51 protein-coding genes and 1 pseudogene (1 of these 52 cut by a window edge) are annotated in these 56455 nt (G+C 74.2%); 22 read left to right on the top strand and 30 right to left on the bottom strand.

The genetic code is table 11. The annotated features are described in order from the left end of the window. On the top strand, positions 1–2018 hold the 3' portion of the coding sequence (locus tag AB0L25_RS31970; RefSeq protein WP_500176468.1) for an excinuclease ABC subunit UvrA. 574 nt of this gene lie to the left of the window's left edge; 2018 of the gene's 2592 nt are visible here — the last part of the coding sequence; the start codon falls outside the window, past its left edge; it ends in the stop codon at positions 2016–2018. An 83-nt stretch (positions 2019–2101) separates the two neighbouring features. Then, positions 2102–2443 (top strand): Lrp/AsnC family transcriptional regulator, encoded by a 342-nt coding sequence (locus AB0L25_RS31965; protein WP_500176467.1) that lies wholly within the window; start codon positions 2102–2104, stop codon positions 2441–2443. 11 nt (positions 2444–2454) lie between these two features. Here the strand turns inward: AB0L25_RS31965 and AB0L25_RS31960 are convergent, their stop codons facing one another. Continuing rightward, positions 2455–3558, bottom strand: a complete 1104-nt coding sequence (locus AB0L25_RS31960) for a tyrosine-type recombinase/integrase (protein ID WP_500176466.1) — start codon at positions 3556–3558, stop codon at positions 2455–2457. A 259-nt stretch (positions 3559–3817) separates the two neighbouring features. Here AB0L25_RS31960 and AB0L25_RS31955 point away from each other — a divergent pair, with 259 nt between their 5' ends. Further along, on the top strand, positions 3818–5107 hold the full coding sequence (locus AB0L25_RS31955; protein ID WP_500176465.1) for a hypothetical protein: 1290 nt from the start codon (positions 3818–3820) through the stop codon (positions 5105–5107). A 590-nt stretch (positions 5108–5697) separates the two neighbouring features. Here the strand turns inward: AB0L25_RS31955 and AB0L25_RS31950 are convergent. Continuing rightward, positions 5698–7185: a serine/threonine-protein kinase gene (locus AB0L25_RS31950; RefSeq protein WP_500176464.1), complete on the bottom strand. Its 1488-nt coding sequence runs from the start codon at positions 7183–7185 to the stop codon at positions 5698–5700. A gap of 237 nt (positions 7186–7422) precedes the next feature. On the opposite strand from AB0L25_RS31950, the gene add reads away from it, so the two are divergent. The 3 genes from add to AB0L25_RS31935 are packed head-to-tail and all read left to right on the top strand — an operon-like array spanning position 7423 to position 9732. After that, a complete protein-coding gene (gene add / locus AB0L25_RS31945; protein WP_500176463.1) occupies positions 7423–8433 on the top strand; it encodes an adenosine deaminase in 1011 nt (336 codons plus the stop codon). Next, positions 8430–8942: a cupin domain-containing protein gene (locus AB0L25_RS31940; RefSeq protein WP_500176462.1), complete on the top strand. Its 513-nt coding sequence runs from the start codon at positions 8430–8432 to the stop codon at positions 8940–8942. The genes add and AB0L25_RS31940 overlap by 4 nt, the downstream gene beginning before the upstream one ends. A 16-nt stretch (positions 8943–8958) precedes the next feature. After that, a complete protein-coding gene (locus AB0L25_RS31935; RefSeq protein ID WP_500176461.1) occupies positions 8959–9732 on the top strand; it encodes a GntR family transcriptional regulator in 774 nt (257 codons plus the stop codon). 253 nt (positions 9733–9985) lie between these two features. Here the strand turns inward: AB0L25_RS31935 and AB0L25_RS31930 are convergent, their stop codons facing one another. After that, complete coding sequence (locus tag AB0L25_RS31930; RefSeq protein ID WP_500176460.1) at positions 9986–10711, bottom strand: dienelactone hydrolase family protein; 726 nt, start codon at positions 10709–10711, stop codon at positions 9986–9988. 270 nt (positions 10712–10981) lie between these two features. Here AB0L25_RS31930 and AB0L25_RS31925 point away from each other — a divergent pair, with 270 nt between their 5' ends. Both AB0L25_RS31925 and AB0L25_RS31920 read left to right on the top strand, forming a co-directional pair. Then, on the top strand, positions 10982–11803 hold the full coding sequence (locus AB0L25_RS31925) for a metalloregulator ArsR/SmtB family transcription factor (protein WP_500176459.1): 822 nt from the start codon (positions 10982–10984) through the stop codon (positions 11801–11803). A gap of 39 nt (positions 11804–11842) precedes the next feature. Continuing rightward, positions 11843–12421, top strand: coding sequence for a dihydrofolate reductase family protein (locus AB0L25_RS31920; RefSeq protein ID WP_500176458.1), 579 nt, complete (start codon positions 11843–11845; stop codon positions 12419–12421). A gap of 76 nt (positions 12422–12497) precedes the next feature. Here the strand turns inward: AB0L25_RS31920 and AB0L25_RS31915 are convergent, their stop codons facing one another. Beyond that, positions 12498–12956 (bottom strand): carboxymuconolactone decarboxylase family protein, encoded by a 459-nt coding sequence (locus AB0L25_RS31915; protein WP_500176457.1) that lies wholly within the window; start codon positions 12954–12956, stop codon positions 12498–12500. A gap of 86 nt (positions 12957–13042) precedes the next feature. On the opposite strand from AB0L25_RS31915, the gene AB0L25_RS31910 reads away from it, so the two are divergent. Then, a complete protein-coding gene (locus AB0L25_RS31910; RefSeq protein ID WP_500176456.1) occupies positions 13043–13915 on the top strand; it encodes a sigma-70 family RNA polymerase sigma factor in 873 nt (290 codons plus the stop codon). 53 nt (positions 13916–13968) lie between these two features. Here AB0L25_RS31910 and AB0L25_RS31905 read toward each other — a convergent pair whose 3' ends face one another. From AB0L25_RS31905 to AB0L25_RS31875, 7 genes are all read right to left on the bottom strand, one after another. After that, positions 13969–14196 carry a hypothetical protein gene (locus tag AB0L25_RS31905; protein ID WP_500176483.1) on the bottom strand — a complete coding sequence of 76 codons (228 nt, stop codon included), beginning with the start codon at positions 14194–14196 and terminating at the stop codon, positions 13969–13971. A 63-nt stretch (positions 14197–14259) separates the two neighbouring features. Further along, positions 14260–15069 (bottom strand): PhzF family phenazine biosynthesis protein, encoded by an 810-nt coding sequence (locus AB0L25_RS31900; RefSeq protein ID WP_500176455.1) that lies wholly within the window; start codon positions 15067–15069, stop codon positions 14260–14262. Positions 15070–15171: 102 nt separating this feature from the next. Next, positions 15172–15720, bottom strand: coding sequence for a hypothetical protein (locus AB0L25_RS31895; protein WP_500176454.1), 549 nt, complete (start codon positions 15718–15720; stop codon positions 15172–15174). Between the two features lie 204 nt (positions 15721–15924). Continuing rightward, the gene (locus AB0L25_RS31890) at positions 15925–17634 is read right to left on the bottom strand and encodes an ABC transporter ATP-binding protein (RefSeq protein ID WP_500176453.1); all 1710 of its coding nucleotides are present in this window, start codon (positions 17632–17634) and stop codon (positions 15925–15927) included. After that, a complete protein-coding gene (locus AB0L25_RS31885) occupies positions 17631–19409 on the bottom strand; it encodes an ABC transporter ATP-binding protein (protein WP_500176452.1) in 1779 nt (592 codons plus the stop codon). Before AB0L25_RS31885 ends, AB0L25_RS31890 begins: the two co-directional genes overlap by 4 nt. After that, the gene (locus tag AB0L25_RS31880) at positions 19406–19843 is read right to left on the bottom strand and encodes a cupin (RefSeq protein WP_500176451.1); all 438 of its coding nucleotides are present in this window, start codon (positions 19841–19843) and stop codon (positions 19406–19408) included. Before AB0L25_RS31880 ends, AB0L25_RS31885 begins: the two co-directional genes overlap by 4 nt. Continuing rightward, a complete protein-coding gene (locus tag AB0L25_RS31875) occupies positions 19840–21375 on the bottom strand; it encodes an MFS transporter (RefSeq protein ID WP_500176450.1) in 1536 nt (511 codons plus the stop codon). The genes AB0L25_RS31880 and AB0L25_RS31875 overlap by 4 nt, the downstream gene beginning before the upstream one ends. Before the next feature lie 165 nt (positions 21376–21540). Between AB0L25_RS31875 and AB0L25_RS31870 the strand changes: the two genes are divergently transcribed. The 3 genes from AB0L25_RS31870 to AB0L25_RS31860 all read left to right on the top strand — a co-directional run bounded on the left by AB0L25_RS31870 (position 21541) and on the right by AB0L25_RS31860 (position 24337). Next, positions 21541–22716, top strand: a complete 1176-nt coding sequence (locus AB0L25_RS31870; protein ID WP_500176449.1) for a sensor histidine kinase — start codon at positions 21541–21543, stop codon at positions 22714–22716. Continuing rightward, positions 22713–23372, top strand: a complete 660-nt coding sequence (locus AB0L25_RS31865) for a response regulator (protein ID WP_500176448.1) — start codon at positions 22713–22715, stop codon at positions 23370–23372. Before AB0L25_RS31870 ends, AB0L25_RS31865 begins: the two co-directional genes overlap by 4 nt. A 155-nt stretch (positions 23373–23527) precedes the next feature. After that, positions 23528–24337: an SAM-dependent methyltransferase gene (locus AB0L25_RS31860; protein WP_500176447.1), complete on the top strand. Its 810-nt coding sequence runs from the start codon at positions 23528–23530 to the stop codon at positions 24335–24337. A 39-nt stretch (positions 24338–24376) separates the two neighbouring features. Here AB0L25_RS31860 and AB0L25_RS31855 read toward each other — a convergent pair whose 3' ends face one another. The 5 genes from AB0L25_RS31855 to AB0L25_RS31835 form a co-directional block, all read right to left on the bottom strand. Further along, positions 24377–24973 (bottom strand): hypothetical protein, encoded by a 597-nt coding sequence (locus AB0L25_RS31855; RefSeq protein WP_500176446.1) that lies wholly within the window; start codon positions 24971–24973, stop codon positions 24377–24379. A gap of 133 nt (positions 24974–25106) precedes the next feature. Next, positions 25107–26534 carry a GntP family permease gene (locus AB0L25_RS31850; RefSeq protein WP_500176445.1) on the bottom strand — a complete coding sequence of 476 codons (1428 nt, stop codon included), beginning with the start codon at positions 26532–26534 and terminating at the stop codon, positions 25107–25109. Between the two features lie 117 nt (positions 26535–26651). After that, positions 26652–27779: a glycerate kinase gene (locus tag AB0L25_RS31845; RefSeq protein WP_500176444.1), complete on the bottom strand. Its 1128-nt coding sequence runs from the start codon at positions 27777–27779 to the stop codon at positions 26652–26654. Positions 27780–28027: 248 nt separating this feature from the next. Then, complete coding sequence (locus AB0L25_RS31840) at positions 28028–29107, bottom strand: CdaR family transcriptional regulator (protein WP_500176443.1); 1080 nt, start codon at positions 29105–29107, stop codon at positions 28028–28030. A 47-nt stretch (positions 29108–29154) separates the two neighbouring features. Continuing rightward, the gene (locus AB0L25_RS31835; RefSeq protein WP_500176482.1) at positions 29155–30108 is read right to left on the bottom strand and encodes a helix-turn-helix transcriptional regulator; all 954 of its coding nucleotides are present in this window, start codon (positions 30106–30108) and stop codon (positions 29155–29157) included. Positions 30109–30221: 113 nt separating this feature from the next. Between AB0L25_RS31835 and AB0L25_RS31830 the strand changes: the two genes are divergently transcribed. After that, positions 30222–31583: an FAD-binding oxidoreductase gene (locus AB0L25_RS31830; RefSeq protein ID WP_500176442.1), complete on the top strand. Its 1362-nt coding sequence runs from the start codon at positions 30222–30224 to the stop codon at positions 31581–31583. An 85-nt stretch (positions 31584–31668) separates the two neighbouring features. Then, positions 31669–32166: a MarR family winged helix-turn-helix transcriptional regulator gene (locus AB0L25_RS31825; RefSeq protein ID WP_500176441.1), complete on the top strand. Its 498-nt coding sequence runs from the start codon at positions 31669–31671 to the stop codon at positions 32164–32166. Between the two features lie 62 nt (positions 32167–32228). Here AB0L25_RS31825 and AB0L25_RS31820 read toward each other — a convergent pair whose 3' ends face one another. After that, complete coding sequence (locus tag AB0L25_RS31820; RefSeq protein WP_500176440.1) at positions 32229–33230, bottom strand: helix-turn-helix transcriptional regulator; 1002 nt, start codon at positions 33228–33230, stop codon at positions 32229–32231. A gap of 113 nt (positions 33231–33343) precedes the next feature. On the opposite strand from AB0L25_RS31820, the gene AB0L25_RS31815 reads away from it, so the two are divergent. Next, positions 33344–33769 carry a VOC family protein gene (locus tag AB0L25_RS31815; RefSeq protein ID WP_500176439.1) on the top strand — a complete coding sequence of 142 codons (426 nt, stop codon included), beginning with the start codon at positions 33344–33346 and terminating at the stop codon, positions 33767–33769. A 142-nt stretch (positions 33770–33911) separates the two neighbouring features. Here the strand turns inward: AB0L25_RS31815 and AB0L25_RS31810 are convergent, their stop codons facing one another. Further along, positions 33912–36239: an ATP-binding cassette domain-containing protein gene (locus AB0L25_RS31810; RefSeq protein ID WP_500176438.1), complete on the bottom strand. Its 2328-nt coding sequence runs from the start codon at positions 36237–36239 to the stop codon at positions 33912–33914. Between the two features lie 83 nt (positions 36240–36322). Here AB0L25_RS31810 and AB0L25_RS31805 point away from each other — a divergent pair, with 83 nt between their 5' ends. Beyond that, on the top strand, positions 36323–37201 hold the full coding sequence (locus AB0L25_RS31805) for a TetR/AcrR family transcriptional regulator (RefSeq protein WP_500176437.1): 879 nt from the start codon (positions 36323–36325) through the stop codon (positions 37199–37201). A 184-nt stretch (positions 37202–37385) separates the two neighbouring features. After that, positions 37386–37934 (top strand): LLM class flavin-dependent oxidoreductase, encoded by a 549-nt coding sequence (locus AB0L25_RS31800; RefSeq protein WP_500176436.1) that lies wholly within the window; start codon positions 37386–37388, stop codon positions 37932–37934. Here AB0L25_RS31800 and AB0L25_RS31795 read toward each other — a convergent pair. Further along, positions 37895–38797 carry a class I SAM-dependent methyltransferase gene (locus tag AB0L25_RS31795; RefSeq protein ID WP_500176435.1) on the bottom strand — a complete coding sequence of 301 codons (903 nt, stop codon included), beginning with the start codon at positions 38795–38797 and terminating at the stop codon, positions 37895–37897. The two genes, AB0L25_RS31800 and AB0L25_RS31795, sit on opposite strands and share 40 nt — an antisense overlap. Positions 38798–38826: 29 nt before the next feature. Between AB0L25_RS31795 and pdxR the strand changes: the two genes are divergently transcribed. Beyond that, positions 38827–40464, top strand: a complete 1638-nt coding sequence (gene pdxR, locus AB0L25_RS31790; protein WP_500176434.1) for a MocR-like pyridoxine biosynthesis transcription factor PdxR — start codon at positions 38827–38829, stop codon at positions 40462–40464. 29 nt (positions 40465–40493) lie between these two features. Here the strand turns inward: pdxR and AB0L25_RS31785 are convergent, their stop codons facing one another. The 6 genes from AB0L25_RS31785 to AB0L25_RS31760 form a co-directional block, all read right to left on the bottom strand. Continuing rightward, positions 40494–41510, bottom strand: a complete 1017-nt coding sequence (locus tag AB0L25_RS31785) for an SDR family oxidoreductase (protein ID WP_500176433.1) — start codon at positions 41508–41510, stop codon at positions 40494–40496. Positions 41511–41789: 279 nt separating this feature from the next. After that, a complete protein-coding gene (cydC, locus tag AB0L25_RS31780) occupies positions 41790–43613 on the bottom strand; it encodes a thiol reductant ABC exporter subunit CydC (RefSeq protein ID WP_500176432.1) in 1824 nt (607 codons plus the stop codon). Next, the gene (gene cydD / locus AB0L25_RS31775) at positions 43610–45286 is read right to left on the bottom strand and encodes a thiol reductant ABC exporter subunit CydD (protein WP_500176431.1); all 1677 of its coding nucleotides are present in this window, start codon (positions 45284–45286) and stop codon (positions 43610–43612) included. Before cydD ends, cydC begins: the two co-directional genes overlap by 4 nt. 51 nt (positions 45287–45337) lie before the next feature. Further along, positions 45338–46090 carry a cytochrome d ubiquinol oxidase subunit II gene (locus tag AB0L25_RS31770; protein WP_500176430.1) on the bottom strand — a complete coding sequence of 251 codons (753 nt, stop codon included), beginning with the start codon at positions 46088–46090 and terminating at the stop codon, positions 45338–45340. Positions 46091–46145: 55 nt separating this feature from the next. Further along, positions 46146–47402 (bottom strand): cytochrome ubiquinol oxidase subunit I, encoded by a 1257-nt coding sequence (locus AB0L25_RS31765; protein WP_500176429.1) that lies wholly within the window; start codon positions 47400–47402, stop codon positions 46146–46148. 124 nt (positions 47403–47526) lie between these two features. Next, entirely contained in the window at positions 47527–48630 is a 1104-nt protein-coding gene (locus AB0L25_RS31760; RefSeq protein ID WP_500176481.1) for an MFS transporter, read from the bottom strand. A 665-nt stretch (positions 48631–49295) separates the two neighbouring features. Between AB0L25_RS31760 and AB0L25_RS31755 the strand changes: the two genes are divergently transcribed. Both AB0L25_RS31755 and AB0L25_RS31750 read left to right on the top strand, forming a co-directional pair. After that, positions 49296–49856 (top strand): hypothetical protein, encoded by a 561-nt coding sequence (locus AB0L25_RS31755; RefSeq protein ID WP_500176428.1) that lies wholly within the window; start codon positions 49296–49298, stop codon positions 49854–49856. 14 nt (positions 49857–49870) lie between these two features. After that, complete coding sequence (locus AB0L25_RS31750; RefSeq protein ID WP_500176427.1) at positions 49871–50398, top strand: hypothetical protein; 528 nt, start codon at positions 49871–49873, stop codon at positions 50396–50398. A gap of 195 nt (positions 50399–50593) precedes the next feature. Here AB0L25_RS31750 and AB0L25_RS31745 read toward each other — a convergent pair whose 3' ends face one another. Further along, entirely contained in the window at positions 50594–51199 is a 606-nt protein-coding gene (locus tag AB0L25_RS31745) for a TetR/AcrR family transcriptional regulator (RefSeq protein ID WP_500176426.1), read from the bottom strand. A gap of 27 nt (positions 51200–51226) precedes the next feature. Here AB0L25_RS31745 and AB0L25_RS31740 point away from each other — a divergent pair. Then, positions 51227–51661: pseudogene (locus tag AB0L25_RS31740) on the top strand (SDR family NAD(P)-dependent oxidoreductase); the annotation flags it as partial. 439 nt (positions 51662–52100) lie between these two features. Here the strand turns inward: AB0L25_RS31740 and AB0L25_RS31735 are convergent. The 3 genes from AB0L25_RS31735 to AB0L25_RS31725 are packed head-to-tail and all read right to left on the bottom strand — an operon-like array spanning position 52101 to position 54084. After that, entirely contained in the window at positions 52101–52850 is a 750-nt protein-coding gene (locus tag AB0L25_RS31735) for an SAM-dependent methyltransferase (RefSeq protein WP_500176425.1), read from the bottom strand. Beyond that, the gene (locus AB0L25_RS31730) at positions 52847–53581 is read right to left on the bottom strand and encodes a DUF72 domain-containing protein (RefSeq protein ID WP_500176424.1); all 735 of its coding nucleotides are present in this window, start codon (positions 53579–53581) and stop codon (positions 52847–52849) included. The genes AB0L25_RS31735 and AB0L25_RS31730 overlap by 4 nt, the downstream gene beginning before the upstream one ends. A gap of 41 nt (positions 53582–53622) precedes the next feature. Then, positions 53623–54084, bottom strand: a complete 462-nt coding sequence (locus AB0L25_RS31725; RefSeq protein WP_500176423.1) for a hypothetical protein — start codon at positions 54082–54084, stop codon at positions 53623–53625. Between the two features lie 100 nt (positions 54085–54184). Here AB0L25_RS31725 and AB0L25_RS31720 point away from each other — a divergent pair, with 100 nt between their 5' ends. Next, positions 54185–55447, top strand: a complete 1263-nt coding sequence (locus AB0L25_RS31720; RefSeq protein WP_500176422.1) for a tyrosine-type recombinase/integrase — start codon at positions 54185–54187, stop codon at positions 55445–55447. Between the two features lie 628 nt (positions 55448–56075). Here the strand turns inward: AB0L25_RS31720 and AB0L25_RS31715 are convergent. Then, entirely contained in the window at positions 56076–56267 is a 192-nt protein-coding gene (locus AB0L25_RS31715) for a hypothetical protein (RefSeq protein WP_500176421.1), read from the bottom strand. Positions 56268–56455 lie beyond the last annotated feature (188 nt).

The following is a 56455-nucleotide window of genomic DNA, read 5'->3' as shown; positions in this document are numbered from 1 at the left end:
GGCAGGCGCAGGAGGACCTGATCATCACCCACCCGGAGCTTCCGCTCTTCGAGGGCGCCTCGCCCTGGTTCGCGAAGTGGCGGTCGGGGGAGCACGCGTTCGTGCCGGCGCTCGCCGAGAAGCGGGGCGTGGACCTCGGCCGGGCGTGGCAGTCGCTGCCCGAGGAGTTCCGTCACTGCGTGCTGTACGGCACGGGTGGGGAGAAGATCGAGGCGACCGTCGACATGCCGAACAAGAATGAGACGGCCCTGATGACCTACACCTCGAGCCAGCCGCTGCGGGGCGCGCTCGCCGAGGTGGAGCGGGTGTTCGTGAACGCCCGGACTCCCAACGCCAAGCAGCGCTACCTGCCGTACATGCGCAAGCAGCCCTGCGGCACCTGCGGCGGCAGCGGGTACGACCAGGTGGCCCGGTCCGTGCGGCTCGGCGGGCTGACGTACCCCGACCTGCTCGCGGTGGAAGTACGGGAGGTACGCGACTGGGCGAAGCGCGTGGCCGACGACCTGAACGCCCGGCAGCGCGAGGTGGGTGAGCCGCTGCTGCAGGACCTGGGCCGCAGGCTCGGGATCCTTGACCGGCTCGGCCTGGCCCATCTCCAGCTGTCCCGGAGCGCGGCGACACTGTCGGGCGGTGAGCTGCAGCGGACCCGGCTCGCCGCGCAGCTCAGCACCGAGCTGAGCGGCATCGTCTTCGTCCTGGACGAGCCCGGGACCGGGCTGCATCCGGCGGACAAGGCGCACCTGCTCGACATCGCCCTGGAGCTGCGCGAGGCCGGCAACACGGTGCTCCTGGTCGAGCACGACCCTGAGCTGATCGCCCGGGCCGACTGGGTGATCGATATGGGGCCCGGCGCGGGCCGCCTCGGCGGTGAGGTCCTGGTATCGGGGCCTCCCGCCGCCGCGGCCGCCCACCCGAAGTCGCTGACCGGGCGCTATCTGGCCGGTGAGGGGCCGCGGCTGCGCCGGACCCGCCGCCCGGCCGAGGATGACACCGGCTGGGTGGAACTGCACGGCCTGCGTGCGCACAACGTGACCGCGGACCTGGTGCGTTTCCCCGCCGGTCGGCTCACCTGCCTGACCGGGGTGAGCGGCAGCGGCAAGAGCAGCCTGCTCGGCGCGCTCGGGGCGAGCGTGGAGGCCGCCCTGAACGGGACCGCGACCGACACGGTGCGGGAGGTGACCGGCCTCGAGGGGTTCGGCTGGGTCGCCGTCGCCGATCAGGAACCGCTCGGGCGAACGCCGCGGTCCAACCCGGCTACCTACAGCAAGGCGTTCGACATCGTCCGCAAGCTGTTCGCCGAGACCGACGTGGCGCGCGGGCGCGGAGTCAACGCCTCCTGGTTCAGCTTCAACACCGCGGATGGCGGCCGCTGCGAGACCTGCACCGGTTACGGCCGCAAGCTGGTCGACATGCACTTTCTGCCGGATGTGTGGGTGGTCTGCGACGCGTGCGAGGGCCGACGTTACAAGCCAGAGGCATTGGAGATCAGGTATCAGGGGTTGGCCATCGATCAGGTGCTGGAGCTGACCGTCGCCGAGGCCGTAGAGCGGTTCTCCGAGCCCCGGCAGCTCGCGGAGACCCTGGGAGCCTTGAACCAGGTCGGGCTTGGATATCTCCAACTCGGCCAGAGCGCCACAGAGTTGTCCGGCGGCGAGGCGCAGCGGCTGAAGCTGGCGTCCGCGATCCAGCGCGGTGCTGCAAGCCGCAAGGCGGGCCTCGTCGTTCTCGACGAGCCCGTCTCGGGCCTGCACCCGTCTGACATCCAGCGTGTGGTGGACGCGCTCGATGTATTGCTCGACTCGGGCAACACCGTCGTCGTGGCCGAACATGACATCCCCGTCGCCGCGTCCGCGGACTGGGTGATCGACCTGGGGCCGGGAGCCGGCCCGGACGGGGGCACCATTGTCGCGGAAGGCACCCCCGACACCATCGCGACCACCGACACCCCCACCGCCGGTTTCCTCCGCCGGTACACGGCGGGCCTGCCACTCCTGGAGGTGCGGGAAAACGGCTGCTGAAGGGCCAGCGCGCGTCTTGCGTCACGTCCTGCGCTTGTTCCCCAAGGGCACTCCTGGCCCGAAGGCAACTGTGACCGGCCGACTTGCAAACCCGTTGGAGCGCGAACGCAGACGGTGGACCAGCGCGCCCAGGCTCACGACAGGCTCCGCCGCAAGCTGAAACGATCACGCCGGCCTTCTCCGAACGGATGCAGGCGGACCCGCAGGTCCGGCAGTGCCACCCGGGCGCTGGACCATGGGACTACGTGGTCGTCCTGGCCGCACGAAGCATGTGCAAATGCCGCCGCCTCGGCGACCGTCTGTTCAAGGCCGACGACAACATCAGGCGTTACGAGACCCTGATCGCCTTCGACACCATCAAGACCGGCCTGGCCCTCCCGCCGCCCGCTATGAAGTCCTCTGGCCAACAAGACGGCCGACGGTGACAGGCGGCCCGTCAGTCCCTGCCGCCAGCAGCGGGGGAGGAGTTCCGGTGACGGGCCAGGATGCGGGTGAGGTCGGTGACTGGCGAGGAGGCGAGCTTGTGGTTGGTGTCGTCGTACCCGCGGGTGGTGCGCGGGTCGGCGTGCCCGGCCAGGTCCTGCACCTTGGCGAGCGGGACGTCGTTGCCGAGCAGGGTGGTGATGACGGTCCGGCGGCCGCTGTGCGGGCTGAGCTTGGACGCGGCCGGCAACCCGGCGAGTCGTGCCTGCCTGCGCAGGATGTTGGTGACGTCGCGTTGGGTCAGCCGCTTGTCCCCGGCCTTGGCCCGGTCGAAGGGGTGGGGCGTGGTGACCAGCAAAGGTCCGGGCGGGCACGAGCCGCCATGCCGGTCGGCTCGGACGGAAAGGTACGCGTCCAGGACCCGGCAGAGTTCGCCGTCCAGACGAACGTAGTCGCGGCCATCGCGGCCCTTGCCCTTGGCGCTGTGCCACAGCACGCGGTATCCGGCCTCGGTGCCGAGATCCGTCAGGTCTGCGCCGGTGAACGCCGATACCCGTAGTGCCGTGTAGAACAGCAGAGCCGTGACGGCCGCGTCGCGCCATGCGGCCTCGGTTCCCTCGTCGACGGCGCGGCGCTCGGCGGTGTCGAGGAGCAGAGCGGTCTCGGTGACGCTGAGGGTCGGGGCCTTGCGCGCCGACGCGGCGATCTGCGCGCTGGTCGGCCGCTTGACCAGCACCGTGGGGTTGCGCTCGGTGATGTCGTTGGACTGCAGGTAGGTGTACCAGGACGAGACGGCCGCCAGGCGTCGCGCCCGGGTCGCGGCGCTCGGCGGGCGCGACCGCCCCCGGACGTTGACGGTCATGGACGCCGACCAGTCGTCGACGTCCGCGCGGCGCGCGGCGCACGGGTCGAGCCCGGTGCGGGCGCAGTAGTCCAGCCAGACGGCCAGATCGCGGTAGTAGGCGCGGCGGGTCGCGTCGCTGCTCTGGCTCCGCAGCCACGCGGCGGTCAACCCGCGCAGACCGTAGCGATCGCCGGGCTCATCGGGCTGCAGTGCGGGCAGGAGCGCGACGGCCTCACCGATCGGCTCCGGCGAGAGCGCCGCAACCGACTCCACGGACGGCGACGTCGCAGGGGCGGGAACCAGCGTCGCGCCTTCCAACACGCCCCCCGGAACCGGCCCCGGCCCTGCCCCGCCGGATGGCGCCCCGGCGTCGCTCGGGAGGTCGGTCGCTGATGGCTCGCCGCTCATGATCATGCACACCAGGATAACCGTCATTATCCCGGAGCCTCAATCGCTGAGTTCTTTCGCGTTTGGAGTGTCGCGTTAATAACTAAGCGTGCTGCGAAGCGAAAGCATGGCTATGGTGTGGCGAGTGAGCAGCGAGAGCAGCAACGACAACGTCGCCGACGAGTCCACGGACACCGAGCTCGCAGCCTCTGCGGTCGGTGGTTCGCCGATCCGAGGAGCAGCACTGGAGGACGTCGGAGTCGAGTCGCCGGCTCCGACGTCGGCTGCGGACGATGCCCCGGTCGTCGAGTCCGTCCCCGGGCCGGAGGCAGGGACCGCGGCCGAGGCGTCGGCTCGGGCGTCGGCGGGGGAGTGCGCACTGGCAGGTTGCACCGAGCCACTGCCCGCGCATGGTCGCGGCCGGCCCCCGAAGTACTGCAGCAAGGCACATGCCGATCAGGCCAGCCGGGACCGCCGTGCCGCCGACGCCGCCGCGGTCGACGAACCACTTCGCCAGGCCGAAGCACTAGCGCAGCAGGTGCCCACGGCCATCAGCGTTCTGCAGGACCAGTTGAGCCAACTGCAAGAGTTCCTCGCCAAAGCCCAAGACGGGGCGCTGGCCCGGGTGCGGCGGGCGGAAGCGGAGACGACGGCGGCCCGGCAAGCAGAAGCCGATGCCGAGGCCCGCGCACTGTCCGCCGATAAGGCGCGTGAGGAGGCGGTCGCCGCCGCCGAGGCCGCCATCGCCGCGCAGCGGACCGCCGAGCAAGCCGCTGCCCGCGATCGCGCGGCCCTGGAGCAGGTCCGCGTCGACACCGCCGAGGCGATCGCGGCGCACCGTGTCGCGCTCGATGCCGCGCGAGACGCGCAAGCCGCCGCCGAGACCGCCCGCGACGCCAAGGCCGCCGAACTGCGGGACCTTCGCACTGCCCACGAGCAGGAGCGAGCCCGACTCGAAGCCGCCGCCCGCGCCCAGGCCGATCAGCTGCAGGCTCTCCAGACCGAACTGACGCACAGCGCTACGGCACTGGCGAATACCCGAGAGGCCCTGGTCGCCGCACAGGGCGAAACCCGCGCCCAGCAGGCCCGCGCCGACGCCGCCGAGCAGGCCCGCGACGACGCAATACGGCACGGGCGTGAGGCAGGTGCTCGGGCCGACGCCCTGGAACGCCGCCAGCAAGTTTTCCAATCCGCCGCCGAAAAGGCGGCCGAGGAAGCGGCCGCCGCGCAGAGCGCGCTCGCCGCCCGCCAGGCCCTTTGCGACCGGCTCGAAACCGACCTGGCGGCCGCCCGCGCCGACGCCTCGACGCAACGCGAACGTGCCGTCCGCGCCGAAGCGTCCCTGAGGAAGGAGGACCAGGACCGCGCCGCCCCAATCGACGGAGCCGACCAGGACGGCGAAGCTCCCGGGAAGGCCCCCGAGCACTCGAACTAGACGTATATGGCTCTACGGGCGGACGCCGAGGTGGTCTGTGCCAAGCTCACTTCGTTGGTGTAACGCCGTGAGCTCGCGGCATCAGTGCACGATGCAGATCCTCGATCGGTTGCCCGGACGTATCGGCCAGACCGAGCATCTGTAGCCGGTGGGTGCTCGCCGTCCTCCAGCGTCCACCATGGCTGTTGCTCGATCGAGCATCACGGGGCAGATCCGCTCCCTCCAGGGGCGGGCAGACGACGGTCGCCGATGAGGACGGGCAGGTCTTCCGGCCGACGATCCGGTTGCGCCCGACGGAGTTGTCGCGGGAGTGACTGCGGCGGCGCTGCTAATTGTTCGGGTGCTCCAACACCTTCACTGGACGGTGATGGACGCGCTGGCGTTGCTGTACCGCTACGCCGACTCCGAGGCGGTGCGCTATGGCCGCGCCGAGACCGTCCCGCTGGAGCATGTGGTGACCGACACCCGGCGGGGCGCCGTGGCCTGTCGGCGCTGTTCTGGGCTCGCCTCTTCGAGACGACATGAGCAACCCACCTGCCCGGATTGCGACACCCGAACACCTGGTGACGAACTCCTTGGCTGCGGGCCGTTCAGCGGGGGCGATGGCCAGATAGGGCGTCGCCGGGTACTTGAACGCCGGGAAGGGCCAAGGTCGATCGTGGGCTGGGTCCGTACGACTTCGCGGTGCCGGCGATCGCCGCCGTGATCGCCGTCAGGACGCTGAAGATGATCGCCAACGCCACGGCGACGCCGTCGCCGCCCTCGAAGCCGAAGACGAACTTGAGTTGAGCGCTCAAGGACGTGCCCCAGAGCAGCGGCGCCAAGAAGATCGTCGCCGTTACGTAAAGCGCGCAAAGTGCGCACAGTGTCCACGCGCCGGCAATTCTGCGGGCGAACGTGAACCCCGCCGGGACCAACAGCGCCCCGGCGCCGATCACGCCGCCGAACGCGTTCACCAACACCACGCCGGACCAGTGACCGGTCGGCACGCCGACGTAGAAGACGTTATAGAGCGCGAACCAGACGAGCATGCCCGCGGTGAGCACCGCCAGGATGCCGGCGGTCATCGCTGCTGCGGCGTTCGCCCTCGGCTTGGAGGGCGGCATGTCGGGGTGGGGGCCGGAGGGGTGCCAGGCGAACTGGCCGGGGGAGGGCTGACCGTAGGGGGTGGTGCTGGGTTCGGACGGCGGGCTCGGTGCGGCCGGCCGCGGCGGCATCGGGCTCTCGACCGCGGTGGCGCCGGCCGCCAGGAGAGCATCGTCGCCTCCCGGTGCCGTGCCGAGACCGAGTAGAGCGAGCAGGACGTGCGGTGCGGTCGGCCTCTGGGCGGGCTCCTTGGCCAGGCATGCGGTGACCAGCCCGGCCAAGGGCTGGGGAAGCATGCTGGTGTCGGGCGTGGCATGCAGGATGCGATGCATCACCGCGGGAACGGTGTCGTCCCCGAACGGGGAGCGGCCGGTCGCGGCGAACAAGATGGTGACCCCCCAGGCGAACATGTCGGTCCATGCGCCGATCTCCTGGCCGCTCACTTGTTCGGGCGCCATGTAGGCGGGAGTTCCGACGACCTGGCTCGTCATGGTGGAGGTGCCGTCGAAAGCCTTGGCGATGCCGAAGTCGATGACTCGCGGACCGTCCTCGGCCATCAGCACGTTCGGTGGCTTGAAGTCGCGGTGCACGATTCCGGCCTGGTGGATCGCCGCCAGCGCGGTGGCGGTGCCGATGGCCAGCCGCTGCAGGGCCGCGCCTGTCCGCGGCCCCTCGTCACGGACGAGCCGGTACAAGGACGGGCCGCGCACGAACTCGCTGACGATGTAGGGCTGATCGCCATGGAGGTCGGCCTCCAGCACCCGAGCGGTACAGAAATCGGCGACCCTCTCCGCGAACGCCAGCTCACGCACGAAGCGCTCGCGGGCTTTCGGATCACGTGCGACATGAGCGCGCAGCAGCTTGACCGCCACCTCCTCGCCGTCCGGCCCGCGCCCGGCGTACACGACGCCCTGCCCGCCTTCCCCGAGACGGCCGGTCAGCTCGTACCGTCCCAGCCGTTCGGGATCGTCGGGTTCCAGTGAGGCAGCCATGGTTGTCTATTTGACCATGCCGGAGCACTGGCCGAGCAGTGATCGCCCACACTCGCGGCAACCGCGATCTTCGGCACGGTGGTGGAGGTCGACGAACTCGCGCGCAGAGGACCGGGCTCGGCCGGTCCGGGCCCAGGTTCCTCCACTGCCGCCGTCGATCTGACGGCCCTCCGTCCAAATCTGTATGCTCGGCCGTACAGATCAAGTTGTATGGTGAGCCATACAGATCGGAGGGCGATGAACATCGAGGATTGGATCCAGGGGCTGCCCAAGGTGGAGCTGCACCTGCATCTGGAAGGGGCCTTGCGGCCGGAGACGCTGTTCTCCCTGGCGCGGCGCCACGGCGTCGCCCTGGGCGCGGAGAGTCCGGAAGAGCTGAGCGGCCTCTACAGGTTCGAGAGCTTCGACGACTTCGCCCGGCTGTTCATGGCCGGGTTGGAGGTGCTGCGCGGCGCCGAGGACTTCGCCGACGCCACCGCCGCGCTCGCCGCCGAGCTGGCGGCGCAGAACGTCCGGTACGCGGAAGTGACCACCACGCCCCTCCAGCACCACCGCCGCGGCGTGGCGCTGGAGGAGTACGCCGCCGGCCTGGACGAGGGACGGCGGCGCGCCCGCGACGAGCACGGAGTGGAGATCGGCTGGATCTGCGACGTCCTGCGCAACGCCGAGGACCCGGAGTCGCATTTCACCGTGGACTTCCTGCTGGGCCGCACGGCCCCGGAGGCGGTGGTCGGGCTGGGGCTCGGCGGGATCGAGGACGGTTTCCCGCCCGAGCCGTTCGCCTCGTCGTTCGCCAAGGCCAAGGCCAACGGCCTGGCCGCGCTCCCGCACGCCGGGGAGACCGTCGGCGCCGAGAGCGTGTGGGGCGCGGTCCGGTCGCTGGGCGCCGACCGGATCGGGCACGGCATCCGCTGCCTGGACGATCCGGCCCTGGTCGCGCACCTGGCCGAACGGCGGATCCCGCTGGAGGTGGCGCCCACCTCCAACGTCGCGCTCAAGCTCGTCCCGGACCCGCAGAGCCACATGCTCGGCGAGCTGGCCCGGGCGGGGCTGGCGGTGACGATCAACACCGACGACCCGGCCTACTTCCGGACCACGCTGAACGACGAGCTGCGCGCGGCCCACGACCTGCACGGCTTCACCCGCCGGGCGCTGCTGGACGCGCAGATCACCGCGCTGGACGCCTCCTACGCCCCCGCCGCGACAAGGACGGCCATCGGCCGCGAACTCGAGGAGATCACCCCGTGAGCCGCATCGACCCCGACACCATCATCGCCCGGCTCGGCCTGGGCCCCCTGCCCGTCGAGGGCGGCCTGTTCGTCCAGACCTGGCGCAGCGGCTCGGACACCTCCCCGTCCGGCACCGCCACCTACGCCGCGCTGACCGACGACCCGGACTCCTTTTCGGCGATGCACCGGCTGCCGGTCGACGAGATCTGGCACTTCTACCTCGGCGACCCCGTCGACCTCCTGCTGCTGCACCCCGACGGGACCCACTCCACACCCCGGCTGGGCCAGGACGTCCTCAACGGGCAGCACGTCCAGTTCGTGGTCCCCGCCGGGTACTGGTTCGGGGCGTCGCTCGCTCCGGGCGGACGCTTCGCGCTGTTCGGCAACACCCTGGCCCCCGGCTTCCACAGCGGCCTGTACGAGGGCGGGGAACGCGCCGCGCTGGCCGCCGGTTGGCCGGACGCCGCCGAGCGCATCGCCGCCCTCACCCGGCCCGGCGGCGAGCTGTCGATGCCCCCCGGCCTGTGACCGGTAAGTTCGTGGAATGACCCGCCCGCCCGGTCCCGACCGTCCGCTGTACGTCCGCATCGCGATGTCGCTCAAGAGCCGTATCCTCGCCGGGCACTACCCCCCGGGACAGCGCCTGCCCAGCGAGGACGACCTGGCCGCGGCCATGAGGGCCAGCCGCAGCACCATCCGCCAGGCCCTCGGCGAGCTCCGCGAGTCCGGCTACGTGACCAGCCGCCGCGGCTCGGGCAGCTACGTGGCCGACGAGCTGCCCATCGAGCCGCTGTCGCCGCGGTCGGGACCGGTCTACACCGGCTTCCTGGACGACCTGGACAACGAGGCGCACCACGTCCGCGAACTCGACCGTGCCCAGGAGACCATCCCGGCCGATCAGGCCGTGGCCGCGCGCCTGAAGGTCCCGGTGGGTGCACCCGTGGTCCGCTACCGCGCCACCCGGATGCGGCACGGCATCCCCTACGGCGTCGCGACCGACATCGTGCCGCAGGCCGTGGCCGAACGCATCACCGCCGAGGTGCTCGCCGCCGCCCCGACCATCGTCGACGCGCTGGCGCTGGCCGGCAGCCAGGTCGCCGAAAGCCTCCAGCGCCTCGAACCCGCCGTCCTGGACGCCGCCGACGCCGAACGCTGCGGCGCGTCCCCCGGCGACCCGGCCCTGGCCATCACCGGCGTCGCCTACGACACCGGCCGCGTCCCCAACGACGCGTACACCCTGACGGTCATCGCCGGTTACGGCATCGGCCTGCACCTCACCCGCGCCACCCCCAACGCAGGCGCCCGGGCGTTCGTTTAACGAGCTTGGGTTCAAGGGGAACGACTGTGCCCAGCTGCCTCAGCGGCTGACCGCTAGTTCCTGCACCAGCCTCCCGGCGGCCTACCGCCAATTCCGGTTCGATCCTTCTCGCGGGCCGTAGGGACAGCACTGGGCCCGTAGGCGCCGGCGGTTGTGGTGTTCGCCGGCCGCTCATCGAGGAGGGGCGGGGCCTTGCCTCGATGAGCGGCGGCTTGAGCGGCTGCTGCCGACCTGACGCTGGGGTGTTCGGCGGCTAGGTCAGATGCCGGGTGAAGAACCGGGACGCGGCGTCCCCGGCGAATTGCGGGACGCCGGTGTGGCCGCCCATATTGGCGTGCAGCGTCTTCTCTTCGGAGCCGAAGGCGTCGAACAGGTCCAGGGCCGTCTGCCGATCGTTCCATTCGTCGTCCCACTGCAGCAGGACATGCAGCGGGATGGTCACCTGGCGCGCCTCCTCGAACATGACGCGCGGCACGAAACTCCCGGCGAACAGCACGGCCGCCGATATGCGCGGCTCGACCGCGGCCAGCCGGACCCCGATGGAGATCACCCCGCCCGAGTAGCCGACGGGGCCGCCGATCTCGGGCAGTGCGAGGAGGGCGTCCAGGGCGGCCTGCCACTCCGGGGCCGCCTTCTCGACCAGCGGGAGGACGAGCCGGTCGACGATCTCGTCATCGACCGGTTCGCCGGCCGCCAGCGCCCGGCGCAGGTCGGCGCGGGCCTGCTCGGCGGCGGCCGAGCGGGGCCGGTCGCCGCCTCCGGGGAGCTCGATGGTGGCCGCGGCGAAGCCGTCCGCCGCGGAATGCCGGGCCCGGGCCACCAGCCGGGGGTACATGTCGCGCAGTCCGCCGGGGTGGCCGAGCAGGATCAGCGGGGCCGGTGCGGATGCGGGCGTCCACAGGACGCCGGGGATCTCGCCGAGGGTGAATTCGCGTTCGAGGACGCCGTCGTCGAGGCGCCGTTCGGAAGTGAAGCGCATGGTCGCGCCTTTCGGGAGTGCTCTTGAACGGCGCTCCCGGACGACCTATCGCCCGACCGTGACCCCGGAGGGGAGCACCCATGTCGATACTGCGTTCACGGGTACCACCTCCTCGTTCTCTGGCACGGCCTCCGGAAACCTAACAGTCGTGGCCGTGGCCCACCAACAGGTTTTCCGTGCCACCGGCCACCGTCCGTCCCGCCCGCACCGCACCGTGAGCCTGGGGATATTCGTTGACAGGAATATTCTCTGTGGGGAATGCTTCTCGCCGTGGACGCACCGCTTCTCGCCGCGCTGGCCGATCCGGCCCGTTGGCGGCTCGTGAGCCTGCTGGCCGAGCGACCCCGCTCCGTCGGTGTCCTGGCGCGGCTCGCCGAGGCGCGCCAGCCCCAGACGACCAAGCATCTGCAGACCCTCGAACGCGCCGGGGTCGTGACCTCCCAGCGCTCGGGCCAGCGCCGGATCTACGCGCTGCGGCCCGGTCCGCTGCGGGACCTGGCGGTCGCGCTGAATCGGCTCGCGGACACCGCGGACCGGGCCGGCGGCCCCAACGAGACCTTCGAGCGCTACGGGGCCAACCTCGACGTCGAGCGGCGCGCCGCGGAGGCGGAGAGGTGGGCCGACGGTCGATCGTTCGGGTTCGTCCGTTCGCTGGCGGCTCCCGGCGAGTCGGTCTGGCGGCACCTGACCGAGGAATCCTTGCTGGCCCGCTGGTGGGCGCCCGACGAGTTGCGCGTCTCCGAGCTCGTCTTCCAGGCGCGACCCGGCGGCCGGATCGTCCTCGGGTACCGCGACCTCGAGGACGCCGACGGCTCGGACGTGGTCGCCGGACGCGCGGAAGGAATCGTCGAGGAACTGCGCCCTGGGGAGCGCCTCGCCTACCGCTTGTCCCCGTTGCTTCCCGACGGCGGCTTCGCTTTCACCGCCCACATCACCTACGACCTGCGGGCCACCGACACCGGCACGCAGCTGGACGCCCGGTGGCGGCTCACCGACAGCACCGTCGAGTCCGCCGACTCCATCGCGGGCATCGAGATCGGCTTCGGCCAGAGCCTCGACAAACTCGCGGCGGTTCTGGCCGCCGGCGCGTAGAACGCCGCCCGATACGACGCCTGACATGAGGAGCCCCCCGTGGGACGACTGATCATCAACGTCGCCGTGACCGTCAACGGCGCTTTCGAAGCGCCGGCGCCCGAGCCGCAGGGATGGCTGGTCACCGATCCCGGCAGCATGCAGGCCGGGCTGGAGATGTGGCAGGCGGCCGACGCCATGGTGCTCGGCCGCAGGACCTACGAAGGGTTGGCCGCCGTCTGGCCGCGGCTCGCCGACGCTCCCGGCTTCGAGGCGTACGCGGCCCGGATGAACGGCATGCCGAAGTACGTCGCGTCCCGGTCGCTGTCCGGGCCGCTGGAATGGAACGCCACCCTGCTCGACGGCGACCTCGCCGAGAGCGTGGGCCGTCTCAAGGACGAACATCACGGCAACCTGATCGTTCCCTGTGCCGGCGAACTGGCCCGCGAGCTCATCGGCCACGATCTCGTCGACGAGCTCTGGTTCAACGTCAGCCCCTACCTGTGGGCGTCGGGGCCGCGGATCTTCGACGGGATCGGCCCGGTCCGGCTGGACCTGGTCAACACCACGACCTTCCCGTCGGGGGTCGTCCGCCTGTGCTACCGGCCCAGCTCAGCCGGGGTCGCCGACACCGAGTGATTTCCGCGGCGGCGGCGACGTCGGCGGACGGGCTCGTCGGGGGCCGGGATGCCCCCGACGAGCCCGGCATCGCGTCTCAGCCCCAGGTCTGGCCGGCCGGTTCCTTGATGGTGCGGTTGATCCGGTTGAAGAAGTTGGTCAGCGCGATCTCCAGGTTGATCGCGCCGATCTGCTCCTCGGTGAAGCGGGCGTTGACCTCTTCCCAGATCTCGTCGGTGACGCCTTCGGCGCCGTCCTGCAGCCGGGTGGCGGCCTCGGCCAGCGCCAGCGCCGCGCGCTCCGCGTCGGTGTAGAACGGGGCCTCGCGCCACGCCGCGACGTTGTGCAGCCGCTCGTCGGTGTCACCGGCCTTCTTGCCTCCGGCGACGGCGGCGTGGACGCACGCCGAGCAGCCGTTGACCTGGCTGGCGCGCAGGTGAACCAGGGCGAGCAACTTCGGGTCGACGCCGCCGGCGGCGATCGCCTTCTGGAGGTGCTGGATGGCCGTCCACACGTCGGCGTTGAGGGTGCTCTTGCTCTTGAGCCGGTTCTTCATAGGGGAGTGCTCTCCTTCATCCGGTTACGTCGCGGGGCATCCGCGCGTCATCCCCATGACGGAGCAGCCTTCAGGAAGGTAACAACGTGCCCGGCACCCAACCCACGGATCCGATCGTCGACGCCTTCGAGTCCCAGCGTGATCGGCTCCGAGCCGTCGCCTACCGCATCCTCGGATCACACGCCGACGCGGAGGACGTGGTCCAGGAGGCGTGGCTGCGTCTCTCCCGGCAGGACGCCGACACCATCGACAACCTCGGCGGCTGGCTGACCACCGTGGTCGGCCGCATCAGCCTCGACGTCCTGCGGTCCGGGCGGACCCGCCCGGAGGTCCTGTTCGACGGCGGGCCGTCCGAGGTGACGGTGACGCTCGACGACGGTCCCGCTCCCGACGATGACGTGGCGCTCCAGGACTCCGTCGGCCTCGCGCTCCTCGCCGTCCTCGACTCGCTGCGCCCGAACGAGCGGCTGGCGTTCGTGCTGCACGACGTGTTCGCCGTGCCCTACGAGGAGATCGGCATCATTCTCGACAAATCCGTCGGCGCGACCAAGATGCTCGCCAGCCGCGCCCGCAGGAAGGTGCGGGCCGACCAGTCGCCGGCGGGCGCCGGAGGACGACGCGAAGTCGTGCAAGCCTTCCTGGCGGCGGCCCGCGACGGTCGGTTCGAGCAGTTGCTGCAGGTGCTCGACCCTGAAGTGAAGTTCACCGTCCACACCCCGAACGGCCGGTTCGTCACGCTCGGAGCCACCGAAGTCGCCGGCCGCGCGCGAGTGGCCGGCGCCGCGGCGCTGGGGCGTTCGGCGATCGTCAACGGTCGTCCCGGGGTCATCTCCTGGAGCGCGGACGGCACCCCGCTCTCCCTCCTCGCCTTCACCGTCTCCGGCGGCCGGATCACCGAAATCGTCGCCCTGGTCGATCAGGCCAAACTCGCGCTCATGGACCTGCCGGACCCTGAGTGACCGCCTGGCGGCGATGGCCGCCGGGCTGCCGGTGCCGGAGAGTTGCGGTCCGCTCAGGCGTCCGCCGGTTCGACGAGCATCGCGGACTTGCGTTCGTCCGAGGTGAACGCCGCCCGGATCGCGTTGCGGGTGAAGCCGGTGAGTTGCTCGACGCTCATGTCGAGTGCGGCCGCCTCGGCGTACTCCCGTGCGATCGTCGTGCCGAGCTGGACGGGGTTGTCCGTGGCCGGCGTGACGGCGACGCCCGCGTCGACCAGCCGCGGCAGCGGATGCTCCTCCAGGCCGGGCCCGGCATTCGCGCCGCGGTGGCCTGGGGCCGTGGGTGTCGGGGAGGCGGTCGGTGTTCAGGCTCGGAATTCGCCGTCGAGCACGGTGACCGCGTGGCCCGCGAGTTCGACCCGGTCGTCCCGGAGCGTGACGCCGACGAGCCCGCCGCGGGCGGACGCCTGGAAGCCGACCAGGTCGGTGCGGCCGAAGCGCTCGCCCCAGTAGGGGCCGAGCGCGCAGTGGGCGGAGCCGGTCACCGGGTCCTCGTGGGCGCCGGGCAGCAGGTCGGCGGCGAAGAAGCGGGAGACGAACGCGTGCTCCCGGCCCTCGTCGGCGGCGGCCGTGACGATCACGCCGCGGACGTCCAGGCGGGCGAGGGCGTCGGTGTCGGGAGCGAGCTCGCGGACGGTCTTCTCGTCGCCGACCTCCACCAGAAGGTCGTCCAGGGACGTGCGGCCCGCCCAGAGCGGACGGGCGCCCAGCATGGCGGCCAGATCGTGCGGCGGTTCGGTCTCGGCGGGCGGGCACGCCGGGAAGTCCATGTGCAGGCTGCCGTCGTGTGCGCGCGTCACCGTCAGGACGCCCGAGTGCAGCGTCCGGAACCGGATCGGACGTGCGGTGGCCGTCCCGGTCTCGTACAGTGCGTGCGCGCTCGCCAGGGTGGCGTGCCCGCACAGGGCGACTTCCGCCGCCGGGGTGAACCAGCGCAGCTCGAAGTCGGCGTCGGGCGCCTCGATCGGACGGACGAACGCGGTCTCGGAGTGCTTCATCTCGGCCGCGACCCGCTGCATCCAGCCGGGCTCGGCGGGCCGGTCGAGCAGGCAGACGGCCGCCGGGTTCCCGACGAAGGGGCGATCGGTGAAGGCGTCCACGACGAGCATGCGCATGGCCCGATGCTATCGACGCTCCCGGCACGGGCGGTTCGGCGAGTCCCTGCAGGTCGGCGCATTGCGGGTGAAGCATCGCCGGTGTCGTCCCCGGCGCGGGTGCTAGCGCGATTCTCTGAACGTGCGCCCGCCGGCGGCGAGCGTCTCGTGGAGGATCTTCACGACCTTCGGGCCGATTCCGTGCATGGCTCGCAGTTCGGCCTCGGTCAGGTCGGCGACCTGGTCGAGCGTGGTGATGCCGGCGGCGGTGAGGGCGCGGGTGGCGGGACGTCCGATGGCCTTGGGCAGGTCGCCGACGTCACCGGGCGTTGCGGTGTCCGCGGCGACGGCCTGCGCCGCGAGGCGCTTCGGCGCCCGCGAGAGCCAGGCGCGGCGGACCCAGTGGTTGAGCCGCTGGCCGTTGATGTCCTCGAGCGGGACGCGGACGCCGACCGCCCTTCCCCGCTCGGACAGCCGTTCGGCTCCCGGGTACTCCGCGAGGAACTCGTCGGCCTCGGCCTGGGGGAGGCGCAGGTGCGCCTCGGTGTTCTCGCCGGTCGAAGCGAAGCGCTTGCCGTGCACGACGAACGTGATCGTGCCGGAGCTCGTGCGTTCCTCGGCGGCCTCCGGCAGGGAGAGGGCGGTCTTGCGCAGATGGGCGGACGTCGTCACGTGGGCTCCTTCGGGTCGCGGTCATCGGTTGGACCGTCCGCGCGGTCCAGACTCATCGTTCCGCGATCGAGGACTTGCTCGTCGCCGGGTGCGCGGTGGGCGAGGCCAGGGGATCGTGCCCGGCCCGCCCGCTGCCGAGCCGCCCGCCCGCGAACACCTCGACACCGGTACGTACCGGGTCGAGATGCTCGCGGGGAGGGCGGTTCAGTCGGCCGGTGCCATGGAGAGGTTCCAGTAGTCGGCGTAGCGGCCGTTGCGGCGGAGCAGTTCGTCGTGGGTGCCTTCCTCCACGATGCGGCCGCCGTCGAGGAAGGCGATGCGGTCTGCGCGGCGGACCGTCCGCAGCCGGTGCGCGACCATCACGACGGTCCGGCCCGCCATCAGCCGTTCGATGCCGTCGTGGACGGCCGCCTCGTTCACGGGGTCGAGCGCGGAGGTCACCTCGTCGAGCAGGACGATGGGCGCGTCCTTCAGCAGGGCCCGCGCGATCGAGACGCGCTGGCGTTCGCCGCCCGACAGCAGCGCGCCGCCCTCGCCGACGTTGGTGGCCCAGCCGTCGGGGAGCCGCGCGATGACCTCGTCCAGTCCCGCGGCGGTGGCGGCCGCGCGGACCTCGGCGGGGTCGGCGTCGGGGCGGCCGAGCCGCACGTTCTCCTCGATCGTGTCGTCGAACAGGTAGACGTCCTGGAAGACGATCGCGATCCGCGCCATCAGGTTTTCGGCGCCGATGGCGCGCACGTCCGCGCCGCCCACGCGCACCGCGCCGTCGTGGACGTCGTAGAACCGTGCGATGAGCTGCAGCAGCGTGCTCTTGCCGGCGCCGGACGGGCCGACGATCGCGACACGCCGCCCCTCGGGCACCGACAGGTCGAGGCCGTCGAGGACGGTGCGGTCGCCGTGCCGGAAGACGACGGACTCGAATTCCAGGCCGTGGTGCTCCGGCCGGACGGGTCGGGTGGCCTCCGGCAGGGGCTCGGTGCGCAGGACGGCGTCGAGCCCGGCGAGCTCGACACGCGCGCCGCGGATCTGGCTGCCGATGTCCGTCAGCGCCAGCAGCGGGTCGGCGCAGCGGGCGGCGAGCACGAGGACGGTCAACAGTTCCGCCGCCCCGATGCGCCCGCCGAGCGCGAGGTAGGCGCCCAGGGCCAGCAGCATCGTGAACATCGCCTGCACGACGAGGGTCAGGCCCACCGTGCCGGGCAGCGCCGACAGCACCGTGCGGCGGGACGCGCGCTGCACGTCGCGCAGCGAGTCGTCGAGCAGCCGGAAGCGTTCGGCGGTGCGGCCGCCGGCGCGCAGCACCGGCTGGGCCTGGATGTACTCGATGACCCGCGCGCTCGACTCGCGGCCGCGGGCCCGGCGGTCGGCGTCGGCGGCGGCCATCGCGCGTCCCGTCCAGATTTGGATCGCCGCCACCAGCGGGACCGCGGCCAGGGCGGCCAGGCCCATGCGCCAGTCGAACGCGAGCATCACCGCGACGATCGTCAGGGGGGTGACGCAGGCGTTGATGAACGGCGCGAGCAGGTGCGCGATGGCGCTCATCGCCTGCAGGACGCCGTGGCTGGCCATCACCGACACCTCGCCGACGCGGCCCGCGCTGTACCAGCCGATGGGCAGCCGGGCGAGGTGGTCGCCGAGCCGGTGGTATACGCCGCGCAGCAGCGTGGTGCCGACCCGGAACCCGGACAGGTCGCTGACGTAGCGCAGCACCGCGTAGACCGCGACGGCGGCGCCGAACGCGGCGAGCCAGGGCCGGGCGTCGGCGGGCGTGCCGCCCAGCAGCTCCCGCAGCAGCGGGACCAGCAGCGCGTAGGACAGGCCCTCGACGACCGCGGTGATCGTCATCAGGATCATGGTGCGGCGCACCGGCCGGGCGTATTCGTGTCCCAGCACGCGCAGCAGCGTTCGGATCATCGCCGGTCTCCTTGCAGGACGTCCTCGGGTGCCGTGTCGCCGGTGCGGTGCGACCGCCGGAACGCGGCGAAGTGTCCGTCGCGGGCCAGCAGGTCGGCGGGGGCGCCGCGCTCGACGATCGTCCCCCGGTCGAGCATCACGACGGTGTCGGCGTCGGCGATGGTCTCCAGGCGGTGGGCGATGACCAGGACGGTCCGGTCGCCCTTCAGCGTCGCCAGGGCGCGGCGCACCGCCCGTTCGGTGTGCGGGTCGGCGAAGGCGGTCGCCTCGTCGAGCACCAGGACGGGCGCGTCGGCGAGCAGCGCGCGGGCGAGCGCGATCCGCTGCGCCTCGCCGCCGGACAGGCCGGCCTCGTCGCCGATGACCGTGTCGTACCCGCGGGGCAGTTCGAGGACGCGGTCGTGCACGTTCGCCAGCCGCGCGGCGCGGACGACGGCGTCGCGGTCGGCGTGCGGGACGGCCAGCGCGATGTTGTCGGCGACGGACGCGCGCAGCAGCCGGACGTCCTGGAAGACGAAGGAGACCGTCCGGTACAGCTCCCGGGCGTCGAGGTCGCGCAGGTCGGCGCCGCCGAGGACGACCGAGCCGTGCGTCGGGTCGAAGAACCGCGGCAGCAGCTGGACGAGGGTGGACTTGCCGCTCCCCGAGGGGCCGACGAGCGCGGTGACCGTCCCGGGTTCGAGCGTCAGGTCGATGCCGCGCAGCACCTCGTGCCCGGGGTCGTAGCCGAACCGGACGCCGCGCAGTTCGACCCGGTGCCCGTGCGGCGCGACGGGGTGCGCGGGCCGGGGCAGCGGCTCCTCGGCGAGCACGTCCCGGATCCGGCCGACGGCGCGGTGCGCGGCCTGCAGGTCGTCGAAGCCGTGCCCGAGGGCCGCGACGGGCGCGGTCAGCCCGAGCCCCAGCAGCAGGAAGGGCAGCAGGTCGGCGGCGGCCATGGACCCGTCGATGACGAAGGCCGCGCCGCCGGTCAGCACGACCAGCAGCACGAACGGCGGGGACACCACCACCTGCATCGCCGCGCCGAGCCCGGCCAGGCCGCGCACCATGCGCAGGAACACGTCGGCGAAGTCGTCGGCGGCGGCGCGGAACCTGCGGTGGGCGCGCTCGGCGCCGCCGAACGCCTTGACCACCGCGATGCCCTGGACGAACTCGACGACCGAGCTCGCGATCCGTCCCATGGCGGCGTCGAAGTCCTTCTGGTCGCGCAGCCGGCCGGGGGTCATCATCAGCGGGACCAGCGCGACCGCGAGCGCCACCGGGATCAGCGTGATGAGGGTGAGGCGCCAGTCCACGGTGAACAGGTAGGCCAGCGACACCAGCGGCACGACGAACGCGGAGGTCAGCTCGCCGGGGGTGTGGGCGATGAAGGGGTGGACGGCGCCGACGTCGTCGCCGACGACCTTCGCGAGCTCGCCGGTGCGGCGCCGGGTGAGCCGCCCGATCGGCACGCGGCCCAGCCGTGCCGCGAGGCGGCGGCGGAACGACAGCTGCACGCGGTCGTCGACGAGGTGCCCGAGCCCGGATGACGCGGCCGTGAGCAGCAGCCGGGCGAACATGCCGGCCGCCCCCACGATGACGATCGTCCGGACGCGCCCGTCGTCGAGGGGGCCGGGCGCCAGCAGGGAGCGGCCGAGTTCGACGACCGCCAGCAGCGGCGCCAGCCCGGCGACGGCGCCGATCACCTGCAGGATCACGACGGCGGCGAAGCTTCCCAGGTGCGGGCGCAGCAGGCCGGGTTCCTTCTCGGGGGGTGCGGTTTCGGTGGCGGTCATCGGTCTCCCGCCTCCGCGGGGCTCGTCACGGCCGGGGTCCGGGGGTCGGTGGCGGTGCGCTTCTCCAGGCGGCTGCCGCGCGGCAGGGTGACGGCCATGATGTTGCTGGGGGTGTCGAGCTCGATGCGGTGCCATCGTCCGCGGGGGACGATCGCGGCGGTCCCGGCCGGCAGCCGGATCTCCTCCTCCGGCCGGCCCGGCCGTTCGGGGCGCAGGTAGAGGCGGATCTTCCCGATGAGGCAGGACACGATCTCCTCGGCCTCGGGGTGGACCTCCCAGTGGTCGGCGCGGACGTCGGCGTCGGTCCTGGCGTGCAGGGCGGTGAGCCGCCAGCCGTCCTGGCCGGCGTCCGCCGTTCTTCTCGCGGCGTGGACGGCGCCCCCGTGGCGCAGGTGGAGCGTGGACGCGAAGAGGTCGATCGGGGTGACGGTCATGGCGAGACGTCCTTCGTGCGTCGGGCTGCGGAAAGGTCGGGGCCCGGGCGGTCCCGGGCGGGGCGGGGGCCGCGGCCCCCGGCGCTTTCGGCGGGCGGCGGGCCGGCCGGGCGCAGGACGGTCAGGGCGATGAGGGCCGCGGCGAGCAGGAGCACGGCGCCGAGGGACAGGCCGAGCGCGTAGCCGTCGTTGAGGGTCTCGGGCGTGGCGACCGGGCCGGTGCGGTCGTGCGCGACGGTGCCGAGCCCGGCGAGGCCGAGGGACGCGCCGATCTGGCGGGAGCTGTTGAGCAGGCCCGACGCGGTGCCGGTCTCGCCGGGCGCGACGCCCGCGGTGCCGGTGGACACGATGGGCGCCAGGCACAGCCCGAAGCCGACGCCGACGGCGATCGAGGGGCCGAGCACGTCGGTGGCGTAGGCGCCGTCGGGGCCGATCAGGCCGAACCAGCCGAACGCGGCCGCGGTCAGCAGCCCGCCCGCGACCAGGAGCGTCCGGGGCGCGAGGCGGTAGCCGAGCTTGACGGCGAGCACGGACCCGGCGATCACGCCGAGGGCCATCGGCAGGAACATCAGCCCGGTCGCCGCCGCCCCGTTGCCCAGGACCCGCTGCAGGTAGAGCGACAGGAAGTAGAAGGCCGAGGCCATGGCGGCTCCGGTCAGGAGGATGTAGGCGTTGGCGCCGGCGACCGAGCGGTTGGCGAACAGGCCGATCCGGACCAGCGGCTCGCGGGTCGTGGTCCGCTCGACCAGGACGAACGCGGCCAGCAGCGCGGCGGCCGCGGCCAGGGTCGCCAGGGTGACCGCCGAGGTCCACGGGTACCGGTCGGTGCGGACGACGCCGAACACCAGCAGGGTCGTCCCGGCCGTGGCGAGCACGGCGCCGAGGACGTCCGGGCGTCCGGTGCGCGCGGGCGGCGGGTCCGCGGCGACGCCCCGCCAGGTCAGGGCCAGGGCGACCGCGGCCATCGGCACGTTGACGAACATCACCCAGCGCCAGCCCGCGTACTCGGTGAGCAGCCCGCCGATCAGGACGCCGAGGGCGCCGCCCGCGGCGTTCGTCGCGCTCCACACCCCGAAGGCCCGCACGCGGGCCCGTCCGGCGGGGAACGTCGAGGCCAGCAGGGCCAGCGCGGCGGGCGCCAGCGCCGCGGCGCCGACGCCCTGCGCGGCGCGCGCGGCGACGAGCTGGCCGGGGTGCTGGGCGAGGCCGCCCGCGAACGACGCGAGGCCGAACACGGCGAGCCCGAGCAGCAGGACGCGCCTGCGCCCGTACCGGTCGGCGGCCTTGCCGCCCAGCAGGAGCAGCCCGCCGAAGGTGAGGGCGTAGGCGTGGATCACCCAGGTCAGGCCCATGGTGTCGAAGCCGAGGCCGGCGGCGATCTCCGGGAGGCCGACGTTCACGACCGACAGGTCCAGCGACACCAGGAACTGCACGACGGCCACCGCGGCGAGCGTGAGCCCCGGCCGAACGCCCGGGGGCACGTCCGGTGGTGCGTCCGGTGGCGACCCGTCCTTGCCTCTGATCGCTTTCATGCCGGACATCGTGCTGTTCGGGCCGGTCCGCGGTCGTCCTGTCGGGGAAGTGTCCTGAGCCTGACACCGGGGGAGCAGACGCGGCGCGGCTACTTCGCCGGGAGTAGTGATCGTTCCGCCGTCCTGCGGAGGCCCTGCGGCGGAAAAGCTTCTAAGGTACGCAAAATGAAGTTTTTGGACCGGGTGGGGCCGGTCGCCCAGGACGGGCTGCTCGCCGCGGCGATGGCCGTGCTGCTGTCGGTCTTCGTGTTCGCCGAGCCGCGGGCGGGCGCGCTGGATCTCGCGGCCGTCCTCGGCGGGTCCCTCGCGCTCGTCGCGTGGCGGCGGGCGCCCCTGGTGGCGCTGTTCGCCGGGACGGCGTGCATGCTGGTGCTCGCGGCGCACGTCCGGCCGGGACCGGCGGCCGCGTACCCGGTGATGGTGGCGGTGTTCGCGACGGTCAGGGCCGGCCGCCCGGTGATCGCGGCGCTGACGGCCGTGGGGTTCCTGGGCGCGGGCCTGGCGGTGAACATGTCCGGCGCCGACGGGGCCGCGCAGAACTTCCAGGACACGACGCTGCTGGTCGGCTGGTTCGTGGCGTCCGGCGTGGCGGCGACGGTGACCCGGCACCGGCAGGCGTACCTGGAGGAGGCCGAGCGGCGGGCCGCCGAGGCCGAACGGACCCGGGAGGAGGCGGCGCGGCGCCGCGCGGGCGAGGAGCGGCTGCGCATCGCCCGGGAGCTGCACGACTCCCTCACCCACAGCATCTCGGTCATCAAGGTGCAGGCGGGGGTGGCGGTCCATCTGGCGCACCGGCGCGGCGAGGAGGCGCCCCCGGCGCTGCTGGCCATCCAGGAGGCGAGCGGCGACGCGATGCGGGAGCTGCGCGCCACGCTGGAGGTGCTGCGCGAGCCCGGCGACTCCGCGTCCGGGAGGGCCGGGGCCGGTGGGGAGGCCGGGGGCGAGGCGGCGGCCAGCGGCCTCGACCGGCTCGACGACCTGGTGGAGCGGGCCCGCTCGGCGGGGCTGCCGGCCACGGTGACGGTGTGCGGGGCGCGGCGGGACCTGCCGGCCGAGGTGGACCGGGCCGCGTACCGGATCGTGCAGGAGGCGCTCACCAACGTCTCCAGGCACGCCGGCGGGGCGGCCGCGACGGTCCGCATCGACTACGGGGACGGGGCGCTGGTCGTGCAGGTCGACGACGACGGAAAGGCCGATCCGGACGCGCCGCCGGTGCCCGGCACGGGCCTGCTCGGCATGCGGGAGCGGGTCGTGGCGCTCGGCGGCCGGCTGCGGGCCGAGCCCCGCCCGGAGGGCGGTTTCACCGTGCGGGCCGAGCTCCCCCTCGGGGCGGCCTCGTGATCCGCGTGCTGCTCGTGGACGACCAGGCGCTGATCCGCGGCGGGTTCCGGGCGCTGCTGGAGATCGAGGACGACATCGAGGTGGTGGCCGAGGCCGCGAACGGCGAGCAGGGCGTCGCGCTCGCCCGCGAGCACCGGCCCGACGTCGCCCTCGTCGACGTCCAGATGCCGGTGATGGACGGCATCGAGGCGACCCGGCTGATCGCGGCGGACGAACGGCTGGACGGCGTCCACGTCGTGATCCTCACCAACTACGGGCTGGACGAGTACGTCTTCAACGCGCTGCGCGCCGGGGCCTGCGGCTTCATGGTCAAGGACACCGAGCCCGCCGACCTGCTGCAGGGCGTCCGGGTCGCGGCCCGCGGCGACGCGCTGCTGTCCCCGGCGATCACCCGCCGGCTGATCGGGGAGTACGTCGCCCGGCGGCCGGAGCCGGCGCCGGAGACGCTGGACGTGCTGACCAACCGGGAGCGCGAGGTGACCGCGCTGGTGGCGCGCGGCCTGTCCAACGACGAGATCGCCGCCCACATGGTGATCAGCCCGACGACCGCGAAGACGCACGTGAGCAGGGCGATGACCAAGCTGGGGGCCAGGGACCGCGCCCAGCTGGTGGTGTTCGCCTACGAGTCCGGTCTCGTCACGCCGCGGCGCGGCTGACCCGCCCGCGCCGCACCGCGCCGTTCGCCGCCGTGTGCCGGGGGGGCGGTTCGCCGTGAGACGCGCCGCCGGACGGGGAAGAACGTGGGACGGGACGGGACGTGCCGGTGACGCACGGTGCGCCGCCCGGGCACCGAACCGAGGGGAGCAGTCTCATGCCGCACCGACCGCCGCCGGGGATCGACACGAGCACGCCGCATTCGGCGCGGATCTGGGACTACTGGCTGGGCGGCAAGGAGAACTACCCGGTGGACCGGGAGGCGGGCGACGCGGTTCTGCGGGTGCTGCCGGGGATCGCCGCGTCGGCCCGGCAGGACCGGGCGTTCCTCGGGCGGGCGGTGCGGTTCCTGGTCCGGGAGGGGATCACGCAGTTCCTGGACCTGGGCGCCGGGCTGCCCACCGTCGACAACACCCATGACGTCGCGCAGCGGGTGGCGCCGGCGGCGCGCATCGTCTACGTCGACAACGATCCGCTGGTGCTCGCCCACGCGCGGACGCTGCCGCACGGCACCCCGGAGGGTGCGTGCGACTATATCGAGGCCGATATCCGCGACATCGGGACGGTCATGCGTGGGGCGTCGCGCACGCTGGACCTCGGCCGTCCGGTCGGGCTGATGCTGCTGGGGGTGCTGAACCACATCCTGGACGACGGGGAGGCGGAGGCGCTGGTGGCGGGGCTGCTGGCGCGGCTGGCGCCCGGCAGCCACCTGGTGCTGTCGCACACCTGCGACGCGACGACCGACGAGCTGGACGGCGCGGCGATGCGGCGGGCGGTGGCGGAGGTGATGGAGCGCGGCGGGACGCCGATCCGGGCGCGGTCGCCCGAGGAGATCGAGCGGTTCTTCGCCGGAACCCGGCTGCTGGAGCCGGGGGTGGTGTCGTGCTCGCGGTGGCGTCCCGAGCCGCCGGGGCGGCGGGATCCGGAGGTGCCGCACTTCAGCGGCGTCGGGGTCGTCCCGTCCTGATCCCGCCCGCCCGGGGCCGCCGGGGGCGTGGCGCGAGGGTCAGCGGCCGAGCTGCTGCCGCAGGACCTTGGCGCAGACGTCGCGGCGGGCGGCGTCGCCCGGGTAGCGGCGGCGGCATTCGCGCTCGATCCACGCGGGCGTCCGTTCGGCGCGGGGCGGCTTGCGGGTGCGGGGACGGTCGCCGTGCGGGCGGCCGCCGCGGGGGTGTTCGGGCGGGTTCTGGCGCGCGGGTCCGTCCGCGCCGCCGGTGTCGCCGGGGCGGGCGGGCGGCCGCGTGCGGACGGCGGGAGAGCGGTCGGCCTGCGCGGGGGTGTTGCCGGACGGGGTGCGCGGGTCGCGGCGGGGCCGTCCGTCCGGGGCGGCGGGGGCGCCGGGGAGGGTGAGCGCGGGGCCGGGCGGCGGACGGTCCTTGTTCAGCAGGGAGTCGGGGGTGCGGGCCGGGTGCTGCGTGGCGGGGGCGTCCGGCGGGGACGCGATGTACAGGACGCCGGCGCCCGCGGCGACGGCCGCGACCGACAGCGCGGGGACGAGCAGGCGGCGCCGGCGGCGGGAGCCGGGGGACGGCCCGACGCGCCAGGGTTCGTCGTAGTCCGGGGGGACGCGCGGGGCGGGCGGTCGCAGGTGGTGGTTCGGCACGCCCCTTGACTACCAAGGGTCACGGCGCGGGCACAATCCGCCTCGCCGGGACCCCGGTCCTTGGGGCCTCGGCGCGGCGGACGCGGGACGGCCGGGGCCCGCGGCGCCGCGCGGGTCCCGGCCGTCCGGCGGCTCACAGCAGCGCGACCCCGAGGACCAGGACGAACGCGATGGCCGTGACGCCCTGCACGAGGGTCGCCGCGGTCTGCGCGCGGTAGGCGGTGGAGACGCTCATGCCGGAGAACTGCGTGACGACCCAGAAGTAGGAGTCGTTGACGTGGCTGACCACCATGGCGCCCGCGCCGATGGCCATGACCGCCAGGACCTGGCCGACCGGGACGTTGCCCATCATGACGTCCAGGCCGAGCGCCGGCAGCAGCGGCTGCGCGAGCGTCGAGGTGATGATCATGGCGGCGGTGGAGCTGCCCTGCGCCGTCTTCAGCAGCGCGGCGAGCCCGAACAGCACCAGCAGCGCGACGGGGCCCGCGACCGCGGAGCCGTCGCCGATGAGGGACTTGATGTAGTCGGCGATGGGGGTCGCCTTGATCACAGCGCCGAACGCGCCGCCCGCCCCGGTGATCACCAGGATCATCGCGGCGTCGGACAGGCCCTCGCCGACCCACTTGGTCAGCACCTCGGCGTCGCGGCGGGCGGGCAGCAGCGCGAGGGCGAGCAGGACGCCGATGAGCAGGGCGTTGACGGGCGCGCCCAGGTCGGCGAGGACGTCGCCGAGCATGCCGTCGACCAGGGTGCCGTCGCCGGACGGGAACGAGGCGACCGACCCGATCGCCATCAGCAGGATCGGGACGAGGATCGGGGCGACCGCGCGGCCGAGGCCGGGAATCCGGTCGAACTGGGCCTTGTACTCCTCGAACGTCTGCTCGGCCTGCGGCAGGGCGCTCTCCAGGTGCGCGGTGCGGCGCAGCGCCCACGCCAGGCCGGCGATGGTGGCGACCAGGGACACCGGGATGCTGAACAGGATGACCCAGATCAGCCCGTCGGAGCCGATGCCGACGTTGCCGGCGGCGGCGATCGGGCCGGGCGTCGGCGGGACGAACGTGTGCGAGGCGTACAGGCCGGTGGCGAGCGCGGTGCCGAGGACGACGGGGTTGCGGCCGGTCTTGCGGGCGATCGACCGCTGCAGCGGCGACAGCACGACGTAGCCGGAGTCGCAGAACACCGGGATGGACACGACCCAGCCCATCAGCGACATGGCGATGGCGGGGTGCCGCTTGCCGACGACCTTCAGGACGGCGTCGGCGAGGGTGACGGCGGCGCCGGTGCGCTCCAGCACCTTCCCGATGATCGTCCCGAAGATGATCACGAGTCCGATGCTGGCGAGGATCGTCCCGAAGCCCTCGGCGATCGTCCCGCCGAGGTCGGCCACGTACGGCTTGTCGGACCCGGCGGCGGCGCCGATCCCCATCGCGGCGAGCCCGAACGCGAACGTCGCCACGACGATCGCCAGGAACGGGTGCAGCTTGAACCGCCCGCTCAGCAGGATGATCAAGCCGATGCTCGCGGCGAGCGCGAGCAGCAGGAAGGGACCGGTGGTGGTCATGGGACTCCTTGACGTGCCTTGCGTGGGGGTGGGCCGCGCCGCCGGACGAAGCGGGGCGGGGCGGACCGTCGAACGGGACCGGGTGCTCCGGCGCGGGGCTCCGCGGCCCCTCGGGGGTCAGGACGTGCGCAGCCGCACGACCTGTTCGGCGAGACCGGCCAGCAGCGGCGCGGCGGAGCCGATGAGCTCGTCGAGCGTCCGGGGCCCGTCGGCGAGGCTGAACGCGGCGGTCAGCCCGAGGGCGTGCAGCTCGTCCAGCGGCCCGGCGACCGACCCGGCGAGCGCCACGGCGGGGACGCCGCGGCCGCGGGCGAGCCCGGCGACGACCGAGACGACCTTGCCGCCGGCGCTCTGCCCGTCCAGCCGTCCCTCCCCGGTGATCACCAGGTCGGCGGCGTCCAGCGCGGCGGGCAGGCCGACCATGTCGGCGACCAGCTCGGCGCCGCGGGCGGGTTCGGCGCCCAGCACCGCGACGAGCCCGCCGCAGGTGCCGCCGGCCGCGCCCGCGCCGGGCAGGTCGTGGACGCCGACGCCGTAGCGGTCCGCCAGGACGTCGGCGAAGCGGGCCAGCGCGGCGTCCAGCTCCCGCACCTGGCCCGGGTCGGCGCCCTTCTGCGGGCCGAACACCGCGGCGGCGCCGGACGGCCCGACGAACGGGTTGGTGACGTCGCAGGCGACGCGGAAGCGGGTCTCGCGGACGGCGGCGGGCACCCCGGAGTCGTCGATCGCGGCGAGGCCGGCGAGCGCGGCGCCGCCGGGCGGCAGTTCGGCGCCGTCCGCGCCGGTGAACCGGACGCCGAGGGCGCGCAGCAGGCCGGTGCCGCCGTCGGTGGTTGCGCTGCCGCCGACGCAGACCAGGACGTCGCGGGCGCCGCGGGCGATCGCGTCGGCGATGAGCTCGCCCGTCCCGGTCGTGTCGGCGCGCATGGGGTCGAGTTCGCCGGGGGCCAGCAGCGGCAGCCCGGACGCCGCCGCGAGTTCGACGACCGCCGCGCGCCCGTCCCGGGAGATCGCGTAGGCGGCGTCGACGGGGCGGCCGAGGGGGCCGGCGACGGTGCGGGTGACCTCCTCGCCGCCGCGGGCGCGCAGAAAGCAGTCCACGGTGCCCTCGCCGCCGTCGGCCATCGGCACCTGCACGACGGTCGCGCCGGGCGCCGCGCGAAGGGCGCCGGTCTCCACGGCCGCGCACACGGCGGACGCGCTGAGGCCGCCCTTGAACGAGTCGGGCGCGACGACGATGCGCACGGGACGTCCTCCTGCTCCTGGTCAGGCCGCCGCCGGTCGGCGGGTGTGGACAGACCTTAGAAGCGGCGGCCGGGGCGGGGCACCGGCGCGGCGACCAAAGTCCGCGCGCTGAGGCGGCCCACCGTTTGTGCGCGGCGCCGAAGGACCGCGGCCGGGACGGGCCGGGGCGGGTCAGTCAAAGTCCGCGCCCCGGTTCGGCCCGCCGTTTGTGCACGGCGCCGGGACCGTGCCGGGACGGGCCGGGCGGGTCAGTCGAGGTCGGTGATGTGGAGGGCGAGGCGGAGCGCGACGGCGTCGTCGAACGCGCGCGGGTCGCGGCCGGTCAGCTCGGCGACCCGCCCGAGCCGGTACACCAGGGTGTTGCGGTGGACGTTCAGTTCCCGCGCGGCCCGCGCGACGTGGCGTCCGTGGTCGAAGTAGGCGCGCAGGGTGCGGCGGAGCTCGTCGGGGAGCGGGCCGAGGACGCGGGCGGCGGCCGCGCGGGCGGCGGCGTCCGGCAGGTCGGCGAGCAGGACGCTCACCTCCTGCTCGCGCAGCGTCGTGACGTCGGGCAGGGTGCGGCGGCGCAGCGCGAGGCGGGCGCGGCGGACGGTCTCGGCGAGGGCGCCGAAGTCGGCGGCCGTCCCGCCGTCCAGCAGGCACGCGCGGGGCAGGTCGCGGCGCAGGTCCAGCAGGCGGCCGCGCAGCGCGGCGGGGGCGGCTGCCCCGGCTACCACCCACAGGGTGCCGGTGACGTCGACCGACGCCAGGACCTGCTGCTCGCCGCCGCCGAGCCGCCGGTAGAGGCTGCCCGCGGCGCCCATCGCGTCGGCGGCGGCGTCGGCGGCGGGACGCACCGCGAACAGCGCGAACGGGGGTTCGGGGCGGGCGTCGACGAGCCGCAGCCGCTGCCGCCACGCCGCGGCGGTGAGCCGTCCTGCCAGCAGGTCGGCGACGATCTGGTCGCGGGTGCGGCGGCGCCACTCGGCCTCGGCCCGCATCGCCTGCTGGGTGATCATCAGTTCGGTCATCAGGGCGACGGCCTCGGCGAGGTCGCCGACCTCGCGCGGCTCCCCGGTCACCCCCACGACTCCGGCGATCTCGGCGCCGATCCGGACGGGGAGGTTCACGCCGGCGAGGGTGCCGCGCATCCGCCGCGCCTGCGCGCCGGTCACCGCGACGGGCGCGCCGCTGCGCAGCACCCGGACGGCGCCGTCGTGCACGCCGCCGACGCGGTCCCGGTCGCCGCTGGCGATGATGACGCCGCGCCCGTCCATGAGGTTCACGTTCCGGCCGAGGCGCCGCATGATCTCGTCCACGATGGCCTGGGCGTCCGCACCGGTGATCACGCGGCCACTCTATGCGGCGGCCCCAGGCGGCGGCTCTGCGCGGGCGCTCACCGCGGCAGCCGGTCGCGGAGGGCGCGGAGCCGGGCCCGGACCTGCGCCGAGGCGTCCACCAGCGTGCAGGGGGCGTCGAGCGCGGCGATCGCGGCGGCGTACTGGGCGACGAGTTCGGCGGACTCGGCGCTCAGCCGGACGGCGCAGGCGTCCGGCCCGCGCGGTTCGATCCGGCCCGGCACGTGCGCGAACAGGCGGGACCGGACCTCCTCGGCGGGGAGGGCGACCTCGAGGCGGGCGGTGTGGCGGTAGTCGGCGCCGGCGAAGGAGCGGGCGAGGTGCGCGGCCGGGTCGGGGGCGGGGAGCGGGCGGGGGTCGAACCGGTCGTGCGCGGGCCGCGGGTCGGCGACGCGGTCGGCGCGGAAGGTGCGCCAGCCCGCCCGGGCGGGGTCGTAGGCGATCAGGTACCAGCGGCCCTCGGCGGCGACGAGGTGGTGCGGCTCGACGCGCCGCGCGCCCGCCGCGCCGGTGCGGCCGAGGTAGTCGAAGGCGAGGACGCGGCGGTCGCGGCAGCTGGAGGCGAGCACCGCCAGCGTCACGGGGTCGACGCGGGGGGCGCCGCGCGCGGGCAGCGCCACGGCGGCGCCGCCGAGCGCGGCCAGGCGGGGCCGCAGCCGGGCGGGCAGGACCCGTTCCAGCTTGGCCAGCGCCCGCATCGAGCTGTCCTCGATCCCGGCGACGCCGATGTCGGCGGCCGCGACCAGCCCGGCCGCGACCGCGATCGCCTCCTCGTCGTCCAGCTGCAGCGGCGGCAGGTTGCGGCCGGACGCCAGCCGGTAGCCGCCCGCGGTGCCGGTGGTGCTCTCCACCGGGTAGTCCAGCGCGCGGAGCCGGTCGATGTCGCGGCGCATGGTGCGGCCGCTGACGCCGAGCCGTTCGGCGAGGTCGGCCCCCGACCATTCGCGGCGGCTCTGCAGCAGCGACAGCAGCCGCAGCAGCCGCCCCGGCATGTCCTTGCGCGTGGACGCCGCCTCGCGCCGCGCTTCCGGTTCGTCGTTCACGGAACCATGATGGCGGCGGTTGTGGACGAGATGTGTCCACAAGGGCTTCTAGCGTGTGCCGCATGAACACGACGACGAAGCAGTTCGCCGCACGCCTGGACGGCCCCGTGTACGTGCCCGGCGACGAGGAGTACGACGACCGGCGGACCGGCTTCCAGCTGCTGGACCCCCACCGGCCCTCGGTGGTGGTGGAGGCGGCCGGGGCCGGGGACGTCCGGGCGGCGGTGGAGTTCGCGGCCGCGACGGGCGCGCCGCTGGCGGTGCAGGCGACCGGCCACGGCCGCGCCGCCCCCGCCGAGGGCGTCCTGATCGGCACGCGCCGCATGTCGGGCGTCCGCGTCGATCCGGACGCCCGCACCGCGTGGGTCGAGGCGGGCGCGACCTGGGCACGGGTGCTCGAGGCGGCCGCGCCGCACGGGCTGGCGCCGCTGTCGGGCAGCTTCCCCGGCGTGGGCGCGGTCTCCTACACGCTGGGCGGCGGCGTGGGCCTGCTGGCCCGGCGGTACGGTTTCGCCGCCGACCACGTGCGCCGCGTCGACCTGGTCGCCCCGGACGGGCGGTTCCACCGGGTCACGGCGGATTCCGATCCCGAGCTGTTCTGGGGGCTGCGCGGCGGCGGGGGCGGCTTCGGGGTGGTCACCGGGATGGAGATCGCCCTGTTCCCGGTCGCCCGGATCTTCGGCGGCAACCTGTCGTTCGACGTCGGGCGGGTCCCGGACGTGCTGGAGGCGTGGCGGGCCTGGGCCGCCGGGACGCCCGAGGAGATGACCTCGGCGGTGTCGACGCTGACCTATCCCGACCTGCCGGTGCTGCCTCCGCCGCTGCGCGGTCGGCAGGTCGCGCAGATCGCCGTCTCCTACGCCGGGCCGGCGGCCGAGGGGAGCCGGCTGGCGGAGCCGCTGCGCGCCCTCGGGCCCGTGCTGTCCGACACGCTGCGCGAGCTGCCCTTCGCCGAGTCCGGCACGGTGTTCGACGAGCCCGCCGAGCCGCACGCCTACCGGGGGCGCAACGTCTTGGTCCGCGATCTGGACGCCGGCGGGCCGGCCGGTCTGGCGAAGGCGGCGGGGCCGTCCGCGCCGGTGATGACGGTGGCGGGCGTGCGGCACCTGGGCGGGGCCCTGGCGCGCGGGCCGGAAATCCCGAACGCCGTGGGGCACCGGGACGCGGCGTTCGCGGTGTCGGTCCTGTCGCCGGTGGAGCCGGGCCAGGAGGACCTGGTGCGCGCGGTGCACCGGGACGCGCTCGCGCCGTTCGCCGGCGACGCGCTGGGGTGCTCGCTGAACTTCGCCTTCGGCCCGCTGGGCGCGGACGAGGTCCGCTCGGCGTTCGCCCCGGCCGCCCGGGAGCGGCTGGCCGCGCTGCGGGCCCGGCTCGATCCGCACGGCCTGCTGCGCCCGAACCACCCGATCCCGCCCGCCGGGTAGGGCGCCGTCCCGCGGGCCCGGCGCGCGGTTCACCGCCCGCCGTTCGCCGCCCGTTGATAATCTCAACGTTGAGATAGGAGGGGCGATGGCGGACGCGGTGGACGACATCCTGGCGCAGTGGCGGCGCGAGCGGCCCGACGTCGACGTGGCGCCGATGGGGGTGATCGGGCGGATCTCGCGGCTGCAGCTGCTGCTGAACCGGGAGCTGCGGGAGTTCTTCGCCGGGCACGGGCTGGAGAACTGGGAGTTCGACGTGCTGGCGACGCTGCGCCGCTCCGGCGCCCCCTACGAGCTGACGGCGGGGGCGCTGCTGCGCACGTCCATGGTCACCTCGGGGGCGATCACCAACCGGATCGACCGGCTGGAGGCGCGGGGGCTGGTGGAGCGGGTCCGCGACGCCGGCGATCGCCGGTCGGTGCGGATCCGGCTGACCGGGGCCGGGCTGGCGCTGGTGGACGAGGTCGTCGGGCTGCACGCGCAGAACGAGGCGCGGCTGCTGGCGGGGCTGGACCCCGCGGAGCGGGAGCGGCTGGCGGACACGCTGCGCACGCTGCTGGAGTCGCTGGGCGACACCGCGGACTGACCCCGGCCGCCCTACCCCGGCCGCCTGACCCGGCCGCCCGACCCCGGCCGCCGCGGTCCGGGTCAGTCCGCCGCCCGTCCGGGTGCCGGTGGCCGGTCCGGGCGGGGGCGGACGGCGCGGGCGGCCCGTTCGGCGATCTCGGTGAGCGTCCCGGCGAGCTCGGGCGGGTCGAGCAGGGTGTAGTCGAGGGGCAGCGCGGTGATGCGGTGCGCGAGGAACCACAGCGTGTCGCCGTGGGTGTGCAGCAGGCAGGCGCGGTCGCCGGCCGGTTCCAGGACGCCCTGCCACGCGGTGACGTGCGGGGCGGCCTCCTCGATGGGGGCGTGCAGGAGCAGCCGGGCCCGGATGGTGCCCGATCCGCCCGCCAGGGCGTCCATCGCCCAGGTCACCGCGTCGGCGCCGCCGGGCAGGTGCCGGGCGGGGCGGCGGGCGCCGGTGCGGTGGACCTCGGTGATGCGGTCGGCGCGGAAGGTGCGCCAGGCGTCCCGGTCGGCGTCGTGGGCGACCAGGTACCAGCGGCGGCCGGCGGCGACGAGGCGGTGCGGCTGCGCCAGCCTGCGGCCGGTGCCGCCGTCTGCGGCGGTGTAGGCGAAGCGGACGTCCTCGCCGGTGACGCAGGCGGCGGCGAGCGCGGACAGGACGCCCGGGTCGGCGGCGGGCGCGTCCTGCGCGGGCAGGGCGACGGCGGCCGCGGCGAGGGCGGCGACGCGGTGCCGCAGCCGGGGCGGCAGGACCTGCTCGAGCTTGGCCAGGGCGCGGGGGCCGCTGTCGGCGACGCCGGTGACGGCGGCCGCGGCGGCGGTGCGCAGCCCGATCGCGATGGCGACGGCCTCGTCGTCGTCCAGCAGCAGCGGCGGCATCGCGGTCCCGGCGGTGAGCCGGTAGCCGCCGGTGCTGCCGCGGGCGGCGTGCACGGGGTAGCCGAGGTCGCGGAGCCGCCCGATGTCGCGGCGGACGGTGCGGGGGGTGACGCCCAGGCGCTCGGCGAGCTCGCCGCCCGGCCATTCGCGCGGGGTCTGCAGGAGGGACAGCAGCCGCAGCAGCCGGCCGGAGGGGTCGCGCATGGATTCCATCCTGCGCTATTAGGACGTTCGCCGTCCTGATGCGGGCATAGCGTCGGAGACGTCGGCCGGGCGCGGGCGTCGCGCCCGGCGGGGACGAGCGGAAGGAGCGGGACATGCTGCGGGGAATGGCGAACGTGAGCCTGTGGGCGGAAGACCTGGAGGCGGCGCGCCGCTGGTACGCCGAGCTGCTGGGGACCGAGCCGTACTTCAGCAAGGCGGGCCCGGACGGGACGGTCGGGTACTACGAGTTCCGGATCGGCGACCGGCTGGACGAGCTGGGGCTGATCGACGCGCGGTTCGCGCCGCCGGGGCACGCGCCGGGGCCGGGCGGGGTGCTGCTGAGCTGGCACGTGGACGACCTGGAGGGGTCGCTGCGGCGGCTGCTGGAGATGGGCGCGTCCCTGCACGAGGGGATCACGGCGCGCGGGGAGGGGTTCGTCACCGCGTCGGTCGTGGATCCGTTCGGCAACGTGCTGGGGATCATGAACAACCCGCACTACCTGGAGGTGCTGGCCGCGTCCGGCGCCCCGCAGGCGTGACCGTCCGGTGCCTGATCGTCCGGTGCCTAACCGTGCGGGGCCCGGCCGTGCGGGGCCCGGCCGTGCGGGGCCCGGCCGTGCGGGGCCCGGCCGTGCGGCGGCCGGGCCCGGCGGGTCGGGTGGGTCGAGTGGGTCGGGCGGGTCAGGCGGTGACGTAGTCGCGCAGGTGGCGGGCGGTGAGGGTGTCGGCGCCGGCGACGAGGTCGGCGGGGGTGCCGGTGTAGACGACGCGGCCGCCGTCGTGGCCGGCGCCGGGGCCGAGGTCGATGATCCAGTCGGCGTGCGCCATGACGGCCTGGTGGTGCTCGATGACGATGACGGTGTTGCCGGCGTCGACGAGGCGGTCCAGCAGGGCCAGCAGCTTCCCGACGTCGGCGAGGTGCAGGCCGGTGGTGGGCTCGTCCAGCACGTAGACCGATGCCTTCTCGGCCATGTGGACGGCGAGCTTGAGGCGCTGCCGTTCGCCGCCGGACAGGGTGGTGAGGGGCTGGCCGAGGGTGAGGTAGCCCAGGCCGACGTCGTCGAGGCGGTCCAGGACGGCGCGGGCCTGCCCGGAGGTGAAGAACTCGCGGGCCTCGGCGACGGACATGGCCAGCACCTGGCTGATGTCCTTGCCGCGCAGCTTGTAGATGAGGACCTCGGCGGTGTAGCGGCGGCCGTCGCACTCCTCGCAGACGGTCGTGACCCCGGCCATCATGGCCAGGTCGGTGTAGACGAGGCCGATGCCCTTGCAGCGGGGGCAGGCGCCTTCGGAGTTGGCGCTGAACAGGGCGGCCTTGACGCCGTTGGCCTTGGCGAACGCGGTGCGGACGGCGTCCAGCAGCCCGGTGTAGGTGGCGGGGTTGCTGCGGCGCGATCCGCGGACGGGGGACTGGTCGACCACGACGACGCCGTCGCGCCCGGGCAGCGATCCGTGGATGAGGGAGCTCTTGCCGGATCCGGCGACGCCGGTGACGACGGTGAGGACGCCCAGGGGGATCTTCACGTCGACGTCGCGGAGGTTGTGCAGGTTCGCGCCCTTGATCGCCAGGTGGCCGGCGGGTGCGCGGACGGTGTCGCGGAGCCGGGCGCGGTCGTCGAGGTGGCGGCCGGTGAGGGTGCCGGACGCGCGCAGGCCCGGGACGTCGCCGGTGTAGCAGATGCGGCCGCCCTCGGTTCCGGCGCCGGGGCCGAGGTCGACGACGTGGTCGGCGATCGCGATCGTCTCGGGCTTGTGCTCGACGACCAGGACGGTGTTGCCCTTGTCGCGCAGCCGCAGCAGCAGGTCGTTCATGCGGGCGATGTCGTGGGGGTGCAGGCCGACGGTGGGCTCGTCGAAGACGTAGGTGACGTCGCTGAGGCTGGAGCCGAGGTGGCGGACCATCTTGACGCGCTGGGCCTCGCCGCCGGACAGGCTGGCGGACTCGCGGTCGAGGCTGAGGTAGCCCAGGCCGATCTCGACCAGGGAGTCCAGGGTGCCCTGCAGCGTCGCGACGAGCGGGGCGACCTCCTCGGCGTCGATGCCGCGGACGAACTCGGCCAGGTCGCTGATCTGCATGGCGGCGCAGTCGGCGATGTTGCGCCCGGCGATGCGGCTGCCGAGCGCGGCGGCGTTGAGGCGGGCGCCGCCGCAGGCGGGGCAGGCGGCGAACACCACGGCGCGGTCGACGAACGCGCCGATGTGCTTCTGCATGGACTCGCGGTCCTTGTTGAGGTACAGGCGCCGCACCTTCACCAGCAGGCCCTCGTAGCTGGTGTTCATCCCGTTGCTCTTGATCTTGGTGGCGGGCTTGTTGAGGAAGTCGTCCCACTGCCGCTCGGTGTAGTCGCGCAGGGGGGTGTCGGGGTCGAACAGGCCGGAGTCGACGAACACCTTCCAGTACCAGGTGCCGACGCCGAAGTTGGGGACGGTGATGGCGCCCTCGTTGAGGGACAGGTCGCGGTCGACGAGCTCGCCGACGTCGATGGTGCTGACGCGTCCCAGGCCCTCGCATTCGGGGCACATGCCCTCGGCGTTGTTGAAGCTGAACATGCTCGAGGTGCCGACGTGGGGTTCGCCGAGGCGGCTGAACACGATCCGCAGCATGGCGTAGGCGTCGGTGGCGGTGCCGACGGTGGAGCGTGAGTTGGTGCCCATCCGCTCCTGGTCGACGACGATGGCGGCCGACAGGTTGCGCAGCGCGTCGACGTCGGGGCGGCCGAGGCTGGGCATGAACGACTGGATGAACGCGGTGTAGGTCTCGTTGATGAGCCGCTGGGACTCGGCGGCGACGGTGCCGAACACCAGCGAGGACTTGCCGGAGCCGGACACGCCGGTGAAGACGGTGAGGCGGCGCTTGGGGATGTCGACGTCGACGCCGGCGAGGTTGTTCTCCCGGGCGCCGCGGACCTCGATGACGTCGTGGCGGTCGGCCGCCGCGCCGGAGACCGCGCCGGCGGGCGTCCCGGCGGGCGTGGCGGCGGGCGGGACGGAGTCGGGTGGGGCGGTCATGGGCGTCGTCACTCCCGGACTTGATATTTTAGGTCGTAAAGAGATGTTCGAGCGGATCAGTTTATTGCATAAGGAGATGTGGTTTGGTCGTCTTCGCCGGGCAGGGCGACGCCCGCCGCTCGATGGACCTGCTGTGGCGCGTGCCGTCGGCGGCGCGGGGGGACGCGCCCGGGGGGCCGTCGCGTCCCGGGCCCCGACCGGGGCTGAGCGTGGAGCTGATCGTGGACACGGCGATCGCCGTCGCCGACACCGAGGGAATGGCGGCGCTGTCGATGCGGGCGGTCGGGGAGCGGCTGGGCCGCACGGCGATGGCCCTGTACACCTACGTCCCGGGCAAGGCGGAGCTGGTCGACCTGATGTACGACCGCGCGCAGGCCGAGCTGCCGGCCGGGTACGACGCGGCGGGGGGCTGGCGGGCGGCGGTGACGGCGTGGGCGCAGGACACCTGGGCGTTCTACCTGCGGCATCCGTGGATGCTGGCGGTGTCGCAGGCGCGTCCGGTGCTGGGTCCGAACGAGTACCGGGCGCTGGAGGCGCTGCTGGGGGCGCTGTCGGGGGCGGGGCTGGCGGCGGGGGACGCGCGGCGGGCGGTGGCGACGCTGTCGAGCGTGGTGCGGGGCGCGGCGCGGATCGCGGCCGAGGCGCGGCAGGCGGCGGCCGCGACGGGCACGCCGGAGGACGAGTGGTGGTACGCGCGCAGCGAGGTGCTGGAGGAGGTCGCGCCGGACTTCACGGCGCGGTTCCCGCGGGTGGCGGAGCTGAGCGCCGCGGGCGCCTTCGACGACGCGGCGTTCGACGCGGCCGTGCCGGGGGCGGGCCCCGCCGGGGACGCCGTGCAGGGTGACGCCGTGGAGGATGGCGTCGTGCTGTATCAGGAGCGGGCGGCGCGGGAGGCGTTCGCGGGCGGGCTGGCGCTGGTGCTGGACGGCATCGAGGCGGCCGCGGCCCGGTCCGCGCGGTGAGCGGGCGGGGTGCGGGGCGGGGTCAGGCCGTCCAGGTGAGCAGCGCCAGGAGCGCGACGCCGGGATCGGGCCCGCCCGCCGCCCGGTTCGCCCGGGACGCCCGGGGTAGGGCGCGCAACGGGCGCCCGCCGCACGCGGGCGGCGAGGGGAAGCGCCCGCGAGCACGCGTCCGGGGGAGGGGTCGATGACGAGGTTCGGGTACTTCCTGTCCTGTGAGGAGCACGCGCCGAGGGAACTGGTGCGGCAGGCGCGGCTGGCCGAGCCGCCGCCGATCTACGTGTCGGGGTTCGGGAACAAGGCGGCGACGCTGGCGGGCCGGGTCGGGGACGGGTTCATCTGCATGATGCCGGACGCGGACCTGGTGTCGGTGTTCCGCGACACGGGCGGCGGGGGCAAGCCGGTGCAGGGCGGGCTGAAGGCGTGCTGGGGCGCCGACGCCGGTGCGGCGCTGCGGACGGCGCACCGGCTGTGGGCGAGCGACTACATCCCGGGGGAGGCGAACCAGCTGCTGCCGCTGCCGCGCCAGTTCGAGCAGCTGAAGGGGCTGGTGACCGAGGAGATGGTGGCCGAGCGGGTGCCGTGCGGCCCGGATCCGCGGGTGCACGCGCGGGCGCTGCGCGAGTACGTCGACGCGGGGTGCGACGACGTGTTCGTCCAGCAGATCGGGCCGGAGCAGGACGGGTTCTTCGACTTCTACGCCCGTGAGGTGCTGCCGCTGGTGCGCGCGGCCTGACCGGCGCCGCCGTCGGGGCCGGCGCCGTCGGGGCCGGCGGGGTTGACGGCGGTGGCCTTGAAGAAGGTGTAGTGGAAGGTGCCGTCGGGTTCGGCGGTGCGCCGCAGCCCGTCGATGCCGTCCCGCCACTCGTCCGGCCCGGCCAGCCCGGCCGCCAGGGCCTCGTCGCGGACGGAGCCGACCATGGCGGTGAAGGTGTCGTGGATGAACCCCTGAACGAGCGCGGGCCGCGACGCGTCCACGTACACGGTGCGGGGCCCGGCGTGCACCCGCCCGTATCCGGCGGCGTGCAGGAGCGGGTGCAGCCGCCGCCCGATCAGCGCGTCGCCGCCCTTGGCGGCCTGCAGCGCGACCAGGTGGCCAATCAGGGCGCGGGCGGGGGCGCTGTCGGGGTGGAAGAACGCCGACCCGTGGTCGCCCTCGATCACGGTGAGGGTGCCGCCGGGGCGCAGCACGCGCCGCAGCCCGGCCAGCGCCGCCACCGGGTCGGGCAGGTGCTCCAGGACGAAGCAGACGAACAGGTGGTCGAACTCGCCGTCGGCGAACGGCAGGTCGTGCAGGTCGGCGCGCACCCAGGTCACCGCCGCCCCGGGGCGGGCGGCGGTGACGCGGGCGCGGGCCCGCGCCAGGGACTCGGCGGACACGTCGACGGCGGTCAGCTCCGCGCCGGGGCTGCCGTCGATCAGGTGGAGCGTCTGGGCGCCGACGCCGCAGCCGACCTCCAGGACCCGGGAGCCGGCCGGGTAGCGGGTGCCGCCGTGCAGCAGCTCGGCGAGGGCGTCGGCCTGCTCGCCGAGCCGCCGCGCCTCGCGGTCGGTGTATCCGTGGACGTAGCCGGTCTCGCCGGTCGCGGTGGTTTCCATGGGGTCTACCTTCGCGCCACAATGGCCCGGTGAACAGGTCCAATGACGATGCGCACGGCAGGTCCATAACGGTGGAGGGGACGGCGCCGGGGCCCGGCGCCGCCGGGGCGGCGGGGGCGGACTTCCTGCAGCTCGACGTCCGGGACGCGCCCCGCGGGGGACGGGCGGACTGGCTGGCCGGGCGGCTCCGCGACGCCATCGCCGACGGCCGCCTGCCCGTCGGCGCGCGCCTCCCCGCGACCCGCACGCTGGCCGCCGACCTGCGCGTGTCGCGCGGCGTGGTCACCGAGGCCTACCGGCGGCTGGTCGACGACGGCCACGTCGCCGGGCGCGGCCGCGCGGGCACCGTCGTCGTCGCCGCGCCCCTCACCGCCCGCCCCGCCGCCCCCGCCCGTCCCGCCGATTCCCCGCCGCCCGGCCCCGATCCGCGCGGCGACGGCGGCGGCCCGGCACCCGGCCCGGCACCCGGCGCGGGGGAGAGGCTCACCGCACCGGCGGCGCTGTTCGGCGGCGCGCCCGGCCGCGAGGTGTTCGACGCGCTGCGCGCCGCGCCCGCCCGCGTCGACCTGTCGCCCGGCCTGCCCGACCTGACCGCCTTCCCCCGCACCGCGTGGCTGCGCGCCGAACGCGCCGTCCTGACGACGCTGCCCGCGTCCGGCCTCGGCTACGGCGACCCCCGCGGCGCCCCCGAACTGCGCGCGGCCGTCGCGTCCTGGCTGGCCCGCAACCGGGGCGTGCGCGCCGACCCCGCCGACATCGTCATCACCACCGGCACCGCGCAGGTCATCGGGCTGCTGGCCCGCGTCCTGCACGACGCCGGCGCGGGCACCATCGCGATCGAGGACCCCGGATCGCTCGGCACCCGCCAGCACCTGGACTACTGGGGCGCCGCGCACCCGCCCGTCCCGGTCGACGCCGACGGGGTCCGCGTGGACCTGCTGCGCGCGTCCGGCGCACCCGCCGTCATGCTCACCCCCGCGCACCAGTTCCCCACCGGCGCCGTCCTGTCGGGCCCCCGCCGCCGCGCGCTGATGGACTGGGCCCGCGACGGCGGCCTGATCATCGAGGACGACTACGACGCCGAGCACCGCTACGACCGGCCGCCCGTCCCGGCGCTGCGCTCCATGCTCGCCGACCGCGTCTTCTACGCCGGCAGCGTCTCCAAGCTGCTGGCGCCCGCGCTGCGCACCGGCTGGCTGCTGCCGCCGCCCGCCCACCGCGACGCCGTCGTGGACGCCAAGCGCTGCGCCGACCTCGGCGGCGCGGTCCTGCCGCAGCTGGTGCTGGCGCGCCTGATGGACTCCGGGGAGCTGGAGCGGCAGCTGCGGTACCTGCGCCGCCGGCACCGGGCGCGCCGCGACGCGATGATCCGCGCGATCGCCGAGCACCTGCCCGCCGCGACCGTCCACGGCGCCGCCGCCGGGCTGCACCTGACCCTCACCCTCGCCGCCGGGGACGACGACGGCGGGGCCGTCGACCGGGCCGTGGCGGCCGCCGCGCTGGAGCGGGGCGTCAAGGCCCATCCGCTGTCGTGGCACTGCCAGCGCCCGCACCCGCCCGGCCTCGTCCTCGGCTACGCCGCCGGGACCCCGGCGCGGATCGCCGACGGCGTCGCCGCCATCGGACGCGCCGTGCGCGCCCTCGGCCTGGACACCGCCCGCCCCTGACCCCGCCCGGCCCGGCGGCGGTCGGGACGTCAGCCGCCGCGGCCCGCCGGGGCGCCCTGCACCGCCGCCGGAGGCCGCCCGCCGCGCCCCGGGACCGTCCCCGGCACCCGGCCCGCCAGCAGCGACCGCGCCCGCAGCAGCAGGCTCCCCGTCTTCGCCCGCCGGTCGAACCGGCCGTGCGCGCCCGCGTCGTCGGCGTCGTCCAGCGGACGCCACAGATCCGACGGGCGGCCCGGATCCTCGCGCGCCCCGGTCTGCTGCGAGGAGAACGCCGTCCGCGCCAGATACCGGTCCAGCAGCGCGGGAGCGATCCGCTGCCCCAGCAGCGTCCCGATCGTCGACCCGCCGATCCAGTACTCCTTGCGGCGCGGCCGATCCGCCGCCAGCAGCACCCCCTGCGCCGCCACCTCCGGCTGGTAGATCGGCGGGACGGGCTGCGCCCGGTTCCGCAGCCGCGACAGCACCCAGTCGAACTGCGGGGTGTTCAGCCCCGGCAGCTGCACCATCGTGATCGCCACCCCGCTACGGTCGTGCATCAGCTCGCACCGCACCGACTCGGTGAACCCCCGGATCGCGCTCTTGGCCGCGCAGTACGCCGACTGCAGCGGAACCGACCGGTACGCCAGCGCCGACCCGACCTGCACGATCGTGCCGGTGTCGCGCGGCACCATCCGGTCCAGCGCCGCCCGCGTCCCGTGCACCGTGCCGAGGTAGCACACCTCCATGACGCGCCGGTACTCCTGCGGCGACACCTGCCGGCACTCGCCGAACGCGGTGGAGAACGCGTTGTTCACCCACACCTCGATCGGCCCGAACTCCTCCTCGGCGCGGTCGGCGGCCGCCTCGACCTGCCCGGGATCGGACACGTCCGCCACCACCGGCAGCGCCCGCCCGCCGAGCTCCCGGACGTCCGCCGCGGCGGCCTCCAGGCCCTCCTCGCCGCGCGCCAGCAGCACCACCCGGTCGCCGCGGGCGCCGAACCCGCGCGCCACGGCCCGTCCGACGCCCGCGCTGGCGCCGGTCACGACCACCACCCGGCCCGTCATGACCGGCCCCCCGCCGGCCGGCCCCGCCGCGCGGTGCCGGGTGCGCTCACCGAGCACATGATCACTCGCTCCTCCCGAGGGTGGACGCCCGCATGTCGCAGCCGCACCTACCCGTGCGCCGATCGGTCATGCGGACCGCCCGCCGGCGGACGACACGGGGCGGGTCCGACGGGGAGCGGGGACACGGGCCGGCCTGCGCACGCGTGCGGTGGGACGGCGGCATCCCCCCGGGCACGGCGCCCGCCGTCCCGCTCGGCCGGCCGGGGCGGGGCGAGGACGTCAGGCGGCCAGCGCCTCGGACTCCCACAGGTCCCGGTACGGGCCCGGCTCGGCCAGCAGGCGGGCGTGCCCGCCGCGCTGCACGATCCGGCCGCCGTCCAGCACCACCACCTCGTCGGCGGCCTCCAGCGCCGCGAGCCGGTGGGTGACCAGCAGCAGCGTCCCCCCGCCCGGCGCGGACAGCAGGCCGCGCGTCAGCGCGTCCGCCGCCGCCGGGTCCAGCGCCTCGGCCGGCTCGTCCAGCAGCAGCACCGGCGGATCGGCCAGCAGCGCCCGGGCCAGCAGCAGCCGCTGCCGCTGCCCGCCCGACAGGTCCCGGCCGCCCGCCCCCACGACGGTGTCCCACCCGTCCGGCAGCGCCCCCACCACCTCGGCGAACCTCGCCCGCCGCGCCGCCGCGTCCAGCTCCGCGGCGCCCGCGTCCGGACGCGCCAGCAGCAGGTTCGCGCGCACCGTCCCGGCGAACACGTGCGCGTCCTGCATCAGGCCCCGCACCGCGCCCGGCAGGGCGTCCGGCGGCGCCGCGCGCCGGCCCCCGCCCGCCCCGGCCGCGGAACCGGTGGCGGGCTCGAGGGCGGGGCCGTGCAGCAGGACCGTCCCCGCCGACGCCTCCACCGCCCCCGCGACCGCCTCCAGCAGCGTGCTCTTGCCCGCACCGCTCGCCCCGACCACCGCGACACGGCGGCCCGGCTCCACCCGCAGGTCCACGCCGTCCAACGCCACCGCCCCGCCCGGACGCACCACCCGCACGCCCAGTAGCTCAACACCCAGCGGCCCCCGCACCGTCCCCGGACGGGCCGCGACGGGCGCCGGGAGGGGTGCCGCGACGGGTGCCGCGTCGAGGACCGCCCCGACCCGCCGCACCGCCGGCGCCACCTCACGCCACCGCTGCGCCGCACCCGCCAGCGGCAGCACCGACTCCACCGCCACCAGCGCCGTCAACCCCAGCACCGCCGCCGACACCTCGTCCGCCCCGCCGCGCAACCCCACCGCGACCACGACCGCCGCCGTCGCCCCCTGCACCACGAACCCCGCCGCCGCGACCAGCCCCGACACCAGCGCCGCCGACCGCTCCGCCCGCTCCAACCGCGCCGCCGCGTCCCGCGCCCGCGCCGCGAACCGCCCGTCCGCCCCGAACATCGCCAGATCCGCCGCGCCCTCCAGCACGTCCAGCGCCCGCACCGCCAGCGCCTCCCGCGCCGCCGCAGCACGCGCCGCCGCCCGGCCTCCCGCGACCGCCGCCGCCACCGGCAGCACCGCACCCGCGGCCAGCAACCCGACGGCCAGCACCCCCACGACCGCGACCACCGCGCCGCCCGGCGCCGCGACCCCGCACACCACCAGCCCCGCGACCCCGCACGCCACCGCCGCCACCGCAGGCAGCACGCACCGCAGCAGCAGATCCTGCACCGCATCGACGTCCGACACCAGCCGCGTCAGCGCCTCACCGTCCCGCACCGCACCCGCCCGCACCGCCCCCGCACCGGCGGGACGGCGCGCGGCCAGCGCGTCGAACACCCGGCCCCGCAGCTCCGCCAGCGCCCGCAGCGCCGCGTCATGCCCCGCCAGCCGCTCCACGTACCGCAGCGACCCCTTCGCCACCGCGAAACCCCGCACCGCCACGATCGCCACCGTCAGCGCCGCCAGCTCCGGCCGCTGCGCCGCCCGCGCGATCAGCCACGCGGCCGCCGCGATCAGCCCCACCCCGCACAGCTCCGCCGCGGCGCCCGCCAGCGCCGCCGCCGCCAGCCGCCCCGCGTGCGGCCGCACCGCCCCCCACATGCCCCCGGCCCGCAAACCCCCGGCCCGCGCCGTGCCCGTCATGCCGCCGCCTCCCGATCCCCGCCCGGACGCGCGACACCGCACACCCGGCCGTCCCGCAACCGCACCACCCGGTCCGCCGTCCGCACGAACGCCGGCCGGTGCGCCACGATCACCGCCGTCCGCCCCGCCAGCAGCCGCTCCGCCGCCTCCACCAGCAGCCGCTCACTGCGCAGATCCAGCCGCGCCGTCGGCTCGTCCAGCAGCATCACCGGACCGCCCGACAGATACGCCCGCGCCACCGCGAGCCGCTGCCGCTGCCCCGCCGACAACCCCGCACCGCCCTCACCCAGCACCGTCGCGTATCCGTGGGGGAGCGCCGCCACGAACTCCTCGGCCGCCGCCGCCCGCGCCGCCTCCGCCACCCGCTCGTCGCCCGCACCCGGATCCCCGAGCCGGATGTTGTCGGCCACCGACGCCGCGAACAGATGCGGACGCTGCGGCACCCACCCCAGCCGCGCCCGCCACACCGCCGGATCCAGCTCCCGCAGATCCGTCCCGTCCACCAGCACCCGCCCCGACTCCGGCACCACCAGCCCCGCCAGCACCAGCAGCAGCGTCGACTTGCCCGCACCCGACGGCCCCGTCACCGCCAGCCGCTCACCCGGCGCCACCCGCAGCGACACCCCCTCCAGCGCCGCCGCGTCCGACCCCGGATACCGCACGGTCACCTCCTCGAGCACGATCTCCGGCACGCCCCGCACGTCCGGGACCTCCTGGACGGCCGCCACGCGCCCGCCCCCGTCCCCGCCCGGCACCCGCTCCAGCGCACCGTCCAGCACCGCGAACGCCTCACCCGCCGCCGCCACGCCCTCCGCACTGGCATGGAACCGCGTCCCCAGCGCCCGCAACGGCAGATACACCTCCGGCGTCAGCAGCAGCACCAGCAAACCCGTCGCCAGCACCATCGACCCGTCCAGCAACCGCAACCCCACCGGCACCGCCACCAGCGCCACCGACAACGCGCACACCAGCTCCAGCACCAGCGACGACAGGAACGCCACCCGCAACGCCCGCACCGTCGCACGACGATGCTCGCCCGCCAGCTCCCGCACCACCCCCGACTGGTGCCCCGCACGCCCGAACGACCGCAACGTCCCCAACCCCGCCAGCACGTCCCGGAAATGACCCCCCAGCCGCCGCAACGACCCCCACTGCCGCTCCGTCAGCACCGCCGTCCGCAACCCCACCAGCGCCCCGAACACCGGCACCAGCGGCACCGTCACCGCCACCACCAGCGCCGACGCCCAATCCGCCACCGCCAGCCGCCCCAGCACCAGCACCGGGATCACGCACGCCGCCAGCAACTGCGGCACATACCCGGTGAAGAACGGATCCACCGCGTCCAGACCCCGCGTCAGCAACGTCACCCGCGCCCCCGCGGCACCCCCCGAACGACCCCCGCACCCCGCCTCCAGCAGCGACCCCCGCAACCCCGCCTTCACCCGCGCCGCGGCCCGCCCCGCCACCAGCGCCGACGCCCACGCCAGCACCGCACGACCCGCCACCGCACCCGCGAACCACGGCAACGGCCCCGCGTCCAGACCCGCCACCGCCCGCGCCAGCAACTCCGCCTGCACCACCAGCAGCACACCCTGACCCACCGCCAGGACACCCAGCACCACCGGCACCCGACGCGGCAGGCACCGCAGCAACCGCCGCTCCACCGCCTTCACCGCGAGCACCCCCCACCCGAACCCGACACGACACGCCTCACAGATACGACCTCACAGGTACGAGGGGGACTCCACCCGCCCCCGGAACGTCCACCACACCAGCGCCTGACCCGCCGCCAGCACCGGCAGCAGCACCACCGTCCCCACCGCCGTCAACGCCAGCGACGTCTCGTCCGCCGCCACCTCCGACCACGGCACCCGCACACCCGCCGCCACCGGAACCAGCGCCATCACCGCACCCGACACCGCATACCGCCCCGGCACCCGCGCCACCCGGCCCGCCAACCCCACCGGCAGACGCCACCGCGCGAACCCCGCACCATGCCACGCGAACAGCAGCGCCAACGGCAACCCCAGCACGCTCCCCGCGTTCAACCCGCCGCCCGACCCCGACCACAGCAACGACCCCAGCAGCGACCCCCACGCCAGCGCCAGCGCCCAACTCCCCGCCGTCACCGCCGCATCGCACCCGCCACGCCACGCCACCGCGTCCACCCGGCCCCGCAACCACAACCCCATGTCCCGCACCACCCACCCGATCAGCAGCACCGCCACCACCGGATACAGCGCCTCCACCAGATCGTGCTCCAACCCCGGAAACGCCCCCGCGACCAGACCCACCGACGCCACCAGCCACACCTCGTTCGCCAGGAAGAACGGCGCGAACGACGCGATCACCAGCCGCCGCTCGTCCTGCCTCCGCCCCAACCACGGCAGCAGCATCCCCACCCCGATGTCCGCACCCGCCAGCACCAGATACCCGCCGACGAACACCGCCAGCAACACCACCGCGAGAAACTCCATCACCGCACCTCCGAACCGGGACGCACCGCACACCGGCACGCATCGCGAACAAGAATCAGAACGTCGGGCTCATCACCGGAGCCGCCGGCTCCGCCGGGGGAGCGGCCCCCAACGACGCCCCCTCCGGACCACGCCGCGCGAACCGCGCCAGCAACCACACGTTCACCGCCACCAGCACCGCGAACAGCACCGTGAACGCCGCGAACGACACCGTCAGCGTCCCCGACCCCACATCCGACAGCGCGTCCTCGGTCTTCAGCACCCCGTACACCGCCCACGGCTGCCGCCCCACCTCACGGAACACCCAGCCCGCCAGCATCGCCACATACGGCAACGGCACCGACACGATCATCACCACATGAAAGACCCGGCCCCGCACCAGCCACCGGCCGAACCACACCTTCACCAGCGCCACGATCGCCACCAGATGCATCAGCGACCACATCATCACCATGACCGCCTCACCGGCCCCCGCCAGCCCCGGCGCCATGTACTCGTCCGGCCCGAACCGCGCCGTGAACTCCGCCACCGCCGCGTCCGCGTCCCCACCGCCCCCCTTCGTCGGCTGCAGATACCGGAACTGCACCCCACCGAACATCACCACCGGATACAGCGCCACCAGCACCGTCACCAGCCCCACCCGCATCGACCGCCGGAAGAACTCCACCTCCGCCGTCCGCCGCAGCAGATGCCAGCCGCTCACCCCCGCCATGAAGAACCCCGCCGTCAGCAACCCCCCGAACAGCACATGCCCGAACGCCAGCAACGCCGTCGGATTCGTCAACAACGCCCCCACATCCGTCAACCGCGCCTCACCGCCGACCAGCTCGAACCCCACCGGCCGCTGCATCCACCCGTTCGCCACCAGCACGAAGTACGCCGACGCGTACGCCGTCAGCGTCACCACCCAGATCGCCCCCAGGTGCACCCACCGGTTCAACCGGTCCCACCCGAAGATCCACAACCCCAGGAACGTCGACTCGATGAAGAACGCCCCGATCGTCTCCAACGCCAGCGGCGCACCGAACACCCCGCCGGTCACCCGCGACATCCCCGCCCAGTTCAACCCCAGCTGCAGCTCCATCACCAACCCGGTGACGATCCCCACCGCGTAATTGATCACATACAGCTGCCCCCAGAACCGCACCATCCGCGACTCCACCGCAGCACCGCGCCTACCGCCCCGCAGCGTCGCCACCGTCTGCATCAACGCCACCAGCGTCGCCAAACCCAACGTCAACGCCACGAACAGAAAATGCGAGCCGGCCGTCAACGCGAACTGCACCCGCGCCAACATCAGCGGGTCGTCCATGACCCCACCCTCCCCGAGAACCGAACGACGACAACGCACCGATCCTCGAGCCCCGACCCCCACCGGCGAATCGGACCCCAGCGTTCACCCGCCCTGCACCTTTCGCGTACCGGCCCCGCCCCGCCTACAACTCCCGATGTACACCGCGCCGCCACCCGCACACCCCCAGCACGACGGCCACCACCAAGTACGGCACCGCCGCCGCCCCCAACAGCACCCCCGCATCCGCCCACCGCGACCCCAACGCCCACCCCGCGAACGCCAGCACCGCCACCACCTCCGACCCGAACCCCGCCAACGACGTCACCGTCGCCCGCGACCCGTCCGAAATCCGCTCCTGCAACCGCGCGTCCGCCGCCGCCATCGCCCACCGGAACACCCCGAACGCCACCGCCACCAGCACCAACCCCGCCGCACTACCGCCCAGCGACCCCACCGCCAGACACACCGCACCCACCCCCAGCACCACCGGCAACCGCCCCACACCACGCCCCGACACCCAACCCCCGACCGCATCCCCCACCGTCACCACCAGCACCAGCAACGGCACCCACGCCGCCGCCACCCCCGTCGACCGCACCACCAGCGGCACGTACTCGTCCAACGACGTCACACCCATCAGGACCAGCGACAACACCAGCGCGCCACGCACCCCCGGCACCCCCCGGACCTGCCGCCACCCCTCGCGCACCACACCCACGAACGAGCCGTCCTCGTCCTCGTCCTCTCCACCACCGCGCGACTCCGGCAACGACCACCCCGCCACCGCGCCCAGCACGCACACCAGCACGCTGACCACGCCCAACGCCCGATAACCGCCCACCGCCAGCAGCGGCGCCGCCAACCCCGACGCCGCCACCACCGCCAGCAACGACACCGACTCCGACCGCCCGATCACACGCCCGTACGCACCCGCCGCCCCGACCCGCTCCAACTCCTCGTACACCAGCGCCTGCAACGTCCCCGAACGCAGCGCCGAACCCACGCCCCACAACACGAAACCCGCGGCGAACGCCGGATACGAGGGAACGAAAGCCCACAAACCGAATCCCGCACCGGCCAGCAGGGGAGCGGCCACCAACAGCAACCGGCGCGAGAACATATCCGCCCACAAACCGGACGGCAGTTCAAGAAGGAACGTCGTGACCGACCAGATCACGAACAGCGACGAGATCTCGGCGGGGGAGAGCCCGGCATCGGCGAACAGCACCGCGTACACCGGGTACAGAACGATGAAATCCTCGAGGAACGCGTAGGCGTACAGCCTCCGCGCGAGCCCCGCCTCAGGTGAAGATCAATGTCGTCGACGCTTCATACCCCGCACCCTAACGCCGTCCCGCCCGAACCGCCACCACGACACCGAAATCGCCCCAAAAAGCCGAGGGAGCCGGGGGAGAGGCGACACCCGCCCGCCCCGAACGCCAGAGGCAACCCGACACCCCTGCCGCACACCCGCTGGAGGCCGAAGCGCCGGGGCCGTCCGGACGTACAGGCGGCAACGGGACTACTGATCACAGCGGAAGCGAGCCACAGTGACTCAAGCCCGCCGACGCGCATCAGCAGCCGGCCCGCGCAACAGCCCCAGCGGCGCACCGACGCGCACCAAGCATCCGCCCGACCAGCGGACGCGCGCCGATGCCAGCGCCGCCGGGGGAGGACGGGGCGGGTGGGCACAGCAGGCCGGAGCGGAGGGCCGAACCGGCTTACTTAACATAATGCTCATTATCGACCATGCTCTGGCAACCCCCGAGAAGGGGCGAAACGGCCAACCCAGGACGGCGATCCGCGGCGACGCGCCACCGCGCCGGGCAGATCGGCCACGCGCGATGAAACCGACCGGCGGACGCGCGAGTCTCACTCTGGACACATCGCCACCCCGGACGAAAGGTGACCATGAGCGAACAGCTCGACCAGGTCTTCGGGCAACTCGTGAACCGCAGCTGGGCCCGATTCTCCGAGAACCTCAAGGCCCGCGAGATCGACGACCTGCTCGTCGGCGCCGTCATCACGGCGGCCGTCGCCCAGGGCAACGCCCTCATCGACCTCAACTCCGACGGCGGGCACCACTACCTGCGCTTCCAGCACCTCCAGCACAAGCACCGCCTGATGTTCCAGCTGACCCACCTGACCGGCGACGTCGCCTCCGCCAAGGTCCTGCAGCACCACGCGGCCGTCACGATCGCCTACGGCGAGTACGTCGAGGACGCGCGGACGGTCTGGCAGGCGCTCAAGAGCGAGGTCAAGAGCGGCTTCCTCGACGTCGGCGAGCCCGGCGTGTTCACCGTCGACGCCGACCTCGGCACCGGCTACGTGTACGTCCAGGTGCCCCTCCTGCTCGACCTGGATCAGTACTTCGCCGACCACTACACGGTGAAGTACCCCGTGCTGCAGGAGCACATCGCCGCCGTATCCCAGGCCTGCGCGAAGTACCTGCACGGCCGAATCGCCGCCTGACCGGGAGGAACACCATGCTTTCGTTGATCAACAAGTTCAAGAACAACGCCGAGGCCCGGGAGAGCAAGGACGAGGCCCTCATCGGCGAGATGGTGTTCACGATGGCGCATCTGGGCTGTCCGGTCATCGGGATCAAGTCCGGCGCCGACCTGCAGTACGTGCGGTTCAAGCCGGTGGGCGACGAGGTCCTGTACAGCTTCACGATCGTGCTGGACCGCAAGACCGGCGACGGCGCGCTGCAGCAGGCGGTGCTCGGCAGCAAGGCCACGCTGACGTTCGTCGCCGAGGTGAAGAACCACATCGCCGATCCCGACGACCTCGTGGCGATGTTCCGCACCGACATGGCGAACATGCTGCGCAGCCCGTGGTTCGGCGACATCAAGCTCGATCACCAGCTCAACTCGATCACCGCGACGAAGAAGCAGATCATCGACATCGACGACTACGCGGGCGCCGACGGCGCCGACCGGGACCGGCTCCGGCAGCTGCTGCAGGGCACCGTGCAGGAGTTGCGGGAGAAGGTCGCGCCGTACAAGAAGTGACGGCGGCCGGCGGTGGCGGCGCGTTCTTCGCGGGCGCCGCCACCGCTTCCCCGCGGCGGACTGACGTCCGGAAAGATGCCAAACCAGACAGAAGCTGAATTCTGTCTGGTTTGATCGGCGTTGCCGGATTGCGTCCGACGCGCCCTGCGGCGCGTCGGGTGCTCCGGCGAGATCCGCGGCTCCGGCGTGCGTGCGCTACGGCAGCGGGCGGGCGCCGCGCAGGAACTGGTCGACCGCGGTGTCGACGAGCCCCTCGAGCAGTTCGGGCGGGGCGAAGTTGCCGTTGATGATCGCGGTGATCCCCTGCAGGGTGGCGAACAGGACGATCCCGATCCGCTGGGTGTCGCCTTCCTGGAGCGCGCCTTCCTCCTGCCCCTGGCGCACCACCTCGTGCATCAGCCCGAACGGCGCCGCGGCCGCCTCGACGATGTGCGTCGCGCCCGGGCGGTGCTTGCTGGAGTACATCAGCTCGAGCAGCGCGGCGTTCTCGGTGGCGAAGCGGGTGTAGGCGTTCGCGGCGGCGCGGACGCGCGACGGGAAGTCCTCGGCGGCGCCCTCGAGGGCCGCGCGGAGCGTGGCGTCCAGGCGGTGGAAGCCGGCTTCGGCGAGGGCGTCCAGGAGCGCCTGGCGGTCGGGGAAATGCCGGCGGGGCGCGGCGTGGTTGACGCCGATCTCCCGGGCGAGTTCGCGTAGGGAGAGCTGGTCGGAGCCGTGCTCGCGCAGGCCGCGTTCGGCCGCGTCGAGCAGTGCGTCGCGGAGCCGTCCGTGGTGGTAGGGCCGGCGGTCGGTTGGGGCTGACACGGGTGACACCCTCGAGGCGCCCGCGTCGTGCTCGCCGTCCGCAACCTCGACAAGGGGCGCGCGGCGGCCGCCGAGAAGGCGGGCGAGGTGGAGGTGCGGCCGCTCGATCTGGCTGATCTCGCTTCGGCGCGCGGGTTCGCCGCGGAGTTCGCCGAGCCCGTCGACGTGCTGGTGAACAACGCCGGCGTGATGGTCCCGCCCTTCTCCCGGACGGCCGACGGCTTCGAGTTGCAGTTCGGTACGAACCATCTGGGGCATTTCGCGCTGACGAACCTGCTGCTGCCGCGGATCCGGGGCAGGGTCGTGACGGTGTCGTCCAATGGGCATCGGGCGGGGCGGATCGAGTTCGACGATCTGAACTGGGAGCGCAGGCCGTATCGGGCGATGGCCGCTTACGGGCAGTCGAAGCTGGCCAATCTGCTGTTCACGTCCGAGCTGCAGCGGCGGCTCGCCGGGGCGGGGTCGGCGGTGATCGCGACGGCGGCGCATCCGGGCCTGGCGGCCACGAACCTGCTGGAGTCCAGTGGCCGGCTGCGGGGGTTCGACCGGGCGCGGAAGTCCGTCGCGGGGCGGCTGGCGCAGAGCGAGGAGGACGGCGCGCTGCCCACGTTGTTCGCGGCTGTGGCGGACGTTCCGGGTGACGGTTATGCCGGGCCCGGCGGGTTTCTCGAGGGGCGTGGCGCGCCGAAGCTGGGGTGCGGCTCCCCCATCGGCGTTTCCGGCGGCGCGGTGGCGGCGCGATCGTCGTGGTCGGCGGCGCCGCCCTCGCGCCGGGCGGCGGCGGGCCGGTGCCCGGCGCGGCGGTTGTGGTCTCCGGCGCGGTCGGGCGTCCTCGTGTCGCCGCGGGCCGCTCCCCCGGTGGCCGGGTGCTGTGGTCGGGGACGTCCGGTGGTGGGGTCGGTCAGGCGGGCGGGAGGCGGAGGGCGAAGACGCCCCAGCCGAGGTAGCGCCGGTTGTAGGTCAGGTAGGTGCGGCGGGAGCGGTCGGCGAACTCGCGCATGGCGGGGGCGTCGGGGTCGCCGGGGTTGTCGCGGAGCCAGGTGTGGACGGTCTGCCACTGCGAGGCGACGTAGCGGTCCCAGTCGTCGGTGTCGGCCAGGACCATTTCGACGAGTTCGACGCCGGCGTCGTCGAAGCGGTCGAGGGTTCCGGCGAGGGTGGCGAAGTCGCCGGGTGCGAAGCCGAGGGCGGCGGGTGCGGCTTCGGGGGGTTCGTCGATCCAGTACGGTTCCCCCACCAGCAGGAGGCCGCCGGGGGCGGTGGATCGGCGCAGGAGCGCGATGGTGCCGGTGAGGCCGTCGCCGATCCAGGTGGCGCCGAGGCAGGCGGTGACGTCGAAGAGGCCCGGGGTGTGGTGGTGGGTGGCGTCGCCGTGTTCGAAGGTGACTTGGCCGGTGACACCGAGGTGGCGGGCGCGGTCGCGGGCGGCGGTGAGGAAGGTTGCGCTGAGGTCGATGCCGTGGCCGGTGGCGCCGTGGGCGGCGGCCCAGGTGCAGAGCATTTCGCCTTTGCCGCAGGCGAGGTCGAGGATGCGGGTGTGGGGGCCGATGCGGGCGATGTCGCCGAGGAGTCGGAGTTTGCGGTCGCTGAGGGGGTTGAGGATGCGGTGGTCGGCTTCGGCGATCTCGTGGTGGCGCAGCACGGTGGTCATGGTGCCGGTCGGTCGGGTGGGGGTGCGAGGGGTTTTCGGGTGAGTTCGATGAGGCGGCGGGCGTTGCGGACGGCGGCGCCGTGGGGGTCGTTGTTGAAGTAGACGTAGGCGTCGTCGGTGAGGTCGGGGATCCAGGCGGTGAGGTCGGGGTCGGTGTAGTCGGGCCAGGGGTGGCCGGGGCCTTCGTGGAGGCGGAGGTAGGTCCAGTCGGTGGTGCGCCAGAGGGGTGTGAGGGGGCGGCCGAGCCGGTCTGCCCAGCAGAGGGCGGCGTGGTGGTGTTCGAGGACGGCGCGGACGTCGTCGGTCCACCAGGTGGGGTGGCGGGGTTCGACGGCGACGCGGATGTGGCGGGGGAAGCGTCGCAGGCAGGCGTCGAGGCGTTCGGGGTCGGCTTTGAGGGTGGGCGGGAGTTGCAGGAGGATCGGGCCGAGTCGGGGGCCGAGGCCGGTGGCGGCGTCGAGGAGGCGGGCGACGGGTTCGGCGGGGTCGTTGAGGCGTTTCATGTGGGTGAGGTAGCGGCTGGCTTTGACGGCCATGACGAAGTGGTCGGGGGTGGCGTCGCGCCATCGTTCGAAGGTGGTGCGGGCGGGCAGGCGGTAGAAGGCGTTGTTGTTCTCGACGGTGGTGAAGGTGCGGGCGTAGTGGTGCAGCCAGTGGCGCTGGGCGAGGCGGGGCGGGTAGAGGGGGCCGCGCCAGTCGGTGTACTGCCAGCCCGAGGTGCCGATGCGCATGGGCCTCTCCCCCGGTGTCGGGACGTCCGTCGCGTGGGGTCTTACCCGGTCGTGCGGCGGTGGGGTTCGAGGGCGCGGATGTAGTCGACGAGGCGGACGCCGATGTCGAAGGCGAGGTCGGGGGTGTCGAGGTCGGGGTCGGGCCAGGTTTCGGAGATGCGTCGCCAGGTGGTGCGGCCGAGGAAGGGGCCGGGGACGGGGTCGTCGCCGAGGAGGGGGCGCCAGGCGGGTTGTGCGGTGAGGAGGCGTTCGAGGGCGGCCTGGTTGTCGGGTTCGGCGGGGTGTTCGGCGTGGTAGCCGATTTCGAGGGCGGTGGTGCGGGTGCCGGGTGCGAGTTCCGCGGGGATGAGCTGTGCTTCGTAGTGTTCGCGTTCGGGTCGGGGGGTGCCGAACCAGGCTTTGAGTCCGTTGTGGCGGACGTGGAGGTGGGGGTGGCCGAGGTCGGGTGGGGTGGCCGCGTGGACGATCTCGGCGACCTGGTCGAACAGTTCCCGCGCGGTCATGGTGGTGATCTTATGGGGCGGGTGTGACGGTGCCGCGCCGCGGTGTGCGCGGGTGCTGTGCGGGGTGTGGGTGTCGGTGGTGGGCGGTAGCGTCCGCGTGGTGCGTCCGATCGATGTTGAGCGTGTGTCCGTGGGCGAGTGCGTGGACCGGTATGTGGAGATGGTGCGGGCGAAGACGGTGACGGGGGCGCTGTCTCCGGGGACGGCGGAGGTGTACGCACGGGACGCGGCGACGTTCGCGGAGCTGGCCGGTGCGGATCGGGTGCTGGACGATCTGACGGGTGAGGACGTCGATGCGGTGCTGTTGAGGTTCGCGCGCAAGCCGGACGGTCGGCGGCGCGTGGGCGCCGGGGCGTCCGGGGGCGGTTCGGGTGGTGCGGGGGGCGCGGTGCAGAGTGCGGCGTCGCAGGCGCGGTTCCGGCGTTCGGTGTCGGGGTTGTTCCGGTATGCGGTGGTGGCGGGGTGGGTGCAGCTGAATCCGATGGAGGCGGTGACGGTGCGGCCGCGGCATCGGGGCGGGTTGCGGGCGGAGCGGCGGGCGTTGACGGTGGAGCAGGCGGAGGGGCTGCTGGGCGCGGCGCGGGATCTGGCGGATGCGGGCGAGGGGCAGGGGCGGCCTGATCAGCGGACGGAGTTGCGGGACGGGTTGATCGTGCTGCTGCTGGCGGCGGTGGGGCCGCGGGTGTCGGAGCTGACGCGGGCGAACGTGGAGGATTTCTTCGTCAACGGCGGTACGCGGTACTGGCGGGTGTTCGGCAAGGGCGGGCGGACGCGGGACGTGCCGTTGCCGGGGCCGGTGGTGGAGGTGCTGGACGCGTATCTGGCGGACGGGCGGGGGCTGCTGGACCGGGGGCGGGAGCCGAAGGCGTTGCTGCTGTCGTGGCGGGGCCGGCGGTTGGCGCGGGGTGATGTGCAGGGGGTGATCGACCGGGTTCTGGCGCGGGTGGAGCCGGGGCGGCGGCGGAGCGTGACGCCGCACGGGCTGCGGCACACGACGGCGACGCATCTGCTGGCGGCGGCGACGGACATGGACGCGGTGCGGCGGGTGCTGGGGCATGCAGATCTGGCGACGCTGGGGCGGTATCGGGACGAGTTGCCCGGTGAGCTGGAGGCGGCGATGCGGGTGCATCCGCTGCTGGGTTCGGTGGTGCGCGGCGGTCCGGGGGCGGGGTCGTCAGATCCAGCCGAGTTCGGTGGGCTGGGGGAAGCCGGTGTGCCAGATGCCGTAGGCGGTGAGGGCGAGGGCGGCGGGCGCGAACGCGATGATGAGGGTTCGTCCGAGGTGGTGCCGGGTGTGCCAGCCCCACGCGGTGAAGGCGGCGGCGACGGCGATGCCCATGACGGCGGTGCCGCCTTCGAGTGAGTTGGTGGTCCAGGTGAGGCCGACGGCGAGGGCGGGGACGAGCGTGAGCCGTGCGGGCGGTGCGGGGCGGCGGGCGAGCGCGCGGGCGAGGGCGGCGGCGACCAGGGCGGTTCCGGCGTACCAGATGTAGTGGCCGGCGACTTCGTCCCACAGGTGGACGATGGGGAGGCCGGGGGTGTCGTTGCCGACGGAGTTGGCGGCGAGGTGGATGCCGTGTCCTTCGACGTAGGTGATGGCGCCGGTGAGGTAGAGGATCCAGGCGGTGCGGTCGGCGCGGGCGGTGTGGAGCGCGGCGGCGGCGGTGAGCAGGACGGCGTAGGGGGTGATGATGTCGGCCCAGTCGGCCCAGCGGGTGTGGCCGACGGTGCCGAGCCCGGCGAGGCCGAAGCCGATGTGGTGGGTGAGGCCGTAGAGGAGGGCGCAGGCGGTGAGCCAGCGCAGGGCGCGTGCGTCGTGCGCGGCGGGTGCGGCCGGTGGCGTGGTCATGCCCCTCCCCTGTTCTGCGGGTGTCCATCATGGCGCGTGCAGGGCGGGACGGGCGGCGCTTCGGGGAGTTCGGGGATTCGGGGGGTCGGGGCGGGTGCGGCCCGCCGGAACGGGTTCCGGCAGGCCGCAGGATCGGCCGGTGCTAGTGGGCGGCCTCGAGGTGGCCGGCGCGGCGGCGGACGCCGGTGGCGGCGATGACGGCGCCGAGCACACACAGCAGCCCGGTCAGCAGGACGGCGGCGTGCAGGCCGTTCATGAACGCCTGGGCGGTGCCGTCGATGACGGCGTGCCGGAGTTCGCCGGGCATGGACGGTGCGACGGGCGCGATGCCCATGGCGGCGGCGTCCTCGGCTCCGGCGAGGCGGCCGACGGTGGCGGCGGGGACGCCGGCGGGTGAGTTCGCCGGTGAAGGTGGCGCCGACGCGGCTGCCGATGAGGGAGACCAGGACGGACGTGCCGAGGGCGCCGCCGAACTGCAGGACGGTGGCCTGGAGGCCGCCGGCGACGCCGATCATGTAGAAG

It is taken from the genome of Spirillospora sp. NPDC052242 (assembly GCF_040679555.1).
Lineage (GTDB): Bacteria > Actinomycetota > Actinomycetes > Streptosporangiales > Streptosporangiaceae > Spirillospora.
This window is presented reverse-complemented; position numbering and strand designations above follow the sequence as displayed.

What these genes read in the sequence shown, in the direction of transcription:
- AB0L25_RS31950 (WP_500176464.1), bottom strand. Translation starts at nt 7,185, where the DNA reads ATGGCTGCCTCACTGGAACCCGACGATCCCGAACGGCTGGGACGGTAC.
- add (WP_500176463.1), top strand. Translation starts at nt 7,423, where the DNA reads ATGAACATCGAGGATTGGATCCAGGGGCTGCCCAAGGTGGAGCTGCAC.
- AB0L25_RS31935 (WP_500176461.1), top strand. Translation starts at nt 8,959, where the DNA reads ATGACCCGCCCGCCCGGTCCCGACCGTCCGCTGTACGTCCGCATCGCG.
- AB0L25_RS31930 (WP_500176460.1), bottom strand. Translation starts at nt 10,711, where the DNA reads ATGCGCTTCACTTCCGAACGGCGCCTCGACGACGGCGTCCTCGAACGC.
- AB0L25_RS31915 (WP_500176457.1), bottom strand. Translation starts at nt 12,956, where the DNA reads ATGAAGAACCGGCTCAAGAGCAAGAGCACCCTCAACGCCGACGTGTGG.
- AB0L25_RS31900 (WP_500176455.1), bottom strand. Translation starts at nt 15,069, where the DNA reads ATGCGCATGCTCGTCGTGGACGCCTTCACCGATCGCCCCTTCGTCGGG.
- AB0L25_RS31890 (WP_500176453.1), bottom strand. Translation starts at nt 17,634, where the DNA reads ATGATCCGAACGCTGCTGCGCGTGCTGGGACACGAATACGCCCGGCCG.
- AB0L25_RS31885 (WP_500176452.1), bottom strand. Translation starts at nt 19,409, where the DNA reads ATGACCGCCACCGAAACCGCACCCCCCGAGAAGGAACCCGGCCTGCTG.
- AB0L25_RS31880 (WP_500176451.1), bottom strand. Translation starts at nt 19,843, where the DNA reads ATGACCGTCACCCCGATCGACCTCTTCGCGTCCACGCTCCACCTGCGC.
- AB0L25_RS31875 (WP_500176450.1), bottom strand. Translation starts at nt 21,375, where the DNA reads ATGAAAGCGATCAGAGGCAAGGACGGGTCGCCACCGGACGCACCACCG.
- AB0L25_RS31870 (WP_500176449.1), top strand. Translation starts at nt 21,541, where the DNA reads ATGAAGTTTTTGGACCGGGTGGGGCCGGTCGCCCAGGACGGGCTGCTC.
- AB0L25_RS31860 (WP_500176447.1), top strand. Translation starts at nt 23,528, where the DNA reads ATGCCGCACCGACCGCCGCCGGGGATCGACACGAGCACGCCGCATTCG.
- AB0L25_RS31850 (WP_500176445.1), bottom strand. Translation starts at nt 26,534, where the DNA reads ATGACCACCACCGGTCCCTTCCTGCTGCTCGCGCTCGCCGCGAGCATC.
- AB0L25_RS31835 (WP_500176482.1), bottom strand. Translation starts at nt 30,108, where the DNA reads ATGCCGGGGCGGCTGCTGCGGCTGCTGTCGCTGCTGCAGAGCCGCCGC.
- AB0L25_RS31830 (WP_500176442.1), top strand. Translation starts at nt 30,222, where the DNA reads ATGAACACGACGACGAAGCAGTTCGCCGCACGCCTGGACGGCCCCGTG.
- AB0L25_RS31825 (WP_500176441.1), top strand. Translation starts at nt 31,669, where the DNA reads ATGGCGGACGCGGTGGACGACATCCTGGCGCAGTGGCGGCGCGAGCGG.
- AB0L25_RS31820 (WP_500176440.1), bottom strand. Translation starts at nt 33,230, where the DNA reads ATGCGCGACCCCTCCGGCCGGCTGCTGCGGCTGCTGTCCCTCCTGCAG.
- AB0L25_RS31815 (WP_500176439.1), top strand. Translation starts at nt 33,344, where the DNA reads ATGCTGCGGGGAATGGCGAACGTGAGCCTGTGGGCGGAAGACCTGGAG.
- AB0L25_RS31810 (WP_500176438.1), bottom strand. Translation starts at nt 36,239, where the DNA reads ATGACCGCCCCACCCGACTCCGTCCCGCCCGCCGCCACGCCCGCCGGG.
- AB0L25_RS31800 (WP_500176436.1), top strand. Translation starts at nt 37,386, where the DNA reads ATGACGAGGTTCGGGTACTTCCTGTCCTGTGAGGAGCACGCGCCGAGG.
- AB0L25_RS31795 (WP_500176435.1), bottom strand. Translation starts at nt 38,797, where the DNA reads ATGGAAACCACCGCGACCGGCGAGACCGGCTACGTCCACGGATACACC.
- AB0L25_RS31785 (WP_500176433.1), bottom strand. Translation starts at nt 41,510, where the DNA reads ATGACGGGCCGGGTGGTGGTCGTGACCGGCGCCAGCGCGGGCGTCGGA.
- cydC (WP_500176432.1), bottom strand. Translation starts at nt 43,613, where the DNA reads ATGACGGGCACGGCGCGGGCCGGGGGTTTGCGGGCCGGGGGCATGTGG.
- AB0L25_RS31770 (WP_500176430.1), bottom strand. Translation starts at nt 46,090, where the DNA reads ATGGAGTTTCTCGCGGTGGTGTTGCTGGCGGTGTTCGTCGGCGGGTAT.
- AB0L25_RS31765 (WP_500176429.1), bottom strand. Translation starts at nt 47,402, where the DNA reads ATGGACGACCCGCTGATGTTGGCGCGGGTGCAGTTCGCGTTGACGGCC.
- AB0L25_RS31755 (WP_500176428.1), top strand. Translation starts at nt 49,296, where the DNA reads ATGAGCGAACAGCTCGACCAGGTCTTCGGGCAACTCGTGAACCGCAGC.
- AB0L25_RS31750 (WP_500176427.1), top strand. Translation starts at nt 49,871, where the DNA reads ATGCTTTCGTTGATCAACAAGTTCAAGAACAACGCCGAGGCCCGGGAG.
- AB0L25_RS31735 (WP_500176425.1), bottom strand. Translation starts at nt 52,850, where the DNA reads ATGACCACCGTGCTGCGCCACCACGAGATCGCCGAAGCCGACCACCGC.
- AB0L25_RS31730 (WP_500176424.1), bottom strand. Translation starts at nt 53,581, where the DNA reads ATGCGCATCGGCACCTCGGGCTGGCAGTACACCGACTGGCGCGGCCCC.
- AB0L25_RS31725 (WP_500176423.1), bottom strand. Translation starts at nt 54,084, where the DNA reads ATGACCGCGCGGGAACTGTTCGACCAGGTCGCCGAGATCGTCCACGCG.
- AB0L25_RS31715 (WP_500176421.1), bottom strand. Translation starts at nt 56,267, where the DNA reads ATGGGCATCGCGCCCGTCGCACCGTCCATGCCCGGCGAACTCCGGCAC.